This window comes from Streptomyces enissocaesilis (assembly GCF_039533765.1).
Taxonomy (GTDB): Bacteria; Actinomycetota; Actinomycetes; order Streptomycetales; family Streptomycetaceae; genus Streptomyces; species Streptomyces enissocaesilis.
In genome coordinates this window covers 1-56200 of sequence record NZ_BAAAUD010000038.1, presented here as the reverse complement: position 1 = coordinate 56200, position 56200 = coordinate 1, and the positions used below count along the sequence as shown (strand labels likewise).

The window sequence follows — 56200 nt, the reverse complement described above, 5'->3', positions numbered from 1 at the left end:
GTCTGGGCCGTCAGGGCGCGGGCGGGTACGTCGAGTTGGGGCCAGGGGTCGCCGTCCGGACGCACGGCCGTACCGCCCGCGGCCCGGTACGCGCCGAGGAAGCGGTCCCAGATGTCCGGCGCGAGCAGGCCCGCGGCGTACCAGGCGGCGGGGCGGGCCAGGTCCCAGGCGGGATCGCCGGTGCCCATGTCGTCCACGTCGATCAGCAGCCAGGGGCCGTCGGGTGCGGGGTGGCGGACGAGCTGGCCGAGGTGGAGGTCGCCGTGGCAGAAGGCCGCGCGCCCGTGCGGCGGCGGGGCTTCGTCGCGGGCCCAGGCCGGGAGCCCGGCCCAGGCGCGGAGCACGGGGGCCTCGGCGGGGTGCGGGCCCGCGGCCCGCATGCGCGCGATGGCACGGGCGGCTTTCGCGGGGCCGCGCATGGGCGGGAGCGGCGTGGGGAGTCGGAGTGCGCCGGGTCTGACCGCGTGCAGCCGGGCGAGGAGGGTCGCGGCGTCCTCCCAGGGGGCGGCGTCGGGCGCTTCGGGGTCGACGGGGGCTCCGTACGGCCACAGGCTCAGGGGCCGGCCGTGCAGCAGGGTGGTGAAGGTGCTTTCCGCCGCCGGTACAGGCAGGGGTGGCAGGAGGACGCCGGTGAGGAGGGGGTCCGCGGCGGCGGCGATGCGTGCGGTGAGGGCGGCGGTGTCGGTGCCGGGGGCGTGGGACTTGGCGACGACGTCGCCGTGGCGTACGACCGTGCCGTCCGGACGGTCCGCCAGGACGTCGGGGTGGGCGCAGGGGCAGGGGGCGGCCGAGGCGCTGCGGGTGCGCGGGAGCCGGGGTTGGAGGTGGAGCCGGGGCTCGGGCTGGGGTGCGGCGTCGTGCGCGACGGCGCTCAGCGCTCGCGCGACGGATGCGGTCACGGTCTCCCCCGGTGCTGTGCTGTGTGTCGGTGCCGCGAGGGAGCCTAGCGGGGCCGGCGGGGCGGTTCTTTCCCTGTCCCGCGCCTGGGGGGTGGAGAAAAAAGCGTTTGCCCGGACAGCTCCCCAGCTGTCCGGGCAAACGCAGTCGCCCGCCGCACCCCCGTCCCCACGGGGTTATGAGATGGCCGGATGCCCTGGCCCGGTCCGCTCTACCGGGCCGTGGGCGCCGCTCAGCGCCCGAGCATCACACCCACGGACGACGCCTGTGTGACCACTGCTTCCCAGCCTCCGAAGAGGACGACGAGCAGCGCCGCGAGGGGAAGGACCATGGCCGTCGCCACCAGGGGGTGGCGCGTGCCCGACGAACGGCCGCCGAACGAGGCGAATGCCCTGCGTCCCTGCGTGCGGATCACCGTCCGCGATGCCGTGTCCGCCATGGTCCCTCTCCTGTCGTGCATGGACGGCGGCGGGTGTCTGACCTCGGGGGACGAGCGCCCCACCCGCCGCTTGACCTCAACATTAGGGGCGCGTCCGGACCGGGGCGTCATGCCCGCGTACCGATTGCCGGGCCTCCCGGAGGATGAGCGACCGTCCCCCGGCGTACTCCCCAGGGTGGAGAGACGGCCCTCCGTCCCGGGGTCTTCCCGGAGGGGGACGCTCCTGGTGTTCGGAGGTGTCCTCCCCGGGGTCCGGCTGTTCGATCAGGGCCGGCCCCCTGGTCGCCATGGAGCGCGCGGTGCACACTACGGAACCGGTGGGGGCGCCTCCATGCCCTTCAGGCCACGGGGGAGGGTGACTTCACTCACTTCGGCCACTCCCCCGTGCACCGCTGTTTCCCCCCGTCGGCCTGCCCGGCCGGCCACCACTTCGTACGTACCCGTCGTGTCTCCCGCGTCGACTGCTGTCTCCACGCGATCACTCCTCATTGATCCAATCCCCCTTCAGGGACGGGCCTTTGAGATCTCGCGCGGGCCGGGGGCGGCGGACCGGCCGTCCTCCGGCCACTTCCCGAGCTTCCCATTCGGCACTGACAATCGATCGATTCGCGAGGGCGCGGCCTATGAGCACACCGGGCCGCAGGTACGTAAGCTGTCCGACGTCGAACGGACCGGTCAGCAGCGGGGTGGGGGAGGCCCCACCGGAGGTAGGGGACGGACATGGCGATGATGCGGCTCCGGCGGGAGGACCCGCGTGTCGTCGGCTCGTTCAGGATTCACCGGCGGCTCGGGGCGGGCGGCATGGGCGTCGTCTACCTGGGCTCCGACCGGCGCGGCCAGCGGGTCGCGCTGAAGGTGATCCGGCCGGACCTCGCCGAGGACCAGGAGTTCAGGTCGCGCTTCGCACGCGAGGTGTCCGCCGCGCGGCGGATCCGCGGCGGCTGTACGGCGCGGCTGGTGGCCGCCGACCTCGAGGCCGACCGGCCGTGGTTCGCGACCCAGTACGTGCCGGGCCCCTCACTGCACGACAAGGTCGTCGACGAGGGCCCACTGGTGGCCTCCGAGGTGGCCTCGATCGGTGCGGCGCTGTCGGAGGGACTCCTCGCGGTGCACGAGGCCGGGGTCGTGCACCGCGATCTGAAGCCGTCGAACATCCTGCTGTCGCCCAAGGGGCCGCGGATCATCGACTTCGGCATCGCCTGGGCGACCGGCGCGAGCACCCTCACTCATGTCGGCACGGCGGTGGGCTCCCCCGGTTTCCTCGCGCCCGAGCAGGTGCGCGGCGCGACGGTCACACCGGCCACGGACGTGTTCGCGCTGGGTGCCACCCTGGCGTACGCCGCGACCGCCGACTCCCCCTTCGGGCAGGGCAGTTCGGAGGTCATGCTGTACCGCGTGGTGCATGAGGAACCGCAGCTGTACGGCGTGCCCGACGCTCTCGCGCCGTTGGTGCGGGCCTGCCTCGCCAAGGACCCGGAGGAACGGCCCAGCACGCTGCAGCTCTCGATGCGGCTCAAGGAGATCGCCGCCCGGGAGGCCCAGGGTCTCGGCGAGGCCAGGCCGCCGGCGCCCCGCGCCGATCAGGACCGGCCCACGGGGCGGCTTCCGGAGCGGTACGCCGAGGAGGAGACCCAGCGGGGACGGACTGCGGGGACGTCCGGGGCGCGTGCGCAGGCTCCGCGCGCCTCGTTGCCGCGCTCGGGATCACGGCCCTCGGCGGCGCGCGATGCGGCGCGTTCCGGCGGGCGTACGCACGGACGCACGGACGGGCGGACCGACGGACGCGCGGACCGGCGGACGGACGGGCGGACGGGCGCACGTACGAACGGGCGTCCGGGCACCAGGCCGGGGGTCAGGACGACATCGACCGGGCGGCGTCCGGCGAATCCCAGGCTGCTGCGGCAGCGCATCGTCGTCTTCGTCGTGGTGACGCTGCTGGTGGCGCTGGGGATCGCGGCGGCCCAGGGGTGTCAGGGGCCGGCCAGGAGTCTCGGCGTGCCTCCCGGTGCGGCTCCCGGCGTCTCTCCCGGTGCGGCTCCCGGCATGGGGAAGCCGGGCTCCGAGGGTCCGCAGGCGTTCTGAGCCGCCGGGGCCGGGCCGGTCAGGACTGCGGGCGGCCCGTCGCCACCGCGTAGAACGCGACCGCTGCGGCGGCGCCCACGTTCAGCGAGTCGACGCCGTGTGCCATCGGGATGCGCACCCACTCGTCGGCGGCGGCGAGCGCCTTCCTGGACAGGCCGTCGCCCTCCGCGCCGAGCATCAGGGCCACCCGGTCGAGGCGGTGCGGGGCCATGTCGTCGATCGCCGACGCCTTCTCGTCGGGGGTGAGGGCGAGGAGCCCGAAGCCCGCCTCCCGTACCTGCTCCAGATCCTTGGGCCAGGATTCGAGGCGGGCGTACGGCACTGAGAAGACCGCGCCCATGGAGACCTTGACCGACCTGCGGTAGAGCGGGTCGGCGCAGTCCGGGGAGAGCAGCACCGCGTCCATGCCGAGCGCGGCGGCGCTGCGGAAGATCGCGCCGATGTTGGTGTGGTCGTTGACCGCCTCCATGACGACGACCCGGCGGGCCCGGGCGAGCAGGTCGCCGGCGGCCGGGAGGGGCCTGCGCTGCATGGAGGCGAGCGCGCCGCGGTGGACGTGGTAGCCGGTGACGCGTTCGGCGAGGTCCGGGCTCACGGTGTACACCGGGGCCGGGGCCTCGTCGATGACGTCGCGCATGACATCGACCCACTTGGCGGAGAGCAGCATCGAGCGCATCTCGTAGCCGGCCTGGCGGGCGCGCCTGATGACCTTCTCGCCCTCGGCGATGAAGAGTCCCTCGGCGGGCTCGCGCCTGCGGCGGAGTTCGACGTCGGTCAGGCCCGTGTAGTCGCTCAGGCGCGGGTCGTCGGGGTCGTCGATGGTGATGAGATCGGCCACAGGGTCACTGCCTTGTCGTGGGTGCGGTGCCAACGGCTGGTTGTCGGAGGCATGGGTGCTTGCGGGCCGGACCAGTGCGGCCTTGCTTCGCTTACTGCGCCCGCGTCTGCGTCTGCGTCTGCGTCTGTCCTACGGTGACCACGTCGCCGATGACGATGACGGCCGGCGGGCGCACGTCCTCGGTCCTGGCCTTCTCGGCGACGGTCGCGAGCGTCGCGTCGACGCGGCGCTGGGCGGCCGTCGTGCCCTCCTGGATGATCGCCACGGGTGTCTCGGGCGAGCGGCCGTACGCCGTCAGGGCCGCGGCGATCGCGCCGATCCGCTCGACGGCCATGAGGAGCACGAGCGTGCCGCGCAGGCCCGCGACCGCCTTCCAGTCGACGAGGGAGCGCGGGTCCTCGGGGGCGACGTGGCCACTGATCACCGCGAACTCGTGGGCCACGCCTCGGTGCGTGACGGGGATGCCCGCCGCGCCGGGGACGCTGATGGAGCTGGAGATGCCGGGGACCACGGTGCACGGGATGCCTGCCTCGGCGAGGGCTTGAGCCTCCTCCATGCCCCGGCCGAAGACGAACGGGTCGCCGCCCTTGAGGCGTACGACCGCCTTGCCGGCTTTGGCGTGCTCGATGAGCGCGTTGTTGATGGCCTCCTGGGCCATGAAGCGGCCGTACGGGATCTTCGCGGCGTCGATCACCTCGACGTGCGGCGGGAGTTCGTCGAGGAGGTCGCGCGGGCCGAGGCGGTCGGCGATGACGACGTCCGCCTCGGCGAGGAGGCGGCGGCCTCGGACCGTGATCAGGTCCGGGTCGCCGGGACCGCCGCCGACCAGGGCGACGCCGGGGGTGCGGGTGCGGTGGTGGGGGGCGACGAGAGTGCCGTCGCGCAGGCCCTCGACGATGGCGTCGCGTACGGCGGCGGTGCGGCGGGGGTCGGGGCCGCCGCTGGTGAGGACGGCCACGGTCACGCCCTCGGAGCGGCCGGTGGCGGGGGTCCAGGCGGTGGCGGCCTCGGCGTCGTCGGAACGGACGCACCAGGTGCGGGTGCGTTCGGCCTCGGCGGAGGCGGCGGCGTTGGCGGCCGTGTCGGTGGACGCGATCAGGGCGTACCAGGCTTCGGCCAGGTCGCCTTCGGCGTACGGGCGGCGCTCCCAGCGGATCTCGCCCGCTTCGGCCATCGCCTCCACGGAGGGGGTGGCGGACGGCGATACGAGGACGATGTCGGCGCCGGTCGCGATGAGCGCCGGGAGGCGTCGCTGGGCGACCTGGCCGCCGCCGACGACGACGACGCGCCGCCCGGCGAGGCGGAGTCCGACGGGGTAGGCGGGATACGGGTCGCCTGCGGCGGCGTGCGGCGCGGTCATGGCGTGCGGCTCCTCGGGGCGGGGAGGTGGCGGGGAGGTGGGTGCGGCTTGCGGCTTCGCCGCTCTGTGGCTCGGCGGCCCCGGCTCGGGGGCCTTGCGCCGCTGCGACGGTGAAGCGGCTGGTGGGGCGGGCATCGGGGCCCCGCGAATACCTTACGGGCCGGGGGCTGCGGGGGCATCGGCGGCCGGGGGCGGTGGTGGCGGCGGGGCCGGGGCGGCGGAGCCACCCCGCGCACGGGGCCGGTGCCGCGTCGTGGCGTCTCCCCGGGTGCCGGACGTTCGGGTACGTCGGTTTGTTCGGGCGTGTTGCGTTCGACACCCTGCGGGGAGCGTCCCGGCACGTCCCCTCCCGGCACCGTGAGAGGTGGAGCACGCGTGGCTGTGGCCCCGCCTGCGCGGCGCGGACGGCGAGCGCGAGTCCTGCGGGCGACGTGCGGGGCGGGGCGCCTCGCACGGCCGTGCCCCCCGCGCAGGAGGGCGCGAGGGGCACGGCACACGCCCGCCCGGGACCGCTGAGGGCGGGGCGCGTGGCGGGTTACTTCTCGGTCACTCCGGCCGAGTCGAACGTGGCCACCTCGTGCATCGCCCTCGCCGCGCTCTGGACCACCGGGAGCGCCAGCAGGGCTCCCGTGCCTTCGCCGAGGCGGAGGTCCAGGTCGACCAGAGGGCGCAGGCCCAGCTTGTTCAGGGCGGCCACATGGCCCGGTTCCGCGCTGCGGTGGCCCGCGATGCAGGCCGCGAGGGCCTCGGGGGCGATCGCGCGGGCGACCAGTGCCGCCGCTCCCGCGCTCACCCCGTCCAGGATGACCGGCGTACGGAGAGACGCGCCGCCGAGCAGGAAGCCGACCAGCGCCGCGTGCTCCAGGCCGCCGACCGCCGCCAGGACGCCGATCGGGTCCGCCGGGTCCGGCTGGTGGAGTTCCAGGGCGCGGCGTACGACGTCGACCTTGCGGGCGTGCATCTCGTCGTTGATGCCCGTCCCCCGGCCGGTGATCTCGGCCGGGTCCTGGCCTGTGTAGACGGCGATGAGAGCGGCCGAGACCGTGGTGTTGGCGATGCCCATCTCACCGGTGACCAGCGCCTTGTTGCCCGCCGCCACCAGATCGCGCGCCGTTTCGATGCCCACCTCGATCGCGGCGAGCACCTCCTCGTGGGTGAGGGCCTGCCCCGTGGTGAAGTCGGCCGTGCCCGCGCGCACTTTGCGGGGCAACAGGCCCGGGGTGGAGGGGAGTTCGCCCGCCACGCCCACGTCCACCACGCAGACCTCCGCGCCGACCTGGCTCGCGAAGGCGTTGCAGACCGCGCCGCCGCCGAGGATGTTGGCGACCATCTGGGAGGTCACCTCCTGCGGCCAGGCCGTGACGCCCTGGGCGTGCACGCCGTGGTCGCCCGCGAAGATCGCCACCGCCGCAGGCTCGGGGATGGGGGGCGGGCACATCCGGGAGAGGCCGCTGAGCTGGGCCGAGATGATTTCGAGCATGCCGAGCGCGCCGGCCGGCTTGGTCATGCGCTTCTGGCGTTCCCATGCCTCACCGAGCGCCTTGGCGTCGAGGGGGCGGATGTTGGAGACGGTCTCCTGGAGGAGGTCGTGCGGCTCCTCGCCGGGCAGGGCGCGGCGGCCGTACGTCTCCTCGTGGACGACCCAGGAGAGCGGGCGGCGCTTGGACCAGCCCGCCTGCATCAGCTCGGGCTCTTCCGGGAACTCGTCGACGTAACCGACGCAGAGGTACGCGACTACTTCGAGGTGCTCGGGCAGGCCGAGGGCGCGGACCATCTCCCGCTCGTCGAAGAAGCTGACCCAGCCGACGCCGAGTCCCTCGGCGCGGGCCGCGAGCCACAGGTTCTCGACGGCGAGGGCGGAGGAGTACGGCGCCATCTGCGGCTGCGTGTGGCGGCCCAGGGTGTGGCGGCCGCCGCGGGTGGGGTCGGCGGTCACGACGATGTTCACCGGGGTGTCGAGGATGGCCTCGATCTTCAGTTCCTTGAACTGCTTGGCCCGGCCCTTGGGCAGCGACTTGGCGTACGCGTCGCGCTGGCGCACGGCGAGCTCGTGCATCGTCCGGCGGGTCTCGGCGGAGCGGATGACCACGAAGTCCCAGGGCTGGGAGTGGCCGACGCTCGGTGCGGTGTGCGCGGCTTCGAGGACGCGGAGGAGAACCTCGTGCGGGATGGGGTCGCTGCGGAAGCCGTTGCGGATGTCGCGGCGCTCGCGCATCACACGCAGGACCGCTTCGCGCTCGGCGTCGTCGTAGCCGGGAGCGGGCGCGGAGGCGGGAGCGGGGGCGGTTTCGGAAACCTCGGGCTCGGAAGTCGTTTCCGGAGCCGCTTCGGGCTCGGGGGCCGTGATGGCTTCGACCGCGGGCTCCGGTTGCGGCTCCGGTTCCGGTTGCGGCTGGACCGGCGGTTCGGGAGCCGGGACGGTGGCCGCAAGCTCGGGCTCGGGCTCGGGCTCGGTTGCAGGCTCGGCGAGCTGTTCCTGGGCCGGCTCGGGCTCCGGCTGCGCGGTCGGGACCGGCGCCGGCTCGATGACGGTGGCTGCCGGTTCGGCCACCGGCGGTTCGGCCAGGGGCTGTTCCTGGGTCGGTACCGCGACGGGTGCCGGTTCTGGGACAGGAGTCGGCGCCGGAGCCTCGACAGGTTCCGGAATCGGTACGGGTACGGGTACGGGCGCTGCCTCCGCTTCCGGCGCTTCGGGCTCGGGCGCCACGACGGGGACGGCGACGGGCTGCGGCTGCGCCTCGGCGACGGGTTCTCCGGACGGCAGCGGGGCCACCTGCGGCGCGACCGGGACGAACTGGCCCACGGGCTGCGGTTCCTGAGACACCAACGGCGGCTGCGGCTGCGGCAGCTCGGGCTGCTGCGGCTCGGAAGCGACAGGTTCGGGGGCGACCGGCTCCGGCTCGGCGACGGCGACCGGTTCCGGAGCGACGGGCTCGACGGCGGCCGGCTCGGAAGGGAGAGGTCCGGGGGCAACGACCGGCTCGGGCACGACCGGTTCCGGCTGGGCGACCGCGGCCGGTTCCGGCTCGGGCACGACCGGCTCCGGCTGGGCGACCGCGGCCGGTTCCGGCTGGGCGACCGCGGCCGGTTCCGGAGCGACCTGCTCCGGTTCGACCGGAGCGCTCACGGGCTCCTCCGCGACCGGCGCCGGCACGGGTACGGCCTCGACCACGGCTTCGGGCACAGCCTCGACCTGCGGTTGCGGATCTACAGCTTCCGGAACGACCGTTTCTGCTGAGGTCTCCTGAGGCATCTGAGGCATCTGAGGCATCTGAGGCGCCTGAGGCTGAGGCCAGGGCGCAGCTGCCTGCGACGGAATCACGCCGAGCTGCGGACCGGGCAGCGCAGCCGCCTCGTCACGGGGAATGTCGAGGTACTCGGGGCCGGTGACCGGCGGTCCCACGTGTCGTGCGGGTGCGGGGTTCTGCGGCATCGTCACCGCGCCTGACGCAGGCCCGCGGTCGGCCAGCGAACGTACGACGCCGCCGGTCGTCTCGGGCATCGGCGGGCCGAGGTGCAGCGGGCGGCGGGCCGGGGAAGGTGCCTGGGCGGAGACGGACGCCGGCGGAATGCGCACACCGCTGAGGTCGACGGAACCGGAGTCACGGCCACCGGCTTCGTGCGCGCCGGGCTCACTCCCCTGAACCGGCTGCGGCTGCGCCTGGGGTTCGGCCTGCGCCTCGGTCGCCTGAAGGTCCTGCGGCGCGCTCTGCGGCTCCGGGACGGAGGAGAGCCGGAAAGCCGGCTGCGACTCGGCGGTCTCGGGTGCCTGGGGCGCGTGCTGCGTCTGCGCCGCGTGTGGCGCTCCGGAGGCCTGCTCCGGCAGTTGCGCCTGCGGCATCTCGGAGGTCTGGAGCATGTGCTGCCGCTGTGCCTGCGACTGCTGCTGCGGCGCCTGGTGTATGGGCGGCGCCTGCTGCGCCTGCGGCGTCTCCGCCGCGGGCGCGGCCTGGTGGTCGCTCCACGCGCCCTGCGCGCCCGGCATCAGCAGCAGGTCGTCGTCCTCGGCTGCGCCCTCGGAGGGTTCGAGGAAGGTGTACGCGTCCGGAGCGGGGATGCCCGGCTGCGCCACCATGCCTGCGTCCTCCGGCAGTCCCTCACCCGGGACCCGGCCGGTGTCAGTCATGCGTACCCCTTGCCCATCCATCGCTTGTGCTCCTTCGGCCCTTCGCCGGTGACGCCTGCTCGCGGCACGTCCGGCACCCGTTCAAACAAGAACGAGCGTCCCTGTCGCGCGGCACGAGAACCCCACGGACACCATGCATTCTCGCGGCCGTTCGCCGCGAGGGCAGGAAGTCCCGCCACGGCCCGCTGTGGGCTGCGCCACGTTGCGCCGCCCCCGGTTGCGCCGTACCACAAAGAGCTCCAAAAAGGGCCCCGTTTCCGGACATTGGCGAACGAAGCGCCGAACGCCCGGCTGCGGTACAACGATCGGCCAGCCTACCCCGCGCCGCGCAGCGGCATCATCACGGGGCGCGATCCAGGTGGGTCGCGGAGAGCAGGAAGACCACCGAGCGGTCGCGTTCCGTCCAGGCGCCGGTGTCGAGTTCGACGGACTGGAGCAGTTCGCATGCGACCGCGTAGCCGCCCTCGGCGAGCGCCCGGCCGATCGCCTCCGCCTCGTCGCGCGTGGACGCGTGCGTCACGATGCGCTCGGGCCTGCGGTCGGCGCACGCCGAGACGACGGGCACTCCGCCGCCCCCGATACGTACGACATCCGGCTCGGGCAGGTCCTCCAGGATGTGCGGCGCCCGCCCGTGCACCACATGGAGCTGGACGCCGAAACGCCGGGCAGCGGCTGTGGTGCGGCCGCACGCGTCCGGGTCGCTGTCGACGGCGATGACCGCCGCGCCGAACCTGGCCGCCTCCACCGCGAGCGCCCCGCTGCCCGACCCGATGTCCCAGACCAGGTCGCCGGTACGCGGTCCGAGGCGGGCCAGCTGCGCGGCCCGCAGGCCGGCGAACTCACCCTCCCCGGTACCCGGCTCGTCGCCGTACTCCCGTGCGGGCAGCGCCCAGCCGCGCAGGGCGGGCGGATAGCCGGGATCGCGGCCGCTGATCCAGCCGCTCGAAGGGGCGGCGGGGGAAGCGGGTCCGGCGCTGCCTCCGACGACGATGACGACATTGGGGTCGCGCCAGACGTGGTCGGCGGCCTTGTCGGAGGTGAGGACGGTGACCTGCTCGCGCGCCGTGCCCAGTTCCTCGCAGATGACGAAGGTGCGGTGGACTCCTTCGAGGAGCAGGGCGAGCTCGGCGGGGCCGGCGCCCGGTGAGGTGAGCACGGCGACCTTGGTGTGCGCACGGCAGACGTTGACGGCGCGGCGCAGTGTGCGGCGGTGGGCGACGACGATCCGGGCGTCGTCCCAGGGCATCCCGGCGCGGGCGAACGCGGTGGCCACCGGCGAGACGGCGGGCACCACTTCGACCTCCAGGCCGTGCTGGGGCGCGCGCAGGGTCCGTACGACTCCGAAGAAGCCGGGGTCTCCGTCGGCGAGGACGACGGCGCTGCCCCGGTGCCCCGCGATGCGGCGGGCGGCGAGGTCGACGCTGCCGAGGCGGATGCGCTCGGCTCCCGGGGGTACCTCGGGGAGCGACAGATGGTGCGCGGCGCCCGCGACGAGGGTGGCGGCCGCGAGGGCGGACCTGGCCGCTGCGGTGAGGGGCGAACCGTCCCAGCCGATCACCGTGACCCGGTCGGCCATCCTTGTCAGTCTCCTGGAGTCGTCGTGGGTTGCGGCGGTGGTGGTGCGGGAGGGTGAGAGTACCTGGTAAGGACCACGGATGTGCGGGGCGGGGAGCGGGGGTCAGTTCCAGTCGTTGTACGAGCCGTAGCCGCCGGCGCCGGCCATCCGGTCGGCGGCACCTTCGAGGTCCTCGGGGAGCAGGCTCCAGACAATCAGGTCGGTGCGGATGTCGGTCCAGCCGCCGTCCGCGCCGTTCTCGGTCCGGGTGCGTGCTATCCAGGCGTTGCGCAGGACGCCTTCGCTGACGCAGCCGATCTTCTGCGCGACCTGCTGGGAGGCGGTGTTGTCGGCGGCGGTGCGCAGTTCCAGGCGCTCGAACCGCTGGTCGCGGAAGATCCACTGGGCGACGGCGAGCACCGCCTCGGTGGCGTACCCCTCGCCGCGCGCCCAGGGGGCCGTCACATAGGCGGCCTCGGTGGCGCGGGTGCGCCAGTCGGTGTGCCGGAGGTGGACGGTCCCGACGAGCCGCTGGGTGAGGAACTCGGTGACGGCGAGGGCGATTCCGCGGCCCTGGGTGCGCTCCGCGGGAGCGATCCTGCGGACCCAGCGCTCGGCGTCGGTCGTGGTGTAGGGGTGCGGCGCGGAGGTCCAGGCGACGACCATCTCGTCGTTCATCATCTCGATGAGCGCCGGGATGTCCGACTCGTCGAAGGGGCGCAGCACCAGCCGGTCCGTGCTGATGGAGATGTCCGGGAAGGTGGTAGTCATGCGCAGCTCCATGCCGTGGACCGTCGGGTAGGCCGTAAAGGCACAGCATGCAGCATCATGGCCGCCGTGCGCATGGCCGGGTGGTGGCGGCCCGGGAGCGCGAAGGCCCCGCGCACCCGGCGGGGCGGACGGGGCCTTCGCTCACAAGGACCGTACGGGCGTCAGGACTTGACGGCACCGAAGGCCGGCACGATCGAGCCGGCGTACTTGTCCTCGATGAACTTCTTGACCTCGTCGGAGTGGAGGAGCTCGGCGAGCTTCCGCACCCGCGCGTCCTTCTCGTTGCCCTTCTTGACCGCGAGGAAGTTGGCGTACGGGTTGCCTTCGGCCTCCTCGATCGCCAGCGAGTCCTTCGCGGGCTCCAGGTCGGCCTCGATGGCGTAGTTGCCGTTGATGACCGCGGCGTCGACGTCGTCCAGGGCGCGGGGCAGCGTGGCCGCCTCCAGCTCCTTGAACTCCAGGCCCTTCTTGTCCTTGATGTCGGACAGCTTGGCGTCCTGGCCCGCGCCGTCCTTCAGCGTGATGAGGCCGTTGTCCGCGAGCAGCTTGAGCGCGCGGCCCTCGTTGGTGGTGTCGTTGGGCACCGCGACCGTCTGGCCGGGCTTGATGTCCTTGATGTCCTCGGCCTTCTGGGAGTAGAGGGCCAGGGGCTCCAGATGGACGTCGGCGACGGGCACGATGGTGGTGCCCTTCTTCTTGTTGAAGTCGTCGAGGTACGGCTTGTGCTGGAAGAAGTTGGCGTCGACCTCGCCGCTCTGGGTGGCGGTGTTCGGCAGGACGTAGTCCGTGAACTCCTTGACCTCGAGCTTCAGGCCCGCCTTCGCCGCCAGGTTGTCCTTGACGTAGCCCAGGATGTCGGCGTGCGGCGTCGGGGACGCGGCGACGACCAGCGCCTCGGACGCGTCGGCCTTGCCGCCGGACTCGGCCTTGGCGCCCGGGTCGGAGGCGGTGCCGCAGGCGGTGAGGCCGAGGGCTATGGCGGCGGAGGCGGCGGCAGCCGCGGTGGTCTTGATGTTCTTACGCACGAAAAGTGCCTCTTTCCGGTGGTGCGGGTGACAGCCCGGACAAGGAGTGCGGGCTTGCTGGGGAGGGAAGTCGGGGAAGTCCTAGGAGGCGGTGCGTCCGCGGCGCGCCAGCAGCCGGATCGCGCCGTCGCCGATGAGCTGCACCACGGTCACGATCGCGATCAGGATGACCACGGTGACGAGCATGAACTCGGTCTCGAAGCGCTGGTAGCCGTACGTGACGGCCTTGGAGCCGAGGCCCTCGCCGCCGACCGCGCCCGCCATCGCCGAGTAGCCGACGAGCACGATCACGGTGGTGGTGATGCCGGAGATCAGGGACGGCAGGGACTGCGGCAGCAGGACCTTGAAGACGACGGTCGGTACGCCGCCGCCCATCGCCTGGACCGCCTCGACCAGGCCGTGGTCGACCTCGCGGACGGCGGTCTCGACGAGCCGGGCGAAGAACGGGATGGCGCCGATGGCGAGCGGCACGATCATCGCGCTGGGGCCGATGAAGGTGCCCACGACCAGCGTCGTGAAGGGGATCAGGGCGATCAGCAGGATGATGAACGGCAGCGAGCGGCCGATGTTCACGATCACGCCGACGACCTTGTTGACGGCCACGTTCTGGAGCAGTCCGCCCTTGTCCGTGAGGACGAGCAGGATGCCGAGCGGCAGGCCGCCGAGGACCGAGACGACGGTGGACCACAGCACCATGTAGAGGGTGTCGACGGTTCCCTGCGTCAGCAGCGGCTGCATCTCCGACCAGTTCACCTGGCACCTTCCTTCACCGGGGCGGGGGCGGCGGTACGCGCCGGTACGTTCGCGGGCTCGTCGTCGACGACCTCCACCTGGAGTCCCTGCTCGCGCAGGAAGCCGACGGGGACGACGTTCTCCTCGTACCGGCCGGGCAGCTCGATGCGCATCCGGCCGATCTGCCTGCCGCCGGCGGTGTCCATCGCGGCGCCCAGGATCGAGATGTCGATGTTGTACGTACGGGAGAGCTGGGAGATCACCGGCTGCGTCGCGGCCTCGCCGTGGAAGGTGACGTCGACGACCGTGCGGCCGGGGCCCGACGCCTGGCCGCCCACCGGGAAGAGTTCGTGCGCCAGCTCGGAACCCGGCGTCGCCAGGAGCTCGCCGACCGTGCCGGACTCGACGATCCGGCCCTTCTTCATCAGCGCGGCCGAGTCGCAGATCGTCTTGACGACGTCCATCTCGTGCGTGATGAGCAGGACGGTCAGGCCGAGCTGCTGGTTGAGGTCGCGCAGCAGCTGGAGGATCGAGCGGGTGGTCTCGGGGTCGAGCGCCGAGGTGGCCTCGTCGGAGAGCAGCACCTTGGGGTCGCCGGCCAGGGCGCGGGCGATGCCGACGCGCTGCTTCTGGCCGCCGGAGAGCTGGGCGGGGTAGGCCCTCGCCTTGTCGGCGAGACCGACCAGGTCGAGCAGTTCCAGCGCCTTGCGGGAGCGCTCCTGTCCGGACACGCCGAGGATTTCGAGCGGCAGCTCGATGTTGTCCTTCACGGTGCGCGAGGAGAGGAGGTTGAAGTGCTGGAAGACCATGCCGATGCGGCTGCGCGCCCGGCGCAGCTCCTTGCCCGCGCGGCGGCCGCGGCCGGCGAGTGCGGTGAGGTCCCGGCCGTCGACGGTGACCGTGCCGGCGGTGGGGCGCTCCAGCAGGTTGACGCAACGGATCAGGGAGGACTTGCCGGCGCCGCTCTGGCCGATGACTCCGTACACCTCGCCCTCGCGGACGTGCAGGTCGACGCCGTCCAGGGCGGTGACTTCGCGGCCACGCGATGGATAGACCTTGGTGAGGCCCGTAGTGGTGATCACAGGGTTTCCGTCACTGTCGAGTGCGCGGCGCAGTGTCCGCCGGGCACGGGGCATTCGTCTTGTGGACGTGGCACGGCTGGGTCGGTGGGTACCGGAGGCAACGCGTGCGCGGGGAAGGCGGGCCCGGTCCGTTCGAGTACGTACGCACTCGGGGGACGCGGGGCGCGGCTGTCGGGTCTCGCTTCGGGGCGCGAGGCTCAGGCAGGGGCCCTCAGAAGGCGCACATTCGACACATACAACGAGCACCGGGCGTCATCGTCGCCTCGGTCGCAAGGGTGCGGCTGCTCGTCGTGGTCATGCGACGAGTAAACCAGACGCGCGTACGTACTGATCAGCCGCGTCCGCATAGCGGACACTTCTGTCTCATGGAGCAACGCGGCCGGAGTGCGCTCAGTCCCCCGTGTCGATCTCCACGCCGCCGCCCGTGGCCTGCAGGGACACCGCCGAGAGATTCTCCACGACGATGTCCGCGACCAGCCGCGACCGGTCGTGCGTTGTGGCCAACGCCACGGTCCTCATTCCCGCCGCACGGCCGGCCCGCAGCCCGGCGGGGGCGTCCTCGAAGACCACGCAGCGCGCCGGGTCGACCCCGAGTCTGCGGGCCGCCAGCAGGAACGGCTCGGGGTCGGGCTTGCCGCGCGTGATGTCGTCGGCGGCGATCAGCGTCGCGGGGTGGATGCCGGCCTCGGCGAGGCGCGCCTCGGCGAGCCTGCGGGAGGCGGAGGTGACCACGGCCCAGCGCATGGGGGCGCCTCCCCGTTCGCCTTCCCGTTCGCCCGCCTGTTCGCCCGTCCGCCCGGGCGAAGCCGGGAGCCCGGGGGAGGAGAGCGAGGCGAGCAGCTCCGCGGTACCGGGGAGGATCACGACGCCCCCGGCCACGTCCTCGACTTCCAGCTCTTCGATACGGGCCACCGCGCCCGGCACCGTGTCGGCGGGCAGCAGATCCGCGACGATCTCGGCCGCGGGGCGGCCGTGCAGCTCCACGGCCGCGAACTCCTCCGCCGATATGCCGTACTCCTGCGCCCAGCGGGTCCAGCAGCGGATCACCGACTCCATGGAGGAGAGCAGCGTTCCGTCGTTGTCGAACAGCAGGGCCTCGGCGTCGATCCTCATGGTGGCCGACCCTACGCCCGGCCGTGCGCCCGCCCGTACGCCCGCCCCTGCGCTCACCCGTCGTACGGGCCGTAATACGCTCGTCGTCATGCTTGACGCCCTGACGGTCACGGTCTCCGTGGCCGCGCTCGCCCTTGCCGCGTGGTGCGGTTACGCCGCGTATCGCGATCAGCCCACCAAGGACTGGCACTTCATCGGCATGGCCGTGGTGACCCTGCTCGCGCTCGCCCAGCTGGTGGTCGGCATCGTGCAGCTGGCACGCGGCGAGAAGCCGGACGAGGGCGCGGTGATCTTCGTTTCGTACCTCGTCGGAGCGCTCGCCGCCGTGCCCGCGGCCGGCTTCCTGTCGCTGGCGGAGCGGACCCGCTGGGGGTCGGTGACGGTCGCGGCGGGCGCGGTCGTGCTGGCCGTGCTCGAAGTCCGGCTCCACGACATCTGGGGAGGGTGACGATGAGCGAGCCCGTCACCGGGGAGGAGCAGGACCGCGCCCGCGCCCGGCTGGTGAAGGGGCCCGGGCTGCTGCTGGTCTGGCTGTACGGCGTCATGTCGGTCGGCGCCGTGTCCCGTTCGGTCTACCAGATCGCCACGGAGTACGACCGGGCGCCGCTCGCCTACACGCTGTCCGCCGTGGCCGCGGTGGTGTACGCGTTCATCACGTACACCCTGGTGCGGGGCGGGGAGAGGGCGCGCAGGGCGGCGCTGGTGTGCTGCGCGGCGGAGCTGGTGGGCGTGCTGGTCGTCGGGACCTGGACGGTGATCGATCCGGCGGCGTTCCCGGACGCGACGGTGTGGTCGGCGTTCGGGAAGGGGTACCTGTTCATCCCGGTGCTGCTGCCGGTCACGGGCGTGATCTGGCTGCGGAGGGCACGGCGCGCGTAGGCGGACGCCCGCGGCAGGTCTTTCCCCCGGCCCACCCCGCCCCTTCCCGAACCGGGGGCAGGCCCCCGGACGGGCCGGAACTGCCGCGGGCGGTCTACGCGCTCGCGGCGTACTCCTTCACCGGCGTCTCCTTCTGAAGGGTGACCAGGGAGAAGCCCGGAGCGATCTGCTCGGTGGCGACCGGGACGTAACCGTGGCTGCGGTACAGCCGCAGGTTGCCCTCGCTGCGGTGACCGGTGAAGAGCTGGAAGCGCCTGGCGGCGGGCTCGCCGGCGGCGTACGCCTCGATGGCGTCGAGCAGCCGGCCGCCGAGCCCGTGCCGCCGCATCCGGGGGTGCACGATGAGTTTGGCGATCCGGGCGGTCCCCGCCTCGTCGACGGCGGCGCGCACCGACGCGACCACCTCCTCGCCGAGCCGGGCCACCAGGGTGTGGCTGCGGCCGAGTTCGGCCCGCAGGTCGTCGAGGGTCTGGGTGAGCGGCTCGAGGGTGTAGTCGCCGTAGAGCTCCGCCTCGCTCTGGTAGCACAGGTACTGCAACTTGAGGATCTGCTCGGCATCCTGCGCCGCTGCCGCTGAGATGGTCACGCTCATGCCCATGTGTGCATGCCTCCCGCTCGCCTGATACGCCGGTCGCTTACCGCTCCCTTCCCCCTCGCCCGGGAGCCGCAACCTCCGCCGCCAGCATTCTGCGCAGGCATCCCAGGCAACGGGAACGCATCGGCCCCAAACTCCCTTGTGACATTCCCAACTCCCCTGCGATTTCCTGGTAGGTGGGATCGGCCGGAGACAGCATCGCGTCCAGCAGCCGTGGACACCTGCCGGGCAGTCTGCCGACGGCCTCGCGCAGCACGCGGTGCCGCTCCGCGGTCAGCGCGGCGCGTTCCGGGCAGGCGGCGTCCGTGGTCGCGGCGGGCGGGGCGGGGTGCGGCAGTTCGCGCCGCGTCGCGCGGCGGGCCAGGCGTGCCTCGGCCCGTACGGCGCGCAGCAGCCAGTCCGCCGGGTCGGGCGGCGGGCCCGCTCCGTCCAGGAGTTCGAGCAGCCGTAGCCATACGGTCTGTTCGAGGTCGCCGGGATCTACTCCCCCGCCGGCCGCCTCCGCGCCGGCCTCGGCGACCAGCAGGGGACGCAGCGTGCTGAAGAGATGGGACGGGGCGGGTGGGGCAGCGGGCACGGTGGGGGTCATGCCAGGCGGGACGTGGTGCCGACGGCCGGCGGTTGCCGCACGGCGGGACCGTCACCCGTCCGTGGGCATCCGCCGCCCCACCGCGTGTCAGCGGCGCGTGAAGTCGGCGGCCGCCAGCAGCGCCGTGTCCGGGTTGTCGGAGAAGATCCCGTCGATGCCCTGCTCGAAGTACGCCTTGAGGGCCCCGAAGGCGTCTCCGTACGCCGTCGGGTCGGTGCCGCGCCTGAAGTCCGCGGGCAGGAAGGTGTTCTCGTTGCGCAGCGTGTACGGGTGGAGGATCAGGCCCCGCGCGTGCGCGTCCCGTACCAGCGTCGTCGGCTTGCCCAGCCGGCCCGCCGCGTCCCTGGGGATGATCAGGTTCAGGGTCGGGCCGATCCCCTGGGCGAAGCCGGCGATCCACTCCAGCCCCTCGGGCCCGATCAGGTCTGCGACGGTACGCGGGTCGCCCGCCTGGACGAAGTCCCAGGGCCGGGTGGACGCGGCGTCCAGCAGGACGACGCGCGGAGCGGCGACGAGCTCCGCCATGCGCCGCATGCTGCTGGGCTCGAAGGACTGGAGGAAGTTCGGCGCGTCCTTCTTGTGGCGGCCGTACTTGCGCAGCAGCCCCGCGAGCGGCTCTTCGAGGCCGAGGCCGAGGCCGCGGAAGTAGGTGGGGTGCTTGGTCTCGATGTGGAGCCAGATCCGCCGGCCGCGGGCCCGCCCCTCCCGCTCGGCCCAGCGCAGCACCTCTTCGAGGGTGGGAATGGTCCAGCGGCCGTCGTACAGCGTGTTCTGCCGCCGGGTGCCGGGGATCCGCTCCTCGGCACGCAGCGTCTTGAGCTCGGCGAGCGTGAAGTCCTCGGTGAACCAGCCGGTCAGGGAGACGCCGTCGACGGACTTGGTCACCTTGCGGTCGGCGAACTCGGGGTGGGCCGCGACGTCCGTGGTCCCCGTGATGTCGTTCTCGTGCCGGCAGACGAGGTGCCCGTCCTTGGTGGGGACGAGGTCCTGCTCGATGACGTGCGCGCCCATGTCCAGGGCCAGCTGGTAGGAGCCGATGGTGTGCTCGGGGCGGTAGCCGCTGGCTCCGCGGTGCGCGACGACGGTCGGTACGGGAAGGTCGCGGTACCCGCCGTGGCCCCTGCCGCCGTCGGCTCTCGCCGTACCCGGCAGCCCGAGGGCGAGGCCGCCCGCGCCGAGCACGGCCGCGCCGAGTCCGGCCGCGCCGAGAACCGTGCGCCGCCCGGGGTTCGTCTGTCCGCCCTGTGTCATGAACGCTCCTCCTGTGGTGTCCCGTACCCGCCGAAAGCGAAGGCCCGATCGTAGGCGTCCACGTCTTACGCGGACGAGGCTCTGGACGGAACGCGGTGGAAACACACATCAACACTCCGTATCGAAGTGATGAACCCGATGTGCGATCGGACGGTGCCCGCGAGTATCGTCCTCACCTGCACAGATTTCGTTCAGAAAAGAATCAGGCCAGGCCAGGCAGGCCCGCCCGGCCACGACACCGGAGGAACCGTTGTCCCGTCTCGCGCTCATCAAGGCAGTGCTCGGACCGATCCTGCGCCTGATGTTCCGCCCGCAGGTGGAGGGCGCTCAGAACATTCCCGGGACCGGACCGGTCATCCTGGCGGGCAACCACCTCACGTTCATCGACTCGATGATCATGCCGATCTGCTGCGACCGGCAGGTCTACTACATCGGCAAGGACGAGTACGTCACGGGCAAGGGGCTCAAGGGCCGGCTGATGGCCTGGTTCTTCACCAGCTGCGGCATGATCCCGGTGGACCGGGACGGCGGCCGCGGCGGTGTCGCGGCGCTGATGACGGGCCGCCGGGTCCTCGAAGAGGGCAAGATCTTCTCGATCTACCCGGAGGGCACCCGCTCCCCCGACGGCCGCCTCTACCGCGGCCGTACGGGCATCGCCCGCCTCACGCTGATGACCGGCGCGCCGGTCGTGCCGTTCGCGATGATCGGCACGGACAAGCTCCAGCCGGGCGGCGCGGGCCTGCCGCGCCCCGGCAAGGTGACGGTGCGCTTCGGCGAGCCGATGGAGTTCTCGCGCTACGAGGGCATGGACCGCGACCGCTATGTGCTGCGCGCGGTCACGGACTCGGTGATGGCCGAGGTCATGCGGCTGTCCGGCCAGGAGTACGTGGACATGTACGCGACGAAGGCCAAGGCCGCCTGAGGCTGCTCGGGCGTACGGGTGAGGGGCCGTGCCACCGACGGGTGGCACGGCCCCTTCGTCGTACGCCGCCCCTCAGTGCAGGTCCTCGACGATGCCTTCGGCCAGCTTCTGGCCCCGCAGCATGAACCACGCCGCGGCCGCTGTCGCGAACAGCACCGCGGAGCCCACCCACGCCGCCGCCTGGAAGCCGTCGGTGAACGCCTCCTGCGCCGCGGAGATCAGCGCGGCGGCCTGTTCGGGGGGCAGGGCCGCCGCCGACTCCACGGCTCCGCCGAGCGAGTCGTGCGCCGCGTCCGCCACCTCGGCGGGGGTGTCCGCCGGCGAGGTGAAGCCGCGGTAGATCCCGGTCACGATCGAGCCGAGGAGGGCGATGCCGAGCGCCGCGCCCAGTTCGTACGCCGTCTCGGAGACGGCCGAGGCGGCTCCGGCCTGTTCCTTGGGGACGCTGGACAGGATGACGTCCGCCGTCACGGTGAAGGCCAGGCCCGCCCCGATGCCGCCGACGACCATGGCCGCGACCAGCAGGGGCACACCGGTGTCCGCCGTGGCGATGGTGCAGGTCAAAAGGCCGAGCCCGAGCGCCGTCAGACCGCCGGTCACCGCGATGCGGACCGAGGCCCTACGCGCCACGTAGCCGGCCGTCAGACCGGCCGCCACCGCGCCCGCCGCGGCGGGCAGTTCGATGAGCCCCGCCTCCAGGGGCGTGCGTTCCTGGACGAGTTGCAGGAACTGCGAGAGGAAGAAGACCAGGCCGGACAGGCCGAGAATGGTCAGCAGATCGGCGAGGACCGCGCCGGAGAAGCCGCGGTGGTGGAACAGCCGCATGTCCAGCAGCGGCGAGGGAAGCGTGAGCTGGCGCCGTACGAACCAGAAGAGCGCGGCCGCACCGGCCACCACCGTGAGCCCGATGTCCCAGCGGAAGCCGTGTGCCGCCGCCTCCTTGACGGCGTACACGACGCAGACCATGCCGACGAGCGAGAGGACGACGCTGAGCAGGTCCCACGGGCCGGGCGCCGGGTCCTTCGACTCGGGCAGCAGTTTGATGCCGACGAGGACCAGGACCAGCATCACGGGCACGTTGATGAGGAAGACCGAGCCCCACCAGAAGTTCTCCAGGAGGAAGCCGCCGACGACCGGGCCGACGGCGGCGCCGGCCGAGGCCGCGGCGCCCCAGACGCCGATGGCGAAGCTGCGTTCCTCGGGGTCGTGGAAGATGTTGCGGATCAGCGCGAGCGTGGACGGCATCAGCGTCGCACCGGCCACGCCGAGCAGCGCGCGGGCCAGGATCATCATCTCGGGGCTGGTGGCGTACGCGTTGAGCACGGAGACCGCGCCGAACGCGACCGCGCCGGTCAGCAGCAGCTTCTTGCGGCCGATCCGGTCGCCGAGGCTGCCCATGGAGACGAGCAGACCGGCGATGACGAACGAGTAGACGTCGCCGATCCACAGCAGCTGGGTGCCGGAGGGCTGGAGGTCCTCGCTCAGGAAGGGCGTCGCGAGGCCGAGCACGGTCGCGTCGACGGCGACCAGCAGTACGGCGAGCACGAGGACGCCGAGCGCCAGCCAGCGGCCGGGATGGTGGACGGCGCTCCGCGCCACCTGGTGCCGGCCGCTACTCGTCATTGCTCCACGTTCCGACGTGCTCCGCCGAGCAGCAACTCGACGATCATGTACTGGAAGTCCTTCGCCGCCACCCGGCCGTCCTGGACGGCCCACGCGCCGGTGCCGATGAGCCCGTACAGGGCTTCGGTCAGCCAGGCCGGGGTGAGGTCGATCCGGAACTCGCCCTGCTGCTGTCCGCGCCGGAAATGCGCGGAGACCCGCGCGTCCAGACGGCCCCATCCCTCGTTGACGTGGGCGCCCTCGAAGAGCTGGTTCTCGGTGACGAGGAAGGAGAGCAGACCGGCGGCGGGCTCGATCTCCGCGACGAGGCGGCGCAGCCCTTCCTCGGCGGATCCCTCGTCGAGCCGGGCGGCGTCGAGCGCCGCCTCGAACTCCCGGATGCCGAGCACTTCGAGCGCCTTGACCAGGGCGTCCCGCCCGGCGAAGTGGCGGTGCAGAGTGGCCCGGCCGATGCCGGCCGCTTTGGCGACCTCGTCCATGGTCGCGGTCGCCTTGCGGGAGAGGAGGGCGGCCGCGGTGCGGAGCACCTGCTCGCGATCGACAGTCATGGGACGACCATAACCCCGAATGAGACATCAGTGTCTCGCAAGGGGGTGACGGACACGCCCCGCGCGAGCGGCGCCCAGCGGTTCGTGGGCGCCGCTCGTGCGGGGCGTGCGGGTGGCGTTCCGGAGCGGCTCAGCTCTTGGCGGTGGCCCAGGCGTGCTGGGCGGCCAGGTCGGCCTTCACCTCGGCGAGCTGGACCGCGACCGCGGAGGGGGCGGTGCCGCCGCGGCCGTTGCGGGAGGCGAGGGCGCCGGCGACGTTCAGGACCGTACGCACCTCGGGGGTCAGGTGCGGGGAGATCCCGGCGAACTGCTCGTCGGTGAGCTCGTCGAGCTCGATGCCGTGCTGCTCGCACTCCTTGACGCACTCGCCGGCGACCTCGTGCGCGACCCGGAACGGTACGCCCTGCCTGACCAGCCACTCGGCGATGTCGGTGGCGAGCGAGAAGCCGGCCGGAGCCAGTTCCTCCATGCGCGCGCGGTTGACGGTGAGCGTGGCCATCATGCCGGTGAAGGCGGGCAGCAGGACCTCGAGGGTGTCGCAGGAGTCGAAGACCGGCTCCTTGTCCTCCTGGAGGTCGCGGTTGTACGCGAGCGGGAGGGCCTTCAGGGTCGCCATCAGGCCGGTGAGGTTGCCGATGAGGCGGCCGGACTTGCCGCGCGCGAGCTCGGCGATGTCCGGGTTCTTCTTCTGCGGCATGATCGACGAGCCGGTGGAGAAGGCGTCGTGGAGGGTGACGAAGGAGAACTCCTTCGTGTTCCAGATGATGATCTCTTCCGCGATCCGGGAGAGGTTGACGCCGATCATCGCGGTGATGAAGGCGAACTCGGCGACGAAGTCGCGCGACGCCGTGCCGTCGATGGAGTTGGCCGAGGAGCCGTGCTCGAAGCCGAGGTCGGCGGCGACCGCCTCGGGGTCCAGGCCGAGGGACGAACCGGCCAGGGCCCCCGATCCGTACGGCGACACGGCCGTCCGCTCGTCCCACTGGCGCAGCCGCTCGGCGTCCCGGGACAGGGACTGGACGTGGGCCAGGACGTGGTGGGCGAAGAGGACGGGCTGGGCGTGCTGGAGGTGCGTACGGCCCGGCATGGCGACGTCCGGGTGCGCCTCGGCGAGGCCGACGAGCGCGTCCTGGAGCTCGGCGACCAGGCCGCCGATGACGCGGGCGTGGTCGCGCAGGTACATCCGGAAGAGCGTGGCGACCTGGTCGTTGCGGGACCGGCCGGCGCGCAGCTTGCCGCCGAGGTCGGCGCCCAGGCGCTCCAGGAGGCCCCGTTCCAGGGCGGTGTGGACGTCCTCGTCGGCGATGGTGCCGGTGAAGGAGCCGTCCGCGACGTCGGCCTCCAGCTGGTCGAGACCGGCCAGCATGCGGTCCAGCTCGTCCTCGGTGAGCAGCCCCGCCTTGTGGAGCACGCGCGCGTGGGCGCGGGAGCCGGCGATGTCGTACGGCGCCAGACGCCAGTCGAAGTGGACGGACGCGGACAGCTTGGCGAGGGCCTCGGCGGGCCCGTCGGCGAAGCGGCCGCCCCAGAGCCTGACGTCACCGTTGTTGCTGCTCACAGCTACTGCTCCTCAGAAGGTGGGGATGTGCGCCCGTCTCCCCGCCGCGGAGGGCCGGGGAGACGGCTGTCGAACGAGTGGTGGTTGCGCCAGGTCACGCCGCGCGGCGACCTTCGACGACAGGCCGAAGATCTCGATGAAGCCCTGCGCCTCGGACCGGTCGAACGTGTCGCCCGAGTCGTACGCCGCCAGGTCGAAGTCGTACAGCGACTCGTCGGCCTTCCGGCCGGTGACGACGGCGCGGCCGCCGTGCGGGGTCATCCGGATGTCGCCGGTGACTCCTCGGCGAACTCGTCCTCGGCGTCCGCGGCTTCGGCTTCCACCGCACCGCAGGCGAGCGCGCGCTCGCGGACGACGTCCAGGTCCTCGCCGCCCCGGCCGACGTCCACAGCGACGGCGATGACCTCGGCGCCCGTCTCCTCGGCGATCCGGCCGATGGCGACGGAGGTGTCCGGACCGCCCGAGTGGGCGAGTGCGACGCGCTCGGTCACGGTTTCTCCTTATGATGCATGCGGTGGTGAGCATAAGTATGCACTCCACCGTATGTTTCGTCAAAGCCGGGGCGTGCGGTGGCACGGCCCCGCCGAGCGACACGCCCCGGTGGCGCACGGCACGCCGCGGGAGGATCTGCCGGACGCCGGGGCCGGCAGGTGGAGGGGCCCGGGGCCCGCGCCGCCCGGCGCCGGTGACCCGGATCCCGGTCCGGGCGCGTGCCGGAGTTCCGCCCCCCGAATGCACCTCGTCGGCGGGCGGCCGCCGCTTCGAACGCCGAAGGTGGAGGAAGGAACAGCCGTCGGCAGCCGTAAGGAGCAGTGGACACCTATGACGCGACCGAAGATCCTCGTGGTCGGCGCGGGTTTCGCCGGGGTCGAGTGCCTGCAGCGGCTGGAACGGAAACTGTCTCCCGGCGAGGCCGAACTGGTGCTCGTGTCACCGTCGGACTACCAGCTCTACCTGCCGCTGCTGCCACACGTGGCGGCCGGGGTCCTCACCCCGCAGTCCGTCGCCGTGTCGCTGCGCCGCCGGCTGCGCCGCACCCGCATCTGCCCCGGCGGCGCCATCGGCATCGACGCCAGGGCCAAGGTGTGCGTGATCAGGAAGGTCACGGGCGAGGTGATCGCCGAACCGTACGACCAGCTCGTCCTCGCCGCCGGATCCACCACCCGGACCTTCGACATCCCGGGCCTGAAAGAGCACGCGCGCGGCATGAAGTCCCTCGCCGAGGCGGCGTGGCTGCGCGACCACGTCATCGCCCAGCTCGACATCGCCGCCGCCACCTCCGACGAGGCCGACCGCGCGGCGCGGCTGCAGTTCGTGGTGGTCGGCGGGGGCTACGCCGGCACCGAGACCGCCGCCTGCCTGCAGCGTCTCACCTCCGCCGCCGTCAAGCGCTACCCGCGCCTGGACCGCGCGCAGATCAAGTGGCACCTGGTGGACGTGGCCCCGCGGCTGCTGCCGGAGCTCGGCGAGAAGCTGGGCGAGAAGGCCATGGCGATGCTGCGCTACCGGGGCATCGAGTTCTCCCTCGGCACCTCGGTCGCCTCCGTCGACGCGACCTGCGTCAAGCTCACCGACGGCCGTACGCTGCCGTCGCACACCCTGATCTGGACCGCCGGAGTCGCCGCGAGCCCCCTGGTGGCCACGCTGGGAGCGGAGACGGTACGCGGCCGTCTCGTCGCCACGCCCCAGCTGACCGTCCCCGGCTTCGACGGCCTGTTCGCGGCGGGCGACGCGGCGGCGGTCCCCGACCTCGCGAAGGGCGGTGACGCGATGTGCCCGCCGACCGCCCAGCACGCCCAGCGCCAGGGCAAGGCCCTGGCCGCGAACATCGTCGCCCGGCTGCGCGGCATGCCGCTGAAGCCGTACATCCACCAGGACCTCGGCCTGGTCGTGGACCTCGGCGGCCGGGACGCGGTCTCCAAGCCCCTGGGCGTGGAGCTGCACGGTCTCCCCGCCCAGGCGGTGGCCCGCGGCTACCACCTGCTGGCCCTGCCCACCATGACCGCCCGGACCCGGGTCATGACCAACTGGACGCTCAACGCCGTGGCGGGCGACGACTTCGTCCGTACGGACTTCCAGTCCCGGCGGGCGGGCACCCTCCAGGACTTCGAGAACACCTCGGTGTACCTCACCCCGGACCAGGTCCGTGAACACAGCAGGCCGCTGGCGGCCAAGTCCTAGGCCGTTCCGCGTTCCACGTCCCGCCAGGTGGAACACCCGCCCCGGGCGGTCGGTCGGAGCACATGACGCGGGAAGAACGGGAAGAAGGGGTACGGCGGCGTGAGCCCGGACGGCTGCCCGCGCCGCCGCCGCTGCCCGCGCGGACCGGGCACCCGGCCCGGCTAACGGTCGTTCTGGGCCAGGCGCAGCAGGTGGTCGGCCAGCGCCTGGCCGCCCGCCGGGTCGCGGCTGATCAGGAGCAGCGTGTCGTCGCCCGCGATGGTGCCGAGGATCGCGTTCAGCTCGGCCTGGTCGATGGCCGAGGCCAGGAACTGGGCGGCGCCCGGCGGCGTACGCAGGACGACGAGGTTGGCCGAGGCCTCGGCGGAGATCAGCAGCTCGCCGGAGAGGCGCCGCATGCGCTCCTCCTTGGCGGACTCGCCGAGCGGCGCGTGCGGGGTGCGGAAGCCGCCCTCGCTCGGCACGGCGTAGATCAGCTCGCCGCCGGTGTTGCGGATCTTCACCGCGCCCAGCTCGTCCAGGTCGCGGGAGAGCGTCGCCTGGGTGACGCTCAGCCCGTCGTCGGCGAGGAGCTTCGCCAGCTGGCTCTGCGACCGCACCGGCTGCCGGTTCAGGATGTCCACGATCCGGCGGTGCCTGGCGGTGCGGGTCTGCGGTACGGCCTGGCCGCCGTGCTCGTTGTCCTGCGCCTGCGCCTCGGTCATCGGTGTCATTCTCCGGATCGTCGGTCCCCGTGTGCGGTGTCGAGAACGCCGGGCAGTGCCTGGAGGAACGTTTCCACCTCGTCGTCTCCGACGAGGTACGCCGGCATGAGCCGTACGACATCGGGGGCGGGCGCGTTCACCAGGAGTCCGGCGTCCTGAGCCGCCTGCTGCACCTGGGGAGCGAGCGGCTCGGTGAGCACGATACCCAGGAGCAGGCCGGCGCCACGGACGTGGGAGACGAGGGGGTGTCCGAGCGACTCGATTCCGCCGCGCAGCTTCTCCCCCGTCCGCTTGACGCGGTCGAGGAGCCCGTCGGCCGCGATGGTGTCGAGTACGGCGAGTCCGGCGGCGCACGCGACGGGGTTCCCGCCGAAGGTCGTGCCGTGCTGGCCGGGCCTGAGGAGGTCCGCCGCGTCGCCGAAGGCGAGCGTCGCGCCGATCGGGAGTCCGCCGCCGAGTCCCTTGGCGAGGGTGACGATGTCGGGCTCGACGGCGTCGTGGCCCTGGTACTCGAACCAGCGGCCCGTGCGCCCGACGCCCGTCTGGACCTCGTCGAGGACGAGCAGGGTGCCGGTGGCGCGGGTGATCTCGCGGGCGGCCCGCAGGTAGCCCTCGGGCGGGACGACGACACCGAGCTCGCCCTGGATCGGCTCGATGATCAGCAGCGCGGTGTCGGTGGTGACGGCGGCGCGCAGCGCCTCGACGTCTCCGAACGGTACGTGCGTCACGTCGCCGGGGAGCGGCAGGAAGGGGGTGCGCTTGCCGGACTGGCCGGTGAGCGCGAGGGCGCCCATGGTGCGGCCGTGGAAGCCGCCCTCGGTGGCGACCATGTGCGTACGGCCGGTGAGGCGCCCGATCTTGAATGCGGCTTCGTTGGCCTCGGCACCGGAATTGGAGAAGAACACGCGGCCGGGGCGGCCGGAGATCTGGATCAGCCGCTCGGCGAGGGCCACGGGCGCCTCGGCGACGTACAGGTTCGAGACGTGGCCGAGGGAGGCGATCTGGCGGGAGACGGCCTCGACGATCGCGGGGTGGGCGTGGCCGAGGGCGTTCACGGCGATGCCTCCGACGAAGTCGGTGTACTCCTTGCCGTCGGCGTCCCAGACCTTCGCACCCCGGCCGCGGACGAGCGACAGCTTGGGCGTGCCGTAGTTGTCCGCCATGACGCCCTGCCAGCGCTGCGTCAGCTCCTGGTTCGCCGTCACTTGGCTCCCCCTTCGTGCTCGTCGGGCACGACCATCGTGCCGATGCCCTCGTCGGTGAAGATCTCCAGCAGGATCGAGTGCTGCACGCGGCCGTCGATCACGCGGGCGGTGTTGACCCCGTTGCGTACGGCGTGCAGGCACCCCTGCATCTTGGGGACCATGCCGCTGGAGAGCTCGGGCAGCAGCTTCTCCAGCTCCTTGGCGGTGAGCCGGCTGATCACTTCGTCGCTGTTCGGCCAGTCCTCGTAGAGGCCCTCGACGTCGGTGAGGACCATCAGCGTCTCGGCGCCCAGCGCGGCGGCGAGCGCGGCCGCGGCGGTGTCGGCGTTGACGTTGAACACGTGGTGGTCGTCGGCGCTGCGGGCGATGGACGAGACCACCGGGATGCGGCCGTCGTCGAGCAGGGCCTGGATGGCGCCGGTGTCGATGGCGGTGATCTCGCCGACCCGCCCGATGTCGACGGACTCGCCGTCGATCTGCGGGAAGTGCTGGGTGGCGGTGATGGTGTGGGCGTCCTCGCCGGTCATGCCGACGGCGAGCGGGCCGTGCTGGTTGAGCAGCCCGACGAGCTCGCGCTGCACCTGGCCGGCCAGGACCATGCGTACGACGTCCATGGCCTCGGGGGTGGTGACCCGCAGTCCGGCCTTGAACTCGCTCACCAGGCCGTGCCGGTCGAGCTGCGCGCTGATCTGCGGGCCGCCGCCGTGCACGACGACCGGCTTGAGGCCGGCGTGCCGCAGGAAGACGACGTCCTGGGCGAAGGCGGCCTTCAGGTCCTCGTCGATCATGGCGTTGCCGCCGAACTTGATGACGACGGTCCGGCCGTGGTGGCGGGTGAGCCAGGGCAGCGCCTCGACGAGGATCTGGGCCTTGGGCAGGGCGGTGTGCTTGCGGGTGCTCATGAGCTGTACGCGCTGTTCTCGTGGACGTAGTCGGCGGTGAGGTCGTTGGTCCAGATGACCGCCGACTCGGTGCCCGCCGCCAGGTCCGCGGTGATCCTGACCTCGCGGTAGCGCATGTCGACGAGGTCGCGATCGTCGCCGACCGAGCCGTTCCTGCAGACCCAGACGTCGTTGATGGCGACGTTGAGCCGGTCGGGGTCGAAGGCGGCGCGCGTGGTGCCGATGGCGGACAGGACGCGGCCCCAGTTGGGGTCCTCGCCGTGGAGGGCGCACTTGAGGAGGTTGTTGCGGGCGATCGAGCGGCCCACCTCCACGGCGTCGTCCTCGGACGCGGCGTTCACGACCTCGATCCGGATGTCCTTGCTGGCCCCCTCCGCGTCGCCGACGAGCTGGCGGGCGAGATCGTCGCAGACGGTGCGTACGGCGGTGGCGAACTCGTCGTACTCCGGCGTCGCTTCGGACGCGCCGGAGGCCAGCAGCAGCACCGTGTCGTTCGTCGACATGCAGCCGTCGGAGTCGACGCGGTCGAAGGTCCGGCGGGTGGCGTCGCGCAGCGCCCGGTCGAGGACGTCCGCTTCGACGTCGGCGTCGGTGGTGAGCACGACCAGCATGGTGGCGAGGCCGGGTGCGAGCATGCCCGCGCCCTTGGCCATGCCGCCGACGGTCCAGCCCTCGCCGCCCGCGACGGCCGTCTTGTGGACGGTGTCGGTGGTCTTGATGGCGATGGCGGCCTTCTCGCCGCCGTGCGCGGAGAGCTCGGCGGCGGCCTTCTCGATGCCGGGCAGGAGCTTGTCCATGGGGAGGGTGATGCCGATGAGGCCGGTGGAGGCGACGGCGACCTCACCGGCGCTGTGGCTCTCCAGGCCCCCCTTGTTCAGGACCTCGGCGGCCTTCTCGGCGGTGGCGTGGGCGTCCTGGAAGCCCTTGGGGCCCGTACAGGCGTTGGCACCGCCGGAGTTGAGGACGACGGCGGAGATCCTGCCGCCCTTGACGACCTGCTCGGACCACAGGACCGGCGCGGCCTTCACGCGGTTGGAGGTGAAGACGCCCGCGGCGGCGAGGCGGGGCCCGTTGTTGACCACGAGGGCCAGATCGGGGTTGCCGCTGCCCTTGATCCCCGCGGCGATGCCCGCCGCGGTGAATCCCTTTGCTGCCGTGACGCTCACGGTGCCACTCCTGTCGTGGAAAGACCGGTGTCCTCGGGGAGGCCGAGGGCGATGTTCATGCTCTGCACCGCGCCGCCGGCGGTGCCCTTGGTGAGGTTGTCGATGGCGCTGATCGCGATGACGCGGCCGGCGGCCCCGTCGTACGCGACCTGGATCTGGACGGCGTTGGAGCCGTACACGGAGGCGGTCGCGGGCCACTGCCCCTCGGGGAGGAGGTGCACGAACGGCTCGTCGGCGTACGCCTTCTCGTACGCCGCCCGTACGCTCTCGGCGCTCGCCCCGGGCTTCGCCCTCGCGCTGCACGTGGCGAGGATGCCGCGGGACATGGGCGCGAGCGTCGGCGTGAAGGAGACGGTGACCCGCTCTCCGGCGGCGGCGCTGAGGTTCTGGATCATCTCGGGGGTGTGGCGGTGGCCGCCGCCGACACCGTACGGCGTCATGGAGCCCATCACCTCGCTGCCGAGCAGATGCGGCTTGAGCGCCTTGCCCGCGCCGGAGGTGCCGGTGGCGGCGACGACCACGGCGTCGGACTCGGCGAGCTGGGCGGCGTACGCCGGGAAGAGTGCGAGCGAGACGGCGGTCGGGTAGCAGCCGGGGACGGCGACGCGCTTGGAGCCGGCGAGCGCGGCGCGGGCGCCGGGGAGCTCGGGGAGGCCGTACGGCCAGGTCCCGGCGTGCGGCGATCCGTAGAACGCCTCCCAGTCGGCGGCGTCCCGGAGCCGGAAGTCGGCGCCCATGTCGACCACGAGCACGTCGTCACCGAGCTGCTCTGCGACGGCGGCGGACTGGCCGTGCGGGAGCGCCAGGAAGACGACGTCGTGTCCGGCGAGCACGTCCGGGGTGGTGTGCTCCAGCACGCGGCCGGCCAACGGCAGCAGGTGCGGCTGGAGCGAACCGAGTCGCTGTCCCGCGTTGGAATGGCCGGTCAGGGCGCCGATCTCCACTCCGGGATGGGCGAGGAGCAGGCGGAGCAGTTCCCCGCCCGCGTATCCACTCGCCCCTGCCACTGCTGCACGTACCGCCATCGAGCCCTCCTCGTCGATGGCATGACTATACGCAGTTACGCAGTTTTATGCAAAGACTTTCCGTCTCCCCCCGTCGGGTGGCACCGAGCGGCTCGGTTGAGGCGTGCCGGGGACGACGACGTCCGCCACGATGGCGGGATGGGGCCGCGGACACCGGGCCAGGAGGTCCGGTGTCCCCTTCGACGGGGTGATGTCCGGGACCGCTCCGGCCCCGGCAGGCCGTATACGCGGCATCCGGAGAGATCCGTCACCGTGCGTCGCGCGGCTGGAGAAGGTACGCCGCGGTCAGGACGACGGCACTGTCCTCGTCGTGCGACAGCTCCACGAGGGCACGTGACGCCGTCGCCCCCGGAACGGCCGCCGGCCCCTGGGTCAGCCGTCCGCGCGCAGGCGCTTCAGCGGTGTCGCGGGAGAGGCGGTCGACGAGCCCGGTGCTCCAGGACCGCGAACCTGCCGGGACCGGCCTCCACGAAGAGCCGGTCCCGGCGTCCGGCAGGTCATTCGCTGGACCCTCCGATCGCGCAAGCTCTAGTGTCGTCCCCCGTGACCGCACTCCCCTCGCACCTCCGCGCGACAGCGGACGCCTACGGCGCCGTCGCCGACCTCTACGCCGATCTCGCCCGCGATGCGCTCGGCCGTCTTCCGCTGGATCGCGCGGTTCTCGCCGCGTTCGCCGATCTCGCGCGGGCCGCTGACGCCGGGCCCGTCGCCGAACTGGGATGCGGCCCCGGGTATGTGACGGCGCACCTGCGGGACCTCGGGCTGGACGTCTTCGGCGTCGACCTGTCGCCGGTGATGATCGGCCTTGCCCGCGAGGCACACCCGGACCTGCGGTTCGAGGTCGGTTCGATGGACGCCCTGGACCTGGCCGACGGCAAGCTGGGCGGCGTCGTGTCCTGGTATTCGGTCATCCATGTCCCGCCGCGGGAAATACCGTCGTACTTCGCCGAGTTCCGCCGGGTTCTGGCCCCGGGCGGCATTCTCCTGCTCGGCTTCTTCGAATCCGAGGGCGGGCCGGTGGCGGCCTTCGACCACAGGGTGGCGACGGCCTACCGATGGCCGATCGACGACCTCGCGGGGCTGGCCCGTGAGGCCGGATTCGTCGAAGTCGGCCGGATGCTGCGCGAGCCCCACGAGGGGGAGCGGTATCGCCGGGGCCGTCTGTTGATGCGCGCGCAGTAGATTCGGCAGCGGCGTCTCAGCCCTGCGCTGCCAGGACGAGGCCGGCGACCGGGCGTCGCACTTGGCGAAACGGGCCGGCGCGGGCGCCCGGTTGCGCCCGCGCCGGGAAACGGCGCCCCGCGCCCGACGTCGTACCGATCGTCCGGCTCGTGGACCGTCTCGAAGGGACGGCCGTCCCAGTGGCCCCGACACGTCACCGTGACCGCCTCGTCGGACAGCAGCCGGCAGTCCCGCCCGAACGGCTCCGGCCGCAGCTCCGGCAGCTTGTCACCGTCGTTCGGCGCCGGTGACGGCGTCGGCACCGGGTTCCCCAGCTTTCGAACGGCCTCGTGGCCGAAGTCATCGGCTTGCGGCATCTTCTTCCTCGGCGGCACTGTGATCCGTTCGGCCGGCGGGCGCTCGTCATGCTTCTCCCTCCTCCGCATGGCGATGATTCCGGCCCCGGGCCGGGCGGGGCCGGACCGGGCTCCGGGCGGGGCCTTCATCGAGCCGGGGAAGCGGCCGGCGGGTGTCCGCCTCCGTACTCGGACTCCGCGGCTCCGCGGCCCGAGTGGTCACCCGCCGCCCGATCATCGCCGTCGGCCTGCGCATCGGCGTGGTTACCGTCAAGGCGCACCTGGCGCGGCTCTTCACCACTCGGTGCCCGCGACCGGGGAGAGCCGGAAGAGCCGGAAGAAATAGGCCATACTCTGTCCTATATCCGGCCTAGCCTCGGCGCACCAGCCCCCAAACGGCACAGGAGCAGCGGATGAGTCCCGTCGACAGCAACCAGCCGGATTCCACCCCCACCTGGATCGACCTCGATGTTCCCGACCTCGACCGCGCGCAGGAGTTCTACGGCGCGCTGTTCGGCTGGACCTTCGACACCACCGCCGCCACCGCGGCGCCCGGCGGCTCCACCACGTGTCTGCTGCGCGGCCTGGCGGTCGCCGCGTTCCGGCCCGTCTCCGTGCCCGACCCCGCCCCCGGCTTCTGGCGCATGTACTTCGCCACGCGGGACTGCGACGCCACCGCCCAGCGTGTCGTCGACGCGGGCGGCACCCTGACGCAGGGCCCGCTGGACGTCGGAGACCGGGGGCGGACGGCCCTCGCTTCGGACTCCGTCGGCGCCCGGTTCGGACTCTGGCAGGGCGGTACGCACCCCGGCTGCCGGATCGTGAACGAACCGGGCTCCCTGGTCCGCAACGACCTGAGTACGCCCGAGCCGGGCCCCGCGCGGGACTTCTACACGGCCCTCTTCGACTTCACCCTGGACGGCAACCAGGATCTCCCCGGCTTCGACTTCACCTTCCTGCGCCGGCCCGACGGCCACGAGATCGGTGGGATCTTCGGCGACCCGGCCGCCGCCGCCTCCGTCTGGCAGACCACCTTCGAGGTCGCGGACACCGACGCGGTGGCGGAGCGCGCCGTCGCGGCCGGAGGCGCGGCCGGCACCCCCTCGGACTCTCCCTACGGCCGGACGGCGGAGATCACCGATCCCTTCGGCACCGTCTTCCACGTGATCGCCAGGCCCCCGGCCCAGCGGGTGTGAGCCGGGGCCGGACGGAAGGGGGAGGAGCGGGGCTCCGTTAGCCTGAGGGCACAATGAACCATCTGACGACGTCACTGGGCGAGTACGACCTCGTCCGCTTCCCCGAGGACCCCCGCGACAGGCTCCGCGCCTGGGACGCGGCCGACGAGTACCTGCTGCGGCATCTCGGGGGAACCGGCGACGCTCCTCCCCCGGACCTGTCCGGCACCGTCGTCGTGGTGGGCGACCGCTGGGGCGCCCTCACCACCGCCCTCTCCGGCTGCCGCCCCGTGCAGATCACCGACTCGTTCCTCACCCAGCAGGCGACGCGGGTGAACCTGGAGCGCAACGGGGCCGACGCGTCGGCGGTACGGCTCCTCTCCACCCAGGAGCCCCCGCCGGAGCGCATCGACGTACTGCTGATCCGCGTCCCCAAGAGCCTCGCGCTCCTGGAGGACCAGCTGCACCGGCTCGCCCCGCACGTCCACGCGGGCACCGTCGTCGTCGGCACGGGAATGGTCAAGGAGATCCACACCTCGACGCTCAGGCTCTTCGAGCGGATCCTCGGTACGACGCGGACGTCGCTGGCGGTGCGGAAGGCGCGCCTCATCCTCTGCACGCCGGACCCCGGCCTCGCCCGGGGCAACGACCCGTGGCCGTACAGCTACGCGCTGCCCTCCGACGTCGGGGTGGTGTCCGGTCTCACCGTCACCAACCACGCGGGCATCTTCTGCGCCGAGCGTCTCGACATCGGCACGAGGTTCTTCCTGCGCCACCTTCCCGAGCGCCGCGGCCCCGAGCGCGTCGTGGACCTGGGCTGCGGCAACGGTGTGGTGGGTACGGCGGCCGCGCTGGCCAATCCGGAGGCCGAGGTGCTGTTCGTCGACGAGTCGTTCCAGGCGGTGGCGTCGGCACAGGCCACGTTCCGGGCGAACGCCGGGGCGGACAGCAAGGCGGAGTTCCTGGTGGGCGACGGCCTGTCGGGCGCACCCGAGGGGACGGTGGATCTCGTACTGAACAATCCGCCGTTCCACAGCCACCAGGCGACGACGGACGCGACGGCCCGGCGCATGTTCGCCGGTGCGCGCGACGCGCTGCGTCCCGGCGGCGAACTGTGGGTCGTCGGCAACCGGCACCTCGGCTACCACGTGGCGCTGCGCCGGATCTTCGGCAGCAGCGAACTGGTCGCGAGCGACCCGAAGTTCGTGGTCCTGCGGGCGGTGAAGCGGTAGCAGCGGGCGCGGCGGCGCCGCAGGTCCCCGTCGGGCCTACCCGCCGCCCAGCAGCCCCTCGCACGCGCCCCGCAGCCGCCGTACGCCCTCGGTGATCTCGGCCGGCCCCGCCACCCCCGCGAAGCTCAGCCGGACGTGCCCCGCGGACGGCTCCGCGCTGAAGTACGGGCGGCCGGGCGCGATGGCGACGCCCGCCCGGAGCGCCGCCGAGACCACGGCGCTCTCGTCCGCGCCGTCGGGCAGGCGCAGCCACAGGTGGTAGCCGCCCGCCGGGATGTGCGGCAGGGCGAGTTCGGGAAGGCCGAGCCGCAGGGCGGCGGCCATGGTGTCGCGGCGGCCCCTCAACTCGGCCGCCACGGTACGCAGATGGCGCGGCCAGGCCGGGGAGCCGACGAGTTCCACGGCGGCCTCCTGGAGGGGCCGGGGCACGAAGAAGCTCTCGACGACCTGGATGGCGCGCAGTCGCTCCAGCACCGGACCGCGCGCCACCAGCGCGCACACCCGGAAGCTGGGCGAGGTCGCCTTGGTGAGCGAGCCGACGTGCACCACGACGCCGTCGCGGTCGTCGGTGGCGAGCGGCCGGGGCAGCGGCCCCGCGTCGTCGTGCACGAGGCGCCGTACGAAGTCGTCCTCGACGACGAAGGCCCCGGCCTCGCGGGCGATCCGCAGCACCTCGGGCCGGCGCACGGCCGAGAGCACCGCGCCGGTCGGGTTCTGGAAGAGCGGCTGGCAGACGAAGACGCGGGCGCCGGTGGCCCTGAAGGCCGCGGCGAGGAGTTCGGGGCGCACCCCGTCCGAGTCGACCGGTACCGGTACCGGCCGCAGTCCCGCCGCGCGGGCGATCGCCAGCATGCCGGGGTACGTCGGCGACTCGACCAGTACCGGCGCGCCGGGCGGGGCCAGGGCGCGCAGGGCCGTCGTCAGCGCGCTCTGGCCGCCGGCCGCGACGAGGACCTCGGCGGCGGTGATGGCGCCGCCGATCCCCCGGGCGAACCATTCGCGCAGTTCGGGGATGCCGTCGGTGGGCGGCCGCCCCCAGGCACCGGGGCGCCGCCCGGCCCGCGCGAGGGCGGCCGCCATGGCCCGCTCGGGCTGGAGGGAGGCGTGGAGGTAGCCGCTGTTGAACTCGATGACGCCGGGCGGCGGGGCGGCGAGGGTGACCAGGACACCGGAGGCGTCGACCGAGCGCGGCACGAGTTCGGTGGCTCCGTCCGCGCTGAGCGCGACCTCCTGCCAGGAGGTGTCGCCCGGCGCCGCCGTGTCCGTACGGGGCCGCGTCCGGAAGGCGCCCGCGCCGGGCCGGGTGACGACCAGGCCCTCGGCGGCGAGCCGGGCGAGGGCCCGGGATACCGTCACCGGGCTCACCCGGTAGCGCTCCACCAGTACCCGGCTCGACGGCAGCTTTCCACCGGGAGAGTAGCGGTCGAGATCCCTTTTGAGGGATTCAGCCAGTTCGGCGACGCTGCTACGCTCATGCATGACAGTACATAATAGCGCTACTCGCGATACGGCAGTAGCAGTCAGCAGCGGCAGCGGCAGCGGCCCGAACGTGGCACAGGGGTCCGGCCCGGCGGCCGGGGCCTGCACCGTCCGCAGCGGAACGCTCCTGGCCGCGCTCGGTGTCATCGCCTTCTCGCTCACGTTCCCGGCCACCGCCTGGGGCCTCGAAGGCTTCGGCCCCTGGTCGCTCGTCGCCGTACGCAGCGTCCTCGCGGCGCTCGTCGCGGGCGCCGTGCTGCTCGCCCTGCGGATACCCGTACCGGCCCGCGCCCACTGGGCGGGGCTCGCCGTGGTCGGCGGTGGCGTGGTCCTCGGCTTCCCGATGCTCACCACGCTCGCCCTCCGGACCTCCACCACCTCGCACGCCGCCGTGGTGGTCGGCCTCCTGCCGCTGACCACCGCCGCCCTCTCGGCGCTGCGCACCGGGGCCCGCCCCTCCCGGGCGTTCTGGCTCGCGGCCCTCGCCGGCGCCGCCGTGGTGATCGCCTTCACGGTGCAGCAGAGCGGCGGCGCCCTGTCCACCGGCGACCTGTACCTCTTCGGCGCGCTGCTGGTCTGCGCCGCGGGCTACACCGAGGGCGGCAGGCTCGCGCGCGTGATGCCCGGCTGGCAGGTCATCGGCTGGGCCCTGGTCCTCTGCCTCCCGCTCACCGTGCCGACGGCCGCCGTGGCGCTCGCCTTCGAGCCGGTGCACCTCACGGCGCACAGTGTCGCGGGGCTCCTCTGGGTCGCGGTCGGCTCGCAGTTCCTGGGCCTGGTCGTCTGGTACCGCGGCATGGCCGAGATCGGCGTGTCCAAGGCCAGTCAGCTCCAGCTCGCCCAGCCCCTGCTGACCCTGGTCTGGTCGGTCGTCCTGCTCGGTGAGCACCTCTCCCCCGCGGCCCCGCTCGCGGCCGCCGGCGTGCTCGTCTGCATCGCGGTCACCCAGCGCGCGCGGGCCTGAAGCGGGCCTCGGACGGGCCCGGACGAGAGCGCGAGAACGGGTCGACCGCCGCCCCCGGCCGTAGACTGGCCGTACACGACACCAGCCTCAAGGAGGTCACTCCCGATGCAAGCAAGCGTGGGCGACCGGCTGCTGATGCACGGCAGGACCGTCGGGCACGAGGACCGGGTCGCCGAGATCGTCGAGGTCCTGGGATCCGAAGGCACACCCCCGTACCGCGTCCGCTTCGACGACGGGCACGAGGCGCTGATGTCGCCGGGCCCGGACTCCGTCGTACGACACACGGACACGGACCCGGCGGCATAGCGCGAAGCAGCCCCGAACAGCCCCAGTTCCCATCCCAACCCCAGCCCAGCCCAGCCCAGCCCCTGAGAAGCCGAGCCGGTACACCCCGGTACGGGCGAGGCCGTCAGCGGGGCGTCCGCACCCGGGCCGGGTAGTGGTCCGCCACCACCCGGTCCATCGCCCCGATACGGTCGGCCGCGACCTCCTTCGCCGAGAAGAAGACGTGGCCGCGCACCTCGGCGAAGTCCTTGGCGAGGGTCAGGTGGCGGGAGAGTTCGGCCGGGTCCTGCCAGGCGGCGGGCTGGGCCGGGTCCCCCGCCTTGTAGAGCGCCTCGCCGGCGTACAGATCGACGCCCGTGCCGCGCACGGTCTCCGCCCACCAGGGCAGCAGCTTGGCGTAGTCGGCGGCCTCGAAGCCGATGTTCCAGTAGAGCTGGGGCACGATGTGGTCGATCCAGCCCTCCTTCACCCACTTGCGGGTGTCGGCGTGCAGATCGTCGTACGTCTGCACGCCCGCCCGCGTCGGCGAGCCCAGCGGGTCGGTGGCGGCGTTGCGCCACACCCCGAAGGGGCTGATCCCGAACCGGACCTTCCTGCCGTCCTTCTTCGTGACCGCCTTGATCCGGTCGGACATCTCCCGCACCAGCCGGTCGGTGTTGTCGCGCCGCCAGGCGGCCCGGTCCGGGAATCCGGCGCCGTGGCGCGCGAACGCCTCGTCGTCGGCGAACTCCTGCCCCGCCACCGGGTACGGGTAGAAGTAGTCGTCCCAGTGCACGGCGTCGACGTCGTACCGCTCCACCGCGTCCATCATCGCGTCCTGCACGAAGCTCCTGACCTCCGGCAGCCCCGGGTTGTAGTAGAGCTTCCCGCCGTACGGCAGCACCCACTCCGGGTGCACGCGCGCCGGATGCGCCGCCACCAGCCGGGACGGGTCCGTGTGGTTCGCCACCCGGTACGGGTTGAACCAGGCGTGCAGTTCGAGGTCCCGCCGGTGCGCCTCCTCCACCGCGGTCCCCAGCGGGTCCCAGCCCGGGTCCTTGCCCTGTACGCCGGTGAGGTACTGGGACCACGGCTCGTGCGGCGAGGGCCACAGCGCGTCGGCGGTCGGCCGCACCTGGAACACCACCGTGTTCAGCCTGCGCCGCACCGCCGTGTCCAGATGGGCCAGGAGCTCCGCCTTCTGCTGGTCGGCGGTCAGGCCCGCCTTGGACGGCCAGTCGCGGTTGGCGACACTCGCCAGCCACATCCCCCGCACCTCGCGTTCCGGGGCGCGACGGCGCCGCCGGCCGGCCGCGGCGGCGCCCCCGGAGACCGCCAGCGCGGACAGCGCCCCGGCCGCTCCCGCCAGCAGCCCTCTTCGACCGATCTGACCCATATGTCGACCCCTGTTCCGTGGTGACGTGCGTACGTCCTGTCGTGTCCGCAGAGCATGCCCGCCCCGGCCCGTCACGTACACGTGGGTCGGGAGTAACGTCGGGGCCGAGGCGGGCACCGGCAACGGCCGGGGGCCTGCCGAACTGTTGATCAGCGAAAGGCACGATGTGACGGACTCCATGGCGGATGTGCAGCGCGTCGGAGTAGTGGGCTGCGGCCAGATGGGCGCAGGCATCGCCGAGGTGTGTGCCCGCAGCGGCCTCGAGGTGAAGGTCGCCGAGACCACGGGCGAGGCCCTGGAGATCGGCCGCACCCGGCTCTACAACTCCCTCTCGAAGGCCGCCGAGCGCGGCAAGATCACCGAGGAGGAGCGCGACGAGACGCTCGCCCGTCTCAGCTTCACGACCGACCTCGGCGAGTTCGCCGACCGCGACCTCGTGATCGAAGCCGTCGTCGAGAACGAGTCGATCAAGACCGAGATCTTCCAGGTCCTCGACCAGGTGGTGACCCGCCCCGACGCGATCCTCGCCTCCAACACCTCCTCGATCCCGCTGGTGAAGCTGGCCGTCGCCACCTCCCGGCCGGACCAGGTCATCGGCATCCACTTCTTCAACCCGGCCCCGGTCCAGAAGCTCGTCGAGCTGATTCCGGCGCTGACCACGTCCGAAGAGACGGTCAAGCGCTCCGAGGCCGTGGTGCAGAACGTGCTGGGCAAGCACCCGATCCGCGCCCAGGACCGCTCGGGCTTCGTGGTCAACGCGCTCCTCATCCCGTACCTGCTCTCTGCGATCCGGATGTTCGAGTCGGGCATCGCGAGCCGCGAGGACATCGACAACGGCATGGAGCTGGGCTGCGCCCACCCGATGGGCCCGCTCAAGCTCGCGGACCTCATCGGCCTCGACACGGTCGCCTCGGTCGCCGACTCGATGTACGCCGAGTACAAGGAGCCGCTGTACGCCGCTCCCCCGCTGCTCCAGCGCATGGTGGACGCGGGCAGGCTGGGGCGCAAGACGGGCTCCGGTTTCTACCCGTACGCCTGAGCCTCCTGATCCGCGGGTCGCGGTCCGCGGTCCGCGATTCGCACGGAGTGTGCGGGGCGTACCCGCATATGCCCCGCACACACGCTCCCGCCATGGGCACAGGGCGAGTTGGCTCTGTGTCACATGCACGGGGTCGTCGGACGGCCCCGTCGGAAGAAGGAGCGGACCGTGAGTATCGACCCCGACCAGACTCTGGTCGCAGAGGAGTACGCCGAGTTACGTCGCTGCCTCGACGTGGGGCTCACCAGGATCGACGGACATCTGGCGCTGCTGGCCCACCGGGGCGACCAGGCCGGCAGTGACCTGGCCGACCTGGCCGCGCGGGTGACGGCCCTGGAGCACAACCGCTGGCCGCTGCCCACCGTCTCGGCGCTCACCGCGGCCGGAGCGCTCGCGGTGACCGTCTGGCAGGCCGTCGGCCGTTAGAGCCGCCGGTCATGGAGCCCGGGCCGGCGGTTCCGGCCCGGGCACCGGCCAGGGCGCTAGCCCAGGCGCAGGTGGTGGAGCATCAGCAGCCCGGCCGCCATGTTGGCGGCCGGGACCTCACCGCGGGCCACCATGCCGGGAACCAGTTTGAGCGGGACCCACTCGCGCCGTGAGGACTCGAAGTCGTCCTCGGGGTGACCGGTGTACGTCGCCTCCTCGGCCCAGTAGAGGTGGTGCCGGGCGTCGGTGAGGCCGTTGGACGGCTCGACGGTGAGGAGGGGGCGCAGCGGCCCGGGCCGCCAGCCGGTCTCCTCCTCCATCTCACGCGCCGCGGCGGCCTCGATGTCCTCGCCGTCCTCGACGACTCCGGCCGCGAGCTCCCAGCCCCAGCTGTCGGTGATGAAGCGGTGCCTCCAGAGCATCAGCACCTCGTTGGCCTCGTTGACCACCGTCGCCACGGCCACCGGGCGCAGCCGTATGACGAAGTGGTCGAGGTGCCGGCCGTCGGGGAGTTCGACATCCGCGAGGTTGACCCGGAACCAGCGGTTCTTGTAGACGTTCTGTTCGCTTAAGTTCGTCCACTGCACTGTTGTGCCACCTTTCGACAAGTAGGTGACAACATCGCAGCAGGAGCACGGTCACAGCGGAACGCGCAGAGCCCCGTCGATCAGTTCGGCCGCCTCGTCGGCGCCCGCGCATCCGCTTCCCACCAGGTGCTCGCGCACCGCCCGCAACCGGTCGCGCAGCCGCTGCGACTCCATTCCCCGCGCCCGTTCGGCCATCTCCGTCGCGATCTCCACGGCCCGGTCCGCCCTGCCCTGGCGCAGCTCGATGTGGGTGAGCATGGCGAGCCGGTGCACCCGCCCCCGGTCGTGTGTCGCGGGGGAGCCGACCGCCGCCGTCGCGTGCTCCCGTGCGGCGGGCAGATCACCCAGGCTGAGCAGGGCCTCGGCCACCTGGACGTTCACCAGGCCCGGCTGGACGTACCCCGTCTCGTCCGGTTCGCTGCCCGGTCTGATGCACTCGGCCTCGCTCTCCGCGCGCCGGATGCAGGACAGGGCGCCCTTGCCGTCGCCGAGATGGGCGTACGCCTTGGCCTGCATCGCGTGCAGATCGGCGGCCAGCGCCGGGGTGATCTGCGTGCCCGCCGTGCGCAGCGCCGCCTCCGCGAAGGCCACCGCCTGCCGGTACTCGGCCATGAACAGAGACTGGTTGACGAGCAGCGCGATGATGTACGCGCCGAGCCCCCGGTCCCCGCTGGCCTTGGCGAGCCGCAGGGCCTGGTGGAAGTAGCGCTGGGCGAGCCCCTGGGCGTCCGAGTCGTACGCGCAGATGCCGGCCACCGCCACCAGGCCGCCCGTCGCCCGGTGCAGCTGGCGCCCCATGGCGTTGGAGTAACTGCCGCGCAGCAGGGGGGCGGTCTCGGCGTTGAGGAAGCCGACGACCCGCGCCCGCGTCGCGATGCCGCCCGCCTTGCGGTACATCAGCTCGTAGTGCGCCCGGGCCGCGCGCAGCATCTGTATGTCGGCGACGCTGACGCGCGTCTGCCCGTCGCGCGAGACGTCCGCGTCCTCCGGCGGGTTCTCCCACTCCCACACGGGCATCACGGCCGGTGTCCCGGTCACGGCGGGCGCGCCGAGGACGTGGGGCCGCTGCTGTTCGTCGGAGCGCCACAGCGCGGTGGCGCGCTCCACGAAGCCCGTCAGCGGGGAACCGTGCGGCATGCCCGTTTCGCCCGGCGAGCCGAACCCGATGTCGTCCAGCGTTATCGGCCGGTGCAGCCGGGCCGCGAGGACCTCACAGATCAGGTCGGGCACCTGGCCGCGCGGGCGCTGGCCCTTCAACCACCGCGCCACGGCGGTGTGTTCGTATCTCAGCGCCAGACCTCTCGCGCTGCCCGCCTGGTTCACATGGGCGGCGAGCCCCGCGTTGGAGATGCCCGCCTCGTCGAGCAGGGCGTCGAGCAGGGTATTGGGCTGCATGGCCTCTCCGGTGGCTCGGTACGGGGGCAATGGTCCAGCGTAGTGGAGCCGCGTTCACACGGGGTGTGAACCGAATGCCCGCGTTCGTGCCCCACGTGCTCTCCCGCGCGCACCCTGCGACCGCTTGACTTCACACGCCTCTCCAGGAGGCGACCGGGCCGCCGGCTCCCCCCTCGTTACAGCGCGGCGGCCCGACCCCGCTCCGTCCGTCCTGCCGGTCTGCCCGACACTCCACGGCACGGCGGACGGAGCGGACTCCGGGATCCGGGGCGTCGGCCGGTCAGCGGTGGGCGGAACGCGCGTGCGAGCGGCGGGGCTCCTGATCCCCGGGGGGCGCCGGCGACTGCCTGCGGTCGTTGCGCAGGACGAGCAGGGCCACGTCGTCGGTGAGCCGCCCGCCCGTGTGCCGCAGCAGCGCCGTGTGCACGCGCCGCACCAGTGCGGCGGGCGGGACCGGCGGGCCCGCAGCGGCGGCCTCGGTGAGCGCCGTCCGCAGGCAGAAGAACCTCCCGTCGCCGTCGCGGGCGTCCTCGGCGCCGTCGGTGTGCAGGACCAGCGCGTCGCCGGGGAGCAGGCGCGTACAGCGGTGTGCGGACAGGCCGTCGGGCAGCGGGAACGGGCCGAGCGGCGGCAGCGGGTCTCCGCCCGCGAGCGGTTCGGCGGACTCGCGCAGCCGGTAGGGCCACGGGTGGCCGCAGTTGAGCGCCAGTACCTCGCCGTCCTCGTGGATCTCCAGCAGGAGCACGGTGACGAACTCCTCGGCCAGCGGACTGTCCGGGTCGGTGCTGCTCACCGACGGGTGCTCGGACCGCGACCGCTCCCGCAGGTGCCGTTGCAGCGCCCGCTCCAGCTTGCGCATGACGCCCGCGAGGTCGGCCTCGTCGTGCGCCGCCTCCCGGAAGCTGCCGAGCAGTGCGGCGACCGCCCCGATCGCGGCCAGCCCGTGGCCCCGTACGTCACCGATGACGACCCGCACGCCCCGGGGGGTGGCCACCGCCTCGTACAGATCGCCGCCGACCGTCGCGCCACGGCTCGCGGAGAGCTGGCCCGCGGCGACGGCGAGCCCGTCGAGCCGGGGCGGCAGCGGGCGCAGCAGCACCTGCTGGGCGGCGCGCGCGACCTCGCGGACCCGGCGCAGCTCCCGGACCGGGCCGAGCCTCATGCCCGTCAGCAGGTAGGCGACCAGCGCCAGGAAGGCGGCGCACGTCACGAAGCGGGGCGCCATCCCTCCGTGCGAGCCGAACGGGCAGGCCAGCTCCCAGGCAGTCGCGGCGACGAGCCAGACGGCGGGAAGTCCGAAGACGAGGACGCGCCGCACGGAGAGCACACCCGCGCACGCGCCCCGCCAGGTCTTGGTACGGATCATCCCGACGGCCCCCTAGGCCCTGGCCCTGTACGACGTACGACGCGTGGCCCTCGCAGCCGGAATGATTGTGCCGACCGGCCGTACCGGTTTGCGCACCCTGCCCGTACTTCTCACCCAAATGAGTGAGGGGCGTACCCGTGACCTCGGATACGCCCCTCAGCACTGCTTCACCGGGTGTTACGCCCCGCGCAGCACCGCGCCCGTGCGCTCGCCGGCGAGTGCGACGGCGGCGTCGCGGGCGGCCGTGGCCTCCTCGACGGTCAGCGTGCGGTCGGCGGCGCGGAAACGCAGCGCGTAGGCGAGCGACTTCCTGCCCGCGCCGAGCTGCTCACCCGTGAACACGTCGAACAACCGCAGCGATTCGAGGAGTTCACCGGCGCCTTCGCGCAGCGCGGCCTCGACGTCCGCCGAGGGCACACCGTCGGAGACGACCAGTGCGACGTCCTGGGTCGCCACCGGGAAGGCGGAGATCCGGGGCGCCCGGAGGACTCCGGCGCCGGCCCGCTCCAGTACGTCGGTCTCGATCTCCATCGCGCAGGTGCGCTCCGGGAGGTGGAGCGCCTTGATGACGCGCGGGTGCAGCTCACCGGCGTGCCCGGCGAGGACCTCCTCGCCGTTGACCGTGACGTACAGCGCGGCGCAGCGGCCGGGGTGCCACGGCGCGTGCTGGTCGGCGCGCACGGTCAGCTCGGCGCCGGCCTCGCGGGCGAGCGTACGGGCGGCCTCGACGGCGTCCGCCCAGGTGCCCGGGCGGCCCTTGCCCCACCAGCCGGCCTGCTCGCGGGCGCCCGCGAGGACGACGGCGGCGCGGTGCGGCTGACGCGGCAGCGTGGCGTTGAGACCGGAGATCTCCTCGTCGGTCGGCCGGCGGTCGACGGGCAACCGCGCGGCCCTGTGCTCCTCCCCGGTCGGCCGGAAGACGAGACCGGTCTCGAAGAGCGCCAGGTCGTGCGAGCCGCGGCCGTCGTTGCGGCGCAGCGCGCCGAGGAGGCCGGGCAGCAGCGTGGTGCGCAGCGCCGGCTCCTCGTCGGAGAGCGGGTTGACCAGCTCGACCGTACGGCGGCGGGCGTCGTCGGCGTCCAGGCCCAGCTGGTCCAGCACGGCTCCGCCGATGAACGGGTAGTTCAGCGCCTCGACGTAGCCCGCGCCGGCCAGTGCCCGGCCGATGCGGCGGTGCAGCCGCTGCCGGCCCGTGAGCCCGCGGCCCGAGGGCGGCGTCGGCAGGGTCGACGGGAGGTTCTCGTAACCCTCCAGCCGGATGACCTCTTCGGCCAGGTCGTTCGGGAAGGCCAGGTCGGGGCGCCAGGACGGCACGGTCACGACCAGTTCGTCCTGCCCGTACACGTCGCAGCCGACCTCCTGGAGGCGGCGTACGACGGTCTCGCGGCCGTAGTCGACGCCCGCCACCCGGTCGGGGTGGTTCGCGGGCATCGGGATCGTGCGGGGCGCGGAGGGCGCGACGACCTCGGTGACGCCGGCCTCGGCGGTGCCGCCCGCGAGCAGCACGAGGAGGTCGACGGTCCGCTGCGCGGCGGCGGAGGCGGCCTCGGGGTCGGTGCCCCGCTCGAAGCGCCGGGACGCCTCGGAGGACAGCTTGTGCCGCCGCGCGGTACGGGCGACGGAGAGCGCGTCGAAGTGCGCGGCCTCGATGACGACCTCGGTGGTGCCCGTGACGGCGCCGGTCTCGGGGTCGGTCTCGGAGTCGGCGATCTCGGTGTTGGCGCCGCCCATGACACCCGCGAGGCCGATGGGGCCGCGGTTGTCGGTGATCACCAGGTCCTCGGCGTCGAGGACCCGCTTCGTGCCGTCGAGCGTCGTGAACTTCTCGCCCTGCTCGGCGCGGCGCACCCCGATCGGCCCGTCGATGCGGGACCGGTCGTAGGCGTGCAGCGGCTGGCCGAGCTCCAGCATCACGTAGTTGGTGACGTCGACCGCGAGCGAGATCGGGCGCATCCCGGCCTTCTGCAGTCGGCGCCGCAGCCAGATCGGGGAGCGGGCCTCGGGCTGGAGGCCGACGACCGTACGGGCGGTGAAGCGGTCGCAGCCCCGCGGGTCGTCGACCTTCACGAGGTAGCCGTAGGAGTTGGGGGCCGGCACGTCGAGCAGCGCCGGGTCGCGCAGCGGCAGCCCGTACGCGGTGGCGACCTCGCGGGCGACGCCGCGCATCGACAGGCAGTAGCCGCGGTCGGGCGTGACGGCGATGTCGAGGACCTCGTCGACGAGTTCGAGCAGCTCGATGGCGTCGGTGCCCGGCTCGTACTCGGGCGGCAGCACGATGATTCCGTTGCTGCCGTCGTCGCCCATGCCCAGCTCGTCGCCGGAGCAGATCATGCCGTGCGAGGTCCTGCCGTACGTCTTGCGGGCGGCGATCGCGAAGTCGCCGGGCAGGACGGCGCCGGGCAGGACCACGACGACCTTGTCGCCGACGGCGAAGTTGCGGGCGCCGCAGACGATCTCCTGCGGCTCGCCGGTGCCGTTGGCCGTGCCGACGTCGACGGTGCAGAAGCGGATCGGCTTCTTGAACTCGGTCAGTTCCTCGATGGTGAGGACCTTGCCGACGACCAGGGGGCCCTTGAGGCCGGCGCCGAGCCGCTCGACCCTCTCGACCTCCAGGCCCGCGGACACGAGCTTGGCCTGTACGTCACGGCCGGTCTCGGTGGCGGGGAGATCGACGTACTCCCGCAGCCAGGAAAGCGGGACCCGCATCAGATCTCCATCCCGAAGGGCCGAGTGAACCGGACGTCACCCTCGACCATGTCTCGCATGTCTTCAACGTTGTGGCGGAACATGAGCATCCGCTCGATGCCGAACCCGAAGGCGAAGCCGCTGTACTTCGCGGGGTCGACGCCGCAGGCGGTGAGCACCTTCGGGTTGACCATGCCGCAGCCGCCCAGCTCGATCCAGCCCTCGCTGCCGCAGGTGCGGCAGGGACGGTCCGGGTCGCCGACGGACTCGCCGCGGCAGACGTAGCAGACCATGTCCATCTCGGCGGACGGCTCGGTGAACGGGAAGTAGTTCGGGCGCAGCCGGGTCTTCATGCCCTCGCCGAAGAGCGCCTGGACCATGTGGTCGAGGGTGCCCTTGAGGTCGGCCATGGTGAGGCCCTCGTCGACGGCGAGCAGCTCGATCTGGTGGAAGACCGGGGTGTGCGTGGCGTCGAGCTCGTCGGTGCGGTAGACGCGGCCGGGGCAGACGACGTACACGGGCGGCTCACGGTCGAGCAGCGCGCGGGCCTGGACCGGGGAGGTGTGCGTGCGCAGCACGACACCGGACTCGTCGCTCTTGCCCGCGGCGGAGCCGCTGTGGGACGCGGCGTCTGCGCCCTGGACGAAGAAGGTGTCCTGCATCTGGCGCGCCGGGTGGTCGGGCACGAAGTTGAGGGCGTCGAAATTGAACCACTCCGCCTCGACCTCGGGGCCCTCGGCGACCTCGTAGCCCATGGCCACGAAGACGTCGGCGACACGCTCCATCAGCGTGGTCAGCGGGTGCCGGGCGCCGGCCGGGACGAGGTCGTACGGCAGCGTGACGTCCACCGCCTCCTCGACCAGCACGCGCTCGTCGCGCTCCGTCTCCAGAATGGCGAGGCGGGCGGCGAGGGCCTTGTTCACGGCGCCGCGGGCCATGCCGACGCGCTTGCCGGCCTCGGCCTTGGCGGCCGGCGGCAGCGCGCCGATCTCACGGTTGGCGAGCGAGAGCGGCGAGGCGGGGCCGGTGTGCGCGGTCTTCGCGTGGGCGAGCGCGTCGAGATCCGCCGCGGCGTCGAAGGCGGCGAGCGCCTCGTCCCGCATGCGCTCGATCTCTTCCGGTTTCAGCGCCTCGACCTCAACAGGGTCGTACGACTTATTGGGTGCGGACATCTCTTCCCGTACTTCCGATTGGCTGGTGGCGTGGCCCCCGCTCGACGACTGAGGACGCAAAGGTGCCGAAGGTCGAGTCTAAAGGCCGTGAGGGGCGAAGAAGCCCGTGGGCTGCTCAGGCCCGCCCGTCGCCCGCCACCGCCCTACCCGATTCCTTCGCAAACTTGCTTATTTCAGGTAGGCCGGGGCGCCGACGGGCAGGATAAATCGGAACTCGGCGCCGCCGCCGGGGCCGCGGCCGACGGTGATCGAACCGCCGTGCGCCTCGACGATGCCCTTGACGATGTACAGACCGAGACCGGTGCCACCGCGCTTGCTGCCCCGCCAGAAACGGGTGAAGACGCGGCCCAGCGACTCCTCGGGAATGCCGGCGCCTTCGTCGCTCACGGTCACGGCTGTTCCCTTCGCTGGATTGTCTCCGGTCTTCGTCAGGGCTGTCCCCACCTCGATGGTGACCGTTCCCGCCCCGTGCCGCACGGCATTTTCCAGCAGGTTGCCCAGCACCTGGTCGATCTTGTCCGGGTCCGCCCAGAGATCGGGCAGCGGCTGCTGGACACGGACGAGGAAGCGGTCCGGCGGCTGGCCGTTGGAGATGTGCGCCTGGACGTGACGGCCGACCGCCGTCGGGACGTCCACGGGCTGCCTGCGGACCTCAAGGCGTCCGGAGTCGATGCGGGAGATGTCGAGCAGCTCGGCGATCAGCCGGGTGATCCGGCTCGCGTCGGCGTCGACGGTCTCCAGCATCAGCTTCTTCTGGTCGTCGGTGAAGCGTTCCCATTTGGCGAGCAGCGTCGCCGTGAACCCCTTGACCGAGGTCAGCGGGGAGCGCAGCTCGTGGGCGACGGTGGCGATCAGCTCCGCGTGGCTGCGCTCGGTGCGGCGCCTGGCCTCCGTACCGCGCAGGCAGACGACGACCCGCCGGACGGGTCCGGTGGGTTCGTGGCGTACGTACCGGGCGGAGACGAGGACCTCGCGGCCACCGGGCAGCAGCAGGTTGCGCTCGGGCTGCCCGGCCCGGATGGCGAGTCCGCCGTACGGATCGGTCAGGCTCCACCAGCGGCGGCCTTCGAGGTCTTCGAGGGGCAGCGCGGTCTCCAGGGGCCTGCCGAGCGCAGCGTCCTTCGGGATGGCGGTGATCCGCGACGCGGCGGCGTTGAAGCAGATGACGCGGCCGCTCTCGTCGGCGACGGCGAGGCCGTCGGGGAGGTCGTCGGGATCGATCCCGTGACCGCCCGTTCCCGCGGACGGACTCGGCAAGGAACCGCTCGCCTTCGACGGACCGCTCGTGCGGACAGCCATCCCCGTATCCCACCTCTTCCGAATGGCGGAGGGGGTACCTCCCCGCTCAGGGGGCCCTCCCCGTCCGGGCGAAGCCGGGAGTCCGGAGGAGGAGCCGAGAGCTTGGGGGAGGGCCCCGAACCCGTCACCCTACTAGCTGGAGGTGACGCTGCGGCACCCTCCGGAAGCACGCTGCGCACGGGCGGAGGCGTAGAGGCACACGGCGGCGGCCGTGGCGAGGTTGAGGCTCTCGGCCCTGCCGTGGATGGGGACGCGCACCACGGCGTCCGCGAGCGCGCGGGTCTCCTCCGGCAGGCCCCACGCCTCGTTGCCGAAGACCCAGGCGGAGGGCCCGCCCATGGTGCCCGCGTCGAGTTCGTCGTCGAGGTCGTCGTCGCCGGCGCCGTCGGCCGCCAGGATGCGTACGCCCGCGCTCTTCAGCCCGCTGACGGCCTGCTCGACGGGGACGCCGACGGCGACCGGCAGGTGGAAGAGCGAGCCGACCGAGGCGCGCACGGACTTGGGGTTGTAGAGGTCGACGGAGGCGTCGGTGAGGACGACCGCGTCGGCGCCGGCGGCGTCCGCGCAGCGCAGTACCGTACCGGCGTTCCCGGGGTCGCGGACGTGTGCCAGGACGGCGACCAGCCGGGGCTTCGCCGCGAGGATCTCCTCGAAGGGCGAGTCCAGGAAGCGGCAGACGCCGACGATGCCCTGCGGGGTGACGGTCTGCGAGACCTCGGCGAGCACCTCGTCGGGGGCCAGGTGCACGCGGGCGCCGGCGGCGCGGGCCGCGTCGACGATGCCGACGTACCGCCCGGCGGCCTCGACGGTGGCGAAGAGCTCGACCAGGGTCGCCTCGCCGCTGTCGCCGCGGTGCTCGACGGCCTCGCGCACGGCCTGCGGCCCCTCGGCGATGAACCGGCGCTCCTTGCCGCGGAAGCTCCGCCTGGCCAGCCGCTTGGCGGCGGCGACGCGCGGGGATCGCGGGGAGATCAGCTCGGGGGTGCCCATGGTCGGCGGCTCACTTCTCTGCGTGTCTCTGCGTACGCGTCTGCACGTACGAAAGGGGTCGTGCACGTGGGGTACAACGCGCCGGACCCGCAGGCGGCGAACGCCTGCGGGTCCGGGGACGAAGAGGTGCTGCCTGAGATCAGGCGGCGGTCTTCGGGGCGTTGACGTCGCTCGGGAGCGCCTTCTGGGCGACCTCGACGAGCGCGGCGAACGCGTTGGCGTCGTTGACCGCGAGCTCGGCCAGGATCTTGCGGTCCACCTCGATGTTGGCGGCCTTCAGACCCTGGATGAGGCGGTTGTACGTCATGCCGTTCTGGCGGGCAGCGGCGTTGATGCGCTGGATCCACAGCTGACGGAAGTCGCCCTTGCGCTTCTTGCGGTCGTTGTAGTTGTAGACCAGGGAGTGGGTGACCTGCTCCTTGGCCTTGCGGTACAGGCGCGAGCGCTGACCGCGGTAGCCCTTGGCCGCCTCGAGGATTGCCCGGCGCTTCTTGTGGGCGTTGACTGCCCGCTTGACGCGTGCCACTTGTTAACTCCTTGTAGCGGGGCCGCGGGTGAACTCACACGGCCCGGAAACGAATTGGTCTCGGTCGCCCTGACGTCGCGCTCCGGTCGCCCGGAGCCGCGACATCACTTGCCGAGAAGCTTCTTGATCTTCGGGGCGTCCGCCGGGGACACCACGACAGCGCCGGTCAGCGAGCGGGTCTTCTTGGAGGACTTGTGCTCCAGGAGGTGGCGCTTGCCGGCCTTCTCGCGCATGACCTTGCCGGAGCCGGTGAGCTTGAAGCGCTTGCTGGCACCGCTGTGCGTCTTGTTCTTCGGCATGGCGCCGTTCTCTCCTCGTCAGTGGCGCTCCCCCGGCGTGTGGGCCGGACGGCGGGAGCGTCAGATCGTTGGTGTGGATTTCCGGGCGGAAGCCGGGGCCGCCTGGATGGCAGCCCCGTGAATCACGCTTCGGAAGGGGTTTCGGGCTGGACCTCGTCCACCGGCTCGGCCTGCTCGGCCTCGTCGGTGGCGTTGCCCTGGCGTTCGGCCTTGCGGGCCGCCTGGGCCTCGCGAGCCTCGGCCATGGCCTCGGTCTTCTTCTTGTGCGGGCCGAGAACCATGATCATGTTTCGGCCGTCCTGCTTGGGGCTCGACTCAATGAAGCCAAGGTCCTCGACGTCCGAAGCCAGACGCTGAAGCAGTCGGAAACCAAGTTCGGGGCGGGACTGCTCACGACCACGGAACATGATCGTGATCTTGACCTTGTCGCCCTGCTTGAGGAACCGGACGACATGACCCTTCTTGGTGTCATAGTCGTGCGGGTCGATCTTCGGCCGGAGCTTCATTTCCTTGATGACCGTGTGCGCCTGGTTCTTGCGCGCCTCACGGGCCTTCATGGCCGACTCGTACTTGAACTTCCCGTAGTCCATGAGCTTGCACACGGGCGGACGGGCGGTCGCCGCGACCTCGACCAGGTCGAGGTCGTACTCCTGCGCAAGCTCCAGGGCCTTCGCAAGAGGCACAATGCCGACCTGCTCACCGCTGGGTCCGACGAGTCGCACCTCGGGAACGCGAATCCGGTCGTTAATGCGGGGCTCAGCGCTGATGGATCCTCCTCAGTAGCACCACACGACTGTCTGGCAGACAGCCGCGCAACGTCTGTTTCGTGAGACCAACCGAAGGGAGCCATGAAAAATGCCCCGGACGGGAACACAGGTGGGGCTCCTGGAAATACCGGAACACCACCGTGCATCTACCACCACGGGGCGCATCGAGCGGCTCCATCGTCCGTACGGAACGATGGGGGCCGCCTGACCGGTGACCCGCAGTCCGCGAGGACAGTCGGGTGGGAGATCGGAGCCTCCACTTGTGGGCCGGGCACACAAGTGTCCGGCCGGTCATTACACAAGGTTAGCAGCTCTCCGCGGAACGGGCGACCTCGGTCGGACCGGAGCCGGGGCGCTGCCGACCGGGGCATATCGTGTGCGTCATGAGTGACGCGACCTCCCCCAGTGAATCCCCCGACTTCGACGCCATGACGCGCGACATCGCGGAAGTCCCGGCAGTCGAGGTGATCGTGACGGTGGCGGTCAACCTGATGAGCGCCGCCGCCGTGAAGCTCGGCCTCACCGAGGACGGTGACGCCCACAAGGACCTCGACGAGGCCCGCAAGCTGGTGCACGCGCTGGCCGGTCTGCTGGACGCGAGCGCGACCGAGATCAGCTCCTTCCACGCGGCGCCGCTGCGGGACGGGCTGAAGTCCCTGCAGCTGGCCTTCCGCGAGGCGTCGTCCGTGCCGGACGAGGTCGGCCAGGGGCCCGGCGAGAAGTACACCGGCCCGGTCTACGGCTGACCCCCGGACACCGGCGGAGAGGAACGCCGAGGCCCCGGTCCCCCGCTCGTGGGGGCCGGGGCCTCGGCGCGTACGGCCTCAGCGCGTGAAGAGGGGCTCGCCCGGCGGGGTCGCGCCGGGCGGCAGCAGGGCCAGGTCGAGGCCGCGCACCAGGCGGGCCCTCAGCGTCTCGTCGGCGGCCAGCGCTCCGGCGACGCGGCGGGCCGCCGCGGCCGGTTCGGCGCCGGGGCCGATGACCAGGGCCAGGGTGCCGTCCGCGCTGCCCGGGCCGAGGTGCGCGCGCAGTACGGCGGGCTCCGCGGCCACCGCGGCGCGTACCGCCTCGGTGACGGCCGGGTCGTCGAGCGGCGCCGCGCTGCTGCGGCCCTCGGCGGCGGCGAGCAGCGCGGATCCGGTGAGCTGGTACGGGACGGGACCGGCCAGGTCGAGGACCAGCGTGTCGGCCCGCTCGTGGGCGAGGGCCTGGAGCGCCTGGCCCAGGGGTACGGCGACGGGGCGCGCCTCGGGGTTCCAGCGGGCCAGGGCCTCGGTGGAGGTGAAGGCGGGCAGGGCGCGGCGCTCGCCGGCCTGGAGGGTCGGCACGGCCATGTCGCTGGTCTTCTCGCGGCGCAGGCCGTTCTCGTCCGTCTCCACCTCGCCGAGTACGGCGACGACGGGAACCAGGAGGCGGGCGCCGGCCAGCGCTTCGAGCACCCGTGGCTCCGCCGCCGGGTCCTCGGCCCAGGCGGCGAGCGCCGCGGTCAGCCGCGGGTCGGCGGTGCCGTCGTCTTCGGAGAAACCGGGGTCCGGAATGTTCTTGAGCGCCACGCCCCGAGCCTAGCCGCCGGCTCGCGGGGTTTTCCCACGGGGCCCGCGGGCACCGCTCCTGCCATGGAGGTGTCCTTCGCCGTGTCCGGACCGGGGAGCGGGTGGTGCGCCGCGTACGGGGAGGGCCGCTTCCCCGCCGCGAGCGTCGTCAAGGTGGGCATCCTCGCGGCGCTGCTGCTCCGGGCGCGGGACGAGGGGCGGGCTCTGGGCCGGGAGGAGCGGCGGTACGCCGAGGCCATGATCCGGCGCAGTGACAATGACGCCGCGTCGGCGCTGTGGACGGTGATCGGCGGTGCGGCGGGGCTGGACGCGGCGCAGGCGCGCCTCGGGCTCACCCGGACGGCGGCGGACCGGGCGTGGGGGCGCACGCGGACCACCGCGAGGGATCAGGTGGCGCTGCTGCGGGCGGTGTTCGGGGCCGGGCCCGGTGTGCTGGACGAGGAGTCCCGTACGTACATCGGGGCCTTGATGGGGCAGGTCGTCGCCGGGCAGGACTGGGGGGTGTCCGCGGCCGGTTCCGGCGCCGCGCTCAAGAACGGGTGGATGCCGCGGGACGCCACCGGGCTGTGGGCCGTGCACAGCATCGGGCGGGTGGAGGTGGACGGGCGGGGTGTGCTGGTCGCCGTGCTGTCGGAGGGGCACACCACCAAGGAGGCGGGGATCGCGGTGGTGGAGGCGGTGGCGCGGGCGGCCGTCGGAGCGGCCGTCGGGAGGACCGGCGGGCGCCTCAGGAGAGCCGGTGGGCACCCGTGACGCGGCCGGTGCGCCACAGGACGACCGCCGCGGCCAGCAGCAGCACACCTGCGCCGGCGGCGACGGGGGCGAGCCGGCCGGCCGGTCCGTCGTCCTCGGGCTCCGGGTCGGGGCCCGAGCCGAAGAACTTCTCGCCGTACGGGGCGGAGGTCGGGCGGAGGTCCGCGGGGCGCAGCTCGCCGGCGGCCTCGAGCGCGGCGGCCGGATCGACGAAGCCGTGGCCGCGGGCGTCGTCGCGGCCGCCCTCGGGCGCGTCCCGGGCGGTGTCGGCGAGGAGTTTCTTGACCTGGGCGGGGGTCAGCTGCGGGTACGCGGAGCGGACGAGGGCGGCCGCGCCGGAGACGAAGGCGGAGGCGGCGCTGGTGCCCCAGCCCTCGTAGTAGCGGCGGTCGGGGTCGGCGATGATCACGTCGACGCCGGGGGCGCTGACGGTCGCGTACCAGCGGCGGGTGGAGAAGGAGGCGTGCGTGCCGGCGCTGTCGACGGCGGCCACCGCGATCACGCCGGGATAGGCGGCGGGGTACGAGATGTGGTCGCCCTCCTCGCCGCTGTTGCCGGCGGAGGCGACGACGACGGCGCCCTTGGCGAGGGCGTACTGGACGGCGGCGTCCTCGGCGGCTTCGGGGTGGGCGGACTTGCTGTCGTCGCCGAGGGAGAGGTTGATGACGTCGGCGCCGTGGTCGGCCGCCCAGCGGATGCCCTCGGCGAGGGCGTGGCCACGGGTGGACCGGGACCTCTTGCGGGCGGGGTCGGCGCCTTCGAGGATCACGCGGACCGGGAGGATCTTGGCCTCGGGTGCGATGCCGACCACGCCGTCGGCGCGGCCGGGGCCGTTTCCGTGGCCGGCGATGATCCCGGCCATGGCGGTGCCGTGGCGGGCCCAGGCGCGGTCGCCCTCGCGGGCGCCGAACCCTATGAGGTCCTTGCCCTCCAGCACCCGGCCTTCGAGGTCGGGGTGGCTGCCGTCCACTCCGGTGTCCAGTACGGCGACGGTGACGCCCTTGCCCTTGGTCGTACGCCAGGCCCGGTCGGTGTGCATCGCGTCGAGCGCCCACTGCTGGGCCCGGATGGTGTCGGCGCGGGCGGGGGCGGGGGGCAGCAGGGCGAGGGCGGTGGCCGCGAGGGCGGCGGCGACGGCGCGGCGGGCTGTGCGGGGCAGGCGGTTCTGCTGAGCCGGTCGGGTCGGTCGGGTCGGTTGCGTCATCGGGGGGTCTCCGGGGCCGGTCGTGCGGTCTTGCGGAGGCGGCGTTCGACGCGGTCGGCGACACCCTTCGCCTCGTGGCCCAGGCCCGCCTGGGCGGGGGCGGTCGTCGCGCCGCTCGCGACGGCCCGGCGGGCGGGCTGCGGGTCGGGCACGGTGCGGCCGTCGGCGAAGCCGGACACGGCGTACACGACGGCGGGGACGTCGGTGAGCACGCTCACCGTCCAGCTCGCCCGCTGCCGGTCGCCGAATCCCTCGGCGACGGTCCCCTCGGCCGGGTAGGTGCGGGGCATCAGGTCGGTGCGGTCGGCGAGGCCCTCGTGGGTGAAGCGGGCGCGCAGGGCCTTCATGGCCGGTGCGTCGGCCTCGGTGAAGACCATGCCGACGGTGGTGACGCTGCTGGTGGTGGCGTCGGTGTAGGTGGCGCGCAGGAGGCGCAGGCAGCCGACCGGCTGGATGGCCCTGAGCAGCAGCGGGTCGAGGGCTTTCGCGCAGCCGCTGTCGGGGGCGACGGCGACGCGCGTCCAGACGCGGTCGGCGCCGCCGGGGCCCGCGCCGTTGCCGTCGAGGGTGCGCGGGAAGAGCGTGTCGACGGGCGTGCTGTGCCAGAGGTCCCGCGCCTCGGCGTACCCGGAGGGGGTGCCGTCCTCGGCGTCCGCGCCGCCGGTGAGCCAACTCCCGGTGACGGCACCGCCGATGAGCCCGAGCCCGAGTACGAGGCAGGCCACGGCGGCCACGACGCGGGCGGGGCGGCGGGTACGGACGGGCCTCAGCCGGGTGGTGGTCCCGGCCGGTGCCTCCGGCGCCCCCCAGTGCCGGGGCGCCGCGAACTGGGCGGGCGGGGGCGCGCCGGGCCCGGGGGGCAGGCCGACGGCACCCACGGCTCCGCGCCGTGCAGCGCCGGCGTCGGCCGCCGGGGGCGCGTGCGGGGGGGCCTCGGGCGGCAG

General features: G+C 72.8%; 51 protein-coding genes and 3 pseudogenes (1 of these 54 cut by a window edge). 14 read left to right on the top strand and 40 right to left on the bottom strand.

Annotated elements, in window-relative coordinates:
* The 3 genes and pseudogenes from ABD374_RS18125 to ABD374_RS18115 all read right to left on the bottom strand — a co-directional run.
* Positions 1-899 carry the 5' portion of a phosphotransferase gene (locus tag ABD374_RS18125; RefSeq protein ID WP_344496441.1) on the bottom strand. Its footprint begins 130 nt before the window's first position, so only the first 899 of its 1029 coding nucleotides appear in the window; it begins with the start codon at positions 897-899; its stop codon lies off the left edge, out of view.
* A 230-nt stretch (positions 900-1129) separates the two neighbouring features.
* Positions 1130-1336: a hypothetical protein gene (locus tag ABD374_RS18120; protein WP_344496439.1), complete on the bottom strand. Its 207-nt coding sequence runs from the start codon at positions 1334-1336 to the stop codon at positions 1130-1132.
* 198 nt (positions 1337-1534) lie between these two features.
* Positions 1535-1825: pseudogene (locus ABD374_RS18115) on the bottom strand (hypothetical protein); the annotation flags it as partial.
* Between the two features lie 231 nt (positions 1826-2056).
* Here ABD374_RS18115 and ABD374_RS18110 point away from each other — a divergent pair.
* Complete coding sequence (locus ABD374_RS18110) at positions 2057-3418, top strand: serine/threonine protein kinase (protein ID WP_344496437.1); 1362 nt, start codon at positions 2057-2059, stop codon at positions 3416-3418.
* A 19-nt stretch (positions 3419-3437) separates the two neighbouring features.
* Here the strand turns inward: ABD374_RS18110 and ABD374_RS18105 are convergent, their stop codons facing one another.
* The 9 genes from ABD374_RS18105 to ABD374_RS18065 form a co-directional block, all read right to left on the bottom strand.
* Complete coding sequence (locus tag ABD374_RS18105) at positions 3438-4256, bottom strand: TrmH family RNA methyltransferase (RefSeq protein ID WP_344496435.1); 819 nt, start codon at positions 4254-4256, stop codon at positions 3438-3440.
* A 91-nt stretch (positions 4257-4347) separates the two neighbouring features.
* Complete coding sequence (cobA, locus tag ABD374_RS18100; RefSeq protein ID WP_344496433.1) at positions 4348-5616, bottom strand: uroporphyrinogen-III C-methyltransferase; 1269 nt, start codon at positions 5614-5616, stop codon at positions 4348-4350.
* A gap of 535 nt (positions 5617-6151) precedes the next feature.
* On the bottom strand, positions 6152-9742 hold the full coding sequence (cobT, locus tag ABD374_RS18095) for a nicotinate-nucleotide--dimethylbenzimidazole phosphoribosyltransferase (RefSeq protein ID WP_344496431.1): 3591 nt from the start codon (positions 9740-9742) through the stop codon (positions 6152-6154).
* A gap of 340 nt (positions 9743-10082) precedes the next feature.
* Positions 10083-11318 (bottom strand): precorrin-6y C5,15-methyltransferase (decarboxylating) subunit CbiE, encoded by a 1236-nt coding sequence (cbiE, locus tag ABD374_RS18090; RefSeq protein ID WP_344496429.1) that lies wholly within the window; start codon positions 11316-11318, stop codon positions 10083-10085.
* Positions 11319-11420: 102 nt separating this feature from the next.
* Positions 11421-12068 (bottom strand): GNAT family N-acetyltransferase, encoded by a 648-nt coding sequence (locus ABD374_RS18085; RefSeq protein ID WP_344496427.1) that lies wholly within the window; start codon positions 12066-12068, stop codon positions 11421-11423.
* Positions 12069-12229: 161 nt separating this feature from the next.
* Positions 12230-13093, bottom strand: coding sequence for a MetQ/NlpA family ABC transporter substrate-binding protein (locus tag ABD374_RS18080; RefSeq protein ID WP_344496425.1), 864 nt, complete (start codon positions 13091-13093; stop codon positions 12230-12232).
* An 81-nt stretch (positions 13094-13174) separates the two neighbouring features.
* The gene (locus ABD374_RS18075; protein ID WP_344496423.1) at positions 13175-13846 is read right to left on the bottom strand and encodes a methionine ABC transporter permease; all 672 of its coding nucleotides are present in this window, start codon (positions 13844-13846) and stop codon (positions 13175-13177) included.
* Positions 13843-14907, bottom strand: coding sequence for a methionine ABC transporter ATP-binding protein (locus tag ABD374_RS18070; RefSeq protein WP_344496421.1), 1065 nt, complete (start codon positions 14905-14907; stop codon positions 13843-13845). The genes ABD374_RS18075 and ABD374_RS18070 overlap by 4 nt, the downstream gene beginning before the upstream one ends.
* Before the next feature lie 390 nt (positions 14908-15297).
* On the bottom strand, positions 15298-16020 hold the full coding sequence (locus ABD374_RS18065) for an HAD family hydrolase (protein WP_344496418.1): 723 nt from the start codon (positions 16018-16020) through the stop codon (positions 15298-15300).
* Between the two features lie 88 nt (positions 16021-16108).
* On the opposite strand from ABD374_RS18065, the gene ABD374_RS18060 reads away from it, so the two are divergent.
* A complete protein-coding gene (locus ABD374_RS18060) occupies positions 16109-16468 on the top strand; it encodes a hypothetical protein (RefSeq protein WP_344496416.1) in 360 nt (119 codons plus the stop codon).
* A gap of 2 nt (positions 16469-16470) precedes the next feature.
* The gene (locus tag ABD374_RS18055; protein WP_344496414.1) at positions 16471-16899 is read left to right on the top strand and encodes a hypothetical protein; all 429 of its coding nucleotides are present in this window, start codon (positions 16471-16473) and stop codon (positions 16897-16899) included.
* 94 nt (positions 16900-16993) lie between these two features.
* Here ABD374_RS18055 and ABD374_RS18050 read toward each other — a convergent pair whose 3' ends face one another.
* From ABD374_RS18050 to ABD374_RS18040, 3 genes are all read right to left on the bottom strand, one after another.
* Positions 16994-17497 carry a GNAT family N-acetyltransferase gene (locus tag ABD374_RS18050; protein ID WP_344496412.1) on the bottom strand — a complete coding sequence of 168 codons (504 nt, stop codon included), beginning with the start codon at positions 17495-17497 and terminating at the stop codon, positions 16994-16996.
* Positions 17498-17534: 37 nt separating this feature from the next.
* A complete protein-coding gene (locus tag ABD374_RS18045) occupies positions 17535-18083 on the bottom strand; it encodes a sigma-70 RNA polymerase sigma factor region 4 domain-containing protein (RefSeq protein WP_344496410.1) in 549 nt (182 codons plus the stop codon).
* 87 nt (positions 18084-18170) lie between these two features.
* Positions 18171-19334, bottom strand: coding sequence for a glycerophosphodiester phosphodiesterase (locus ABD374_RS18040; protein WP_344496408.1), 1164 nt, complete (start codon positions 19332-19334; stop codon positions 18171-18173).
* Between the two features lie 250 nt (positions 19335-19584).
* On the opposite strand from ABD374_RS18040, the gene ABD374_RS18035 reads away from it, so the two are divergent.
* Positions 19585-20256, top strand: coding sequence for a lysophospholipid acyltransferase family protein (locus tag ABD374_RS18035; RefSeq protein WP_069929641.1), 672 nt, complete (start codon positions 19585-19587; stop codon positions 20254-20256).
* A gap of 72 nt (positions 20257-20328) precedes the next feature.
* On the opposite strand, the gene ABD374_RS18030 is transcribed toward ABD374_RS18035, so the two are convergent.
* The 5 genes and pseudogenes from ABD374_RS18030 to ABD374_RS18010 all read right to left on the bottom strand — a co-directional run.
* Positions 20329-21879, bottom strand: coding sequence for an MFS transporter (locus tag ABD374_RS18030; RefSeq protein ID WP_344496406.1), 1551 nt, complete (start codon positions 21877-21879; stop codon positions 20329-20331).
* Complete coding sequence (locus tag ABD374_RS18025; RefSeq protein WP_344496404.1) at positions 21876-22427, bottom strand: TetR/AcrR family transcriptional regulator; 552 nt, start codon at positions 22425-22427, stop codon at positions 21876-21878. The genes ABD374_RS18030 and ABD374_RS18025 overlap by 4 nt, the downstream gene beginning before the upstream one ends.
* 130 nt (positions 22428-22557) lie before the next feature.
* On the bottom strand, positions 22558-23985 hold the full coding sequence (gene argH / locus ABD374_RS18020) for an argininosuccinate lyase (protein ID WP_344496402.1): 1428 nt from the start codon (positions 23983-23985) through the stop codon (positions 22558-22560).
* 87 nt (positions 23986-24072) lie between these two features.
* Positions 24073-24264 (bottom strand): annotated as a pseudogene (locus ABD374_RS18015) (argininosuccinate synthase); the annotation flags it as partial.
* Positions 24264-24476: pseudogene (locus ABD374_RS18010) on the bottom strand (argininosuccinate synthase domain-containing protein); the annotation flags it as partial. The pseudogenes ABD374_RS18015 and ABD374_RS18010, both read right to left, overlap by 1 nt.
* Positions 24477-24807: 331 nt before the next feature.
* Here ABD374_RS18010 and ABD374_RS18005 point away from each other — a divergent pair.
* A complete protein-coding gene (locus ABD374_RS18005; protein WP_344496398.1) occupies positions 24808-26166 on the top strand; it encodes an NAD(P)/FAD-dependent oxidoreductase in 1359 nt (452 codons plus the stop codon).
* Positions 26167-26327: 161 nt separating this feature from the next.
* Here the strand turns inward: ABD374_RS18005 and ABD374_RS18000 are convergent, their stop codons facing one another.
* From ABD374_RS18000 to argC, 5 genes are read right to left on the bottom strand one after another with little or no spacing between them, the layout of a single operon-like run.
* Positions 26328-26870, bottom strand: a complete 543-nt coding sequence (locus ABD374_RS18000) for an arginine repressor (RefSeq protein ID WP_069929634.1) — start codon at positions 26868-26870, stop codon at positions 26328-26330.
* Between the two features lie 5 nt (positions 26871-26875).
* Positions 26876-28033 carry an acetylornithine transaminase gene (locus ABD374_RS17995; protein WP_344496547.1) on the bottom strand — a complete coding sequence of 386 codons (1158 nt, stop codon included), beginning with the start codon at positions 28031-28033 and terminating at the stop codon, positions 26876-26878.
* Positions 28034-28071: 38 nt separating this feature from the next.
* Positions 28072-28977 carry an acetylglutamate kinase gene (gene argB / locus ABD374_RS17990; RefSeq protein ID WP_344496396.1) on the bottom strand — a complete coding sequence of 302 codons (906 nt, stop codon included), beginning with the start codon at positions 28975-28977 and terminating at the stop codon, positions 28072-28074.
* The gene (gene argJ / locus ABD374_RS17985) at positions 28974-30143 is read right to left on the bottom strand and encodes a bifunctional glutamate N-acetyltransferase/amino-acid acetyltransferase ArgJ (protein ID WP_344496394.1); all 1170 of its coding nucleotides are present in this window, start codon (positions 30141-30143) and stop codon (positions 28974-28976) included. Before argJ ends, argB begins: the two co-directional genes overlap by 4 nt.
* Positions 30140-31168 (bottom strand): N-acetyl-gamma-glutamyl-phosphate reductase, encoded by a 1029-nt coding sequence (gene argC / locus ABD374_RS17980; protein WP_344496392.1) that lies wholly within the window; start codon positions 31166-31168, stop codon positions 30140-30142. Before argC ends, argJ begins: the two co-directional genes overlap by 4 nt.
* A 543-nt stretch (positions 31169-31711) precedes the next feature.
* On the opposite strand from argC, the gene ABD374_RS17970 reads away from it, so the two are divergent.
* The 3 genes from ABD374_RS17970 to ABD374_RS17960 all read left to right on the top strand — a co-directional run bounded on the left by ABD374_RS17970 (position 31712) and on the right by ABD374_RS17960 (position 35092).
* Positions 31712-32350: a class I SAM-dependent methyltransferase gene (locus tag ABD374_RS17970; protein ID WP_344496390.1), complete on the top strand. Its 639-nt coding sequence runs from the start codon at positions 31712-31714 to the stop codon at positions 32348-32350.
* Between the two features lie 748 nt (positions 32351-33098).
* On the top strand, positions 33099-33881 hold the full coding sequence (locus tag ABD374_RS17965; RefSeq protein ID WP_344496388.1) for a VOC family protein: 783 nt from the start codon (positions 33099-33101) through the stop codon (positions 33879-33881).
* Between the two features lie 53 nt (positions 33882-33934).
* Complete coding sequence (locus tag ABD374_RS17960; RefSeq protein WP_344496386.1) at positions 33935-35092, top strand: methyltransferase; 1158 nt, start codon at positions 33935-33937, stop codon at positions 35090-35092.
* 36 nt (positions 35093-35128) lie between these two features.
* On the opposite strand, the gene ABD374_RS17955 is transcribed toward ABD374_RS17960, so the two are convergent.
* On the bottom strand, positions 35129-36571 hold the full coding sequence (locus ABD374_RS17955) for an aminotransferase-like domain-containing protein (RefSeq protein WP_344496384.1): 1443 nt from the start codon (positions 36569-36571) through the stop codon (positions 35129-35131).
* Here ABD374_RS17955 and ABD374_RS17950 point away from each other — a divergent pair.
* Positions 36570-37535 (top strand): DMT family transporter, encoded by a 966-nt coding sequence (locus tag ABD374_RS17950; RefSeq protein ID WP_344496382.1) that lies wholly within the window; start codon positions 36570-36572, stop codon positions 37533-37535. The two genes, ABD374_RS17955 and ABD374_RS17950, sit on opposite strands and share 2 nt — an antisense overlap.
* A gap of 105 nt (positions 37536-37640) precedes the next feature.
* Complete coding sequence (locus ABD374_RS17945) at positions 37641-37841, top strand: DUF1918 domain-containing protein (RefSeq protein WP_344496380.1); 201 nt, start codon at positions 37641-37643, stop codon at positions 37839-37841.
* A 103-nt stretch (positions 37842-37944) separates the two neighbouring features.
* On the opposite strand, the gene ABD374_RS17940 is transcribed toward ABD374_RS17945, so the two are convergent.
* Positions 37945-39195, bottom strand: coding sequence for a glycoside hydrolase family 10-like protein (locus ABD374_RS17940; RefSeq protein WP_344496378.1), 1251 nt, complete (start codon positions 39193-39195; stop codon positions 37945-37947).
* 178 nt (positions 39196-39373) lie between these two features.
* Between ABD374_RS17940 and ABD374_RS17935 the strand changes: the two genes are divergently transcribed.
* The gene (locus ABD374_RS17935; RefSeq protein ID WP_344496376.1) at positions 39374-40234 is read left to right on the top strand and encodes a 3-hydroxybutyryl-CoA dehydrogenase; all 861 of its coding nucleotides are present in this window, start codon (positions 39374-39376) and stop codon (positions 40232-40234) included.
* Between the two features lie 168 nt (positions 40235-40402).
* A complete protein-coding gene (locus ABD374_RS17930; RefSeq protein ID WP_344496374.1) occupies positions 40403-40660 on the top strand; it encodes a hypothetical protein in 258 nt (85 codons plus the stop codon).
* Between the two features lie 56 nt (positions 40661-40716).
* Here ABD374_RS17930 and ABD374_RS17925 read toward each other — a convergent pair whose 3' ends face one another.
* The 10 genes from ABD374_RS17925 to infC form a co-directional block, all read right to left on the bottom strand.
* Complete coding sequence (locus ABD374_RS17925) at positions 40717-41247, bottom strand: NUDIX hydrolase (protein ID WP_344496372.1); 531 nt, start codon at positions 41245-41247, stop codon at positions 40717-40719.
* A gap of 51 nt (positions 41248-41298) precedes the next feature.
* Positions 41299-42642 carry a tetratricopeptide repeat protein gene (locus tag ABD374_RS17920; protein WP_344496370.1) on the bottom strand — a complete coding sequence of 448 codons (1344 nt, stop codon included), beginning with the start codon at positions 42640-42642 and terminating at the stop codon, positions 41299-41301.
* A 280-nt stretch (positions 42643-42922) separates the two neighbouring features.
* Positions 42923-44008, bottom strand: coding sequence for a PP2C family protein-serine/threonine phosphatase (locus ABD374_RS17915; RefSeq protein ID WP_344496368.1), 1086 nt, complete (start codon positions 44006-44008; stop codon positions 42923-42925).
* 177 nt (positions 44009-44185) lie between these two features.
* Positions 44186-46714, bottom strand: a complete 2529-nt coding sequence (gene pheT, locus ABD374_RS17910) for a phenylalanine--tRNA ligase subunit beta (protein WP_344496366.1) — start codon at positions 46712-46714, stop codon at positions 44186-44188.
* Positions 46714-47865 (bottom strand): phenylalanine--tRNA ligase subunit alpha, encoded by a 1152-nt coding sequence (gene pheS, locus ABD374_RS17905; protein ID WP_344496364.1) that lies wholly within the window; start codon positions 47863-47865, stop codon positions 46714-46716. Before pheS ends, pheT begins: the two co-directional genes overlap by 1 nt.
* Positions 47866-48033: 168 nt before the next feature.
* Positions 48034-49164, bottom strand: coding sequence for a sensor histidine kinase (locus ABD374_RS17900; protein ID WP_344496362.1), 1131 nt, complete (start codon positions 49162-49164; stop codon positions 48034-48036).
* A 132-nt stretch (positions 49165-49296) separates the two neighbouring features.
* On the bottom strand, positions 49297-50154 hold the full coding sequence (locus ABD374_RS17895; RefSeq protein ID WP_344496360.1) for a TrmH family RNA methyltransferase: 858 nt from the start codon (positions 50152-50154) through the stop codon (positions 49297-49299).
* Between the two features lie 139 nt (positions 50155-50293).
* On the bottom strand, positions 50294-50680 hold the full coding sequence (rplT, locus tag ABD374_RS17890; RefSeq protein ID WP_028815427.1) for a 50S ribosomal protein L20: 387 nt from the start codon (positions 50678-50680) through the stop codon (positions 50294-50296).
* A 104-nt stretch (positions 50681-50784) separates the two neighbouring features.
* Positions 50785-50979: a 50S ribosomal protein L35 gene (gene rpmI / locus ABD374_RS17885; RefSeq protein WP_344496357.1), complete on the bottom strand. Its 195-nt coding sequence runs from the start codon at positions 50977-50979 to the stop codon at positions 50785-50787.
* 122 nt (positions 50980-51101) lie between these two features.
* Positions 51102-51746, bottom strand: coding sequence for a translation initiation factor IF-3 (gene infC, locus ABD374_RS17880; RefSeq protein ID WP_344496545.1), 645 nt, complete (start codon positions 51744-51746; stop codon positions 51102-51104).
* A 383-nt stretch (positions 51747-52129) separates the two neighbouring features.
* On the opposite strand from infC, the gene ABD374_RS17875 reads away from it, so the two are divergent.
* Positions 52130-52492 (top strand): DUF1844 domain-containing protein, encoded by a 363-nt coding sequence (locus tag ABD374_RS17875; RefSeq protein ID WP_344496355.1) that lies wholly within the window; start codon positions 52130-52132, stop codon positions 52490-52492.
* A gap of 78 nt (positions 52493-52570) precedes the next feature.
* Here the strand turns inward: ABD374_RS17875 and ABD374_RS17870 are convergent, their stop codons facing one another.
* Complete coding sequence (locus ABD374_RS17870; protein WP_344496353.1) at positions 52571-53299, bottom strand: SseB family protein; 729 nt, start codon at positions 53297-53299, stop codon at positions 52571-52573.
* 81 nt (positions 53300-53380) lie between these two features.
* Here ABD374_RS17870 and ABD374_RS17865 point away from each other — a divergent pair, with 81 nt between their 5' ends.
* Complete coding sequence (locus ABD374_RS17865) at positions 53381-54052, top strand: serine hydrolase (protein ID WP_344496351.1); 672 nt, start codon at positions 53381-53383, stop codon at positions 54050-54052.
* Here the strand turns inward: ABD374_RS17865 and mycP are convergent.
* Both mycP and ABD374_RS17855 read right to left on the bottom strand, forming a co-directional pair.
* A complete protein-coding gene (gene mycP, locus ABD374_RS17860; RefSeq protein WP_344496349.1) occupies positions 54027-55256 on the bottom strand; it encodes a type VII secretion-associated serine protease mycosin in 1230 nt (409 codons plus the stop codon). The genes ABD374_RS17865 and mycP overlap by 26 nt on opposite strands.
* Positions 55253-56134, bottom strand: coding sequence for a hypothetical protein (locus tag ABD374_RS17855; protein ID WP_344496543.1), 882 nt, complete (start codon positions 56132-56134; stop codon positions 55253-55255). The genes mycP and ABD374_RS17855 overlap by 4 nt, the downstream gene beginning before the upstream one ends.
* Positions 56135-56200 lie beyond the last annotated feature (66 nt).

Bases quoted from the DNA above. Each gene is read 5' to 3' on its own strand.
- ABD374_RS17900 (WP_344496362.1), bottom strand. From the start codon at position 49,164: ATGGCTGTCCGCACGAGCGGTCCGTCGAAGGCGAGCGGTTCCTTGCCG.
- ABD374_RS18120 (WP_344496439.1), bottom strand. From the start codon at position 1,336: ATGGCGGACACGGCATCGCGGACGGTGATCCGCACGCAGGGACGCAGG.
- ABD374_RS17895 (WP_344496360.1), bottom strand. From the start codon at position 50,154: ATGGGCACCCCCGAGCTGATCTCCCCGCGATCCCCGCGCGTCGCCGCC.
- ABD374_RS18000 (WP_069929634.1), bottom strand. From the start codon at position 26,870: ATGACCGAGGCGCAGGCGCAGGACAACGAGCACGGCGGCCAGGCCGTA.
- ABD374_RS18065 (WP_344496418.1), bottom strand. From the start codon at position 16,020: ATGAGGATCGACGCCGAGGCCCTGCTGTTCGACAACGACGGAACGCTG.
- pheT (WP_344496366.1), bottom strand. From the start codon at position 46,714: ATGCGGGTCCCGCTTTCCTGGCTGCGGGAGTACGTCGATCTCCCCGCC.
- ABD374_RS17945 (WP_344496380.1), top strand. From the start codon at position 37,641: ATGCAAGCAAGCGTGGGCGACCGGCTGCTGATGCACGGCAGGACCGTC.
- ABD374_RS18085 (WP_344496427.1), bottom strand. From the start codon at position 12,068: ATGACTACCACCTTCCCGGACATCTCCATCAGCACGGACCGGCTGGTG.
- ABD374_RS17960 (WP_344496386.1), top strand. From the start codon at position 33,935: ATGAACCATCTGACGACGTCACTGGGCGAGTACGACCTCGTCCGCTTC.
- ABD374_RS18110 (WP_344496437.1), top strand. From the start codon at position 2,057: ATGGCGATGATGCGGCTCCGGCGGGAGGACCCGCGTGTCGTCGGCTCG.
- ABD374_RS18045 (WP_344496410.1), bottom strand. From the start codon at position 18,083: ATGACCCCCACCGTGCCCGCTGCCCCACCCGCCCCGTCCCATCTCTTC.
- pheS (WP_344496364.1), bottom strand. From the start codon at position 47,865: ATGTCCGCACCCAATAAGTCGTACGACCCTGTTGAGGTCGAGGCGCTG.
- ABD374_RS18050 (WP_344496412.1), bottom strand. From the start codon at position 17,497: ATGGGCATGAGCGTGACCATCTCAGCGGCAGCGGCGCAGGATGCCGAG.
- ABD374_RS17915 (WP_344496368.1), bottom strand. From the start codon at position 44,008: ATGATCCGTACCAAGACCTGGCGGGGCGCGTGCGCGGGTGTGCTCTCC.
- ABD374_RS18025 (WP_344496404.1), bottom strand. From the start codon at position 22,427: ATGACTGTCGATCGCGAGCAGGTGCTCCGCACCGCGGCCGCCCTCCTC.
- ABD374_RS18060 (WP_344496416.1), top strand. From the start codon at position 16,109: ATGCTTGACGCCCTGACGGTCACGGTCTCCGTGGCCGCGCTCGCCCTT.
- ABD374_RS17995 (WP_344496547.1), bottom strand. From the start codon at position 28,033: ATGGCGGACAACTACGGCACGCCCAAGCTGTCGCTCGTCCGCGGCCGG.
- ABD374_RS18055 (WP_344496414.1), top strand. From the start codon at position 16,471: ATGAGCGAGCCCGTCACCGGGGAGGAGCAGGACCGCGCCCGCGCCCGG.
- rpmI (WP_344496357.1), bottom strand. From the start codon at position 50,979: ATGCCGAAGAACAAGACGCACAGCGGTGCCAGCAAGCGCTTCAAGCTC.
- ABD374_RS18005 (WP_344496398.1), top strand. From the start codon at position 24,808: ATGACGCGACCGAAGATCCTCGTGGTCGGCGCGGGTTTCGCCGGGGTC.
- ABD374_RS17935 (WP_344496376.1), top strand. From the start codon at position 39,374: ATGGCGGATGTGCAGCGCGTCGGAGTAGTGGGCTGCGGCCAGATGGGC.
- ABD374_RS18040 (WP_344496408.1), bottom strand. From the start codon at position 19,334: ATGACACAGGGCGGACAGACGAACCCCGGGCGGCGCACGGTTCTCGGC.
- cbiE (WP_344496429.1), bottom strand. From the start codon at position 11,318: ATGGCCGACCGGGTCACGGTGATCGGCTGGGACGGTTCGCCCCTCACC.
- cobA (WP_344496433.1), bottom strand. From the start codon at position 5,616: ATGACCGCGCCGCACGCCGCCGCAGGCGACCCGTATCCCGCCTACCCC.
- ABD374_RS17965 (WP_344496388.1), top strand. From the start codon at position 33,099: ATGAGTCCCGTCGACAGCAACCAGCCGGATTCCACCCCCACCTGGATC.
- ABD374_RS18030 (WP_344496406.1), bottom strand. From the start codon at position 21,879: ATGACGAGTAGCGGCCGGCACCAGGTGGCGCGGAGCGCCGTCCACCAT.
- mycP (WP_344496349.1), bottom strand. From the start codon at position 55,256: ATGACGCAACCGACCCGACCGACCCGACCGGCTCAGCAGAACCGCCTG.
- ABD374_RS17875 (WP_344496355.1), top strand. From the start codon at position 52,130: ATGAGTGACGCGACCTCCCCCAGTGAATCCCCCGACTTCGACGCCATG.
- cobT (WP_344496431.1), bottom strand. From the start codon at position 9,742: ATGACTGACACCGGCCGGGTCCCGGGTGAGGGACTGCCGGAGGACGCA.
- ABD374_RS17950 (WP_344496382.1), top strand. From the start codon at position 36,570: ATGACAGTACATAATAGCGCTACTCGCGATACGGCAGTAGCAGTCAGC.
- argC (WP_344496392.1), bottom strand. From the start codon at position 31,168: ATGGCGGTACGTGCAGCAGTGGCAGGGGCGAGTGGATACGCGGGCGGG.
- ABD374_RS17940 (WP_344496378.1), bottom strand. From the start codon at position 39,195: ATGGGTCAGATCGGTCGAAGAGGGCTGCTGGCGGGAGCGGCCGGGGCG.
- ABD374_RS17955 (WP_344496384.1), bottom strand. From the start codon at position 36,571: ATGCATGAGCGTAGCAGCGTCGCCGAACTGGCTGAATCCCTCAAAAGG.
- argB (WP_344496396.1), bottom strand. From the start codon at position 28,977: ATGAGCACCCGCAAGCACACCGCCCTGCCCAAGGCCCAGATCCTCGTC.
- ABD374_RS17920 (WP_344496370.1), bottom strand. From the start codon at position 42,642: ATGCAGCCCAATACCCTGCTCGACGCCCTGCTCGACGAGGCGGGCATC.